Here is a 57,671-nt window from a genome sequence, read left to right as displayed (position 1 = left end):
AAAATAAAAGACCAGCTTTTTAAAGTTGGTCTAAACAAGAAATTCGATTCTTACGATAGTTTGGTCGCTTTCTTTTGATCGCAGCGTGGTATTTCGATGATTTTCAACGAACGGTCTCTGGGGTGTTGGACAATTTTATAAGATAAATAATCGCAATCACTAACACACCGACTATGGGCATTGCCAAGAGCAATGAAGTGCTGACATCTTGATTGAGCAAAGGACGAATCAAGACTACAGCTAGGAAAGCAATTATTGCTAAAATCCCTGTTTGGTTTCTTGATTTTTTTGAGACGTATTGTGTTTCCCCGCAATGAGCACATTTTTGTCCGGTATTACCGTTGAATTTAAACGCGGCTTTAAAAGTGTCTTTCAAACTCCATCTATTGCCACAATTTTGGCAGGTGGGCATTTTCTTCCCTCCTTTTTTCACGTTACTCTAAATTTATTCCCTAAAATGTTGATTCAAACCTTTTATTAAGACTAAGCGAATGCAACTTAACTGTACTTAGGTTATATTCACTTTCCTTACTCGACTGAACAATGCTTCGGGATTTCTCGAGTCTTCAATGCTCAAAATGCCGATAAACGGAGAGAAGACCAGTCCGCCAATAGAAGCTAAACAAGTCGCCTCATCCCTATGCAGTGAGTATCCAGAGCAGCTTATTCCAGCTTGAAATCCAAGCTGCTGTGGCCGAGCGGTTCTTCCCCGTCCCGCCATAAGTATTGAATTGAATATTGTTTTCCAAGCTCCTGTTCATTCACTTCAATGGTTACTGTAGAACTGTCTGCCGCGACGGCCTGTTCGCTTACTTCTTCTCCGTCACTGTTTATCTCGATCACCTTCACTTCACTCGGACTTGGATCCATCATTCCCCAGTCAACCACAATTCTATCCCCCGCTTCTGCATTTCCGGAATGAACGTCTGGAACCTCATAGCTGCTGTCAGCACCACAATTGTTCCAGCATACTTGGGAATAGCTATGGTCGAATATCTCGCCATTTTGTTCGGTGGAATCTGTCTTTGTAATCAAAGGCATTTCCATATAGCTGTACTTTGGCAGCTGTCCGGCCTTCTGCCCCGGTGTTTCTTCGATGACGATATTTCCTGCATATTGGGCTTCATTATCCCGATCAATAAATTCCACTGCTAAAGCATAATTCCCTTCGGTTTGCGGAAAGCGGAATTCTCTCGACTCGTTTAATTCAAGCTTCGTTTCCTCGCCATCTTGCCACAAAGAAGCCGTGATTGTCGGATCTGTCCAAATGTCCCCGCCGTTTTCTTCATTCTCCTTGAAATCCAAAGAAGCCGGCTGGTTTGGGGAGACTGCGGTAGTCTCTTGCGATAAGCCGAATTCTTCGATGTCCTCGATCGTTTCCGTTACTTCCCCACTCGACGAACTCCAACTGAGATTGGCTTCTGTTAATTGCACAGGTTGGCCCCGCAAGCCATCATCTGCCAGTAAATACGCTCTCGGCACACCGACATCGTAATCTTCTGCAAAGCAGCCTGACATGGCGAAAATCAATAGAAGTACGAAAATGAACTTCAGGCTTTTCCTCACACAAATCCACCCCTTGCAAAGTTTAAACTGATATTCTTTCATTCGGCATCCGCTTACTTAGGCGTAAACCTCATCACCGCGTTGAACAGGTCGGAAGTCGATTCCTGGAACCCCCGCTCTTCGCTCTTGAAGCTGTCGAGTAATGTATAGCCGAAGACGAGACCCGCGATTGTTTGTGCTGTAGTGCTGCTAAAAAGAAGCATGTCAATTTGAACATAGATTTCATCAGAAAAAATCAGATTTCCAATAGGCAATAAAGGCAAAATAGATAAAGCTAGTACGATGAATGCCGGCACGCCGACCGCTAAGAATTTACTCCAATCGAAACCGCCGATCCGGCTTTCTTTTCTTTCCAGCATGAATTTGGGCGTCCGCAATAACAGGCCGATGATAACAGGAAAAATAACGACATAAATCCAAAGTGGAGTAGGGTTAAATGCTGCAGCTGCCCTCTCATCCAATACTTGTTGAAGCTGTAACCCTGCATACACAATAAAGATGATGGCGATGCTCCAGATGAAGTAATAGAAAAATCTTTTCATTTTCTTTTCCTCCTTATTTTTGATGGGTAATTATATATACTGTTGCAAATGTAAAAGCGTTTCGTTTTTATTTGTAGTCAGCTCAATGAAGCAGGAGTTATAAATTCGCTTCATTTTGAAACAAATAGATAAATGTATTTATCTTTACGGAATTTCCATATTTTCACTCTAACACACTAAGCTTTTGCAGCGGTTCGTTTTTTACAGAGAAAAACAGCGGGTATCCCTAGGGATTATCCGCTGTTTGGCTTTTAATTCTTCAATTGCTGGTCCAATTGTTCCCGTACAATCTCGCCGACTGCACCGGTGCCGCCGAAAATTGAGTACGCTTCATAAGCATTCAATTGTTCGGCTGTCGCATCTGGAATCACTTGTTCTTTTACCAACAAAATCGGCGCGTCGTATTTCGCTGCAAGAACCGATCCTGCCAGCGCATCCGGGAAGTTTAATCCCGTTGCGATAAAGGCTTTTTCTGTGCCCATTTTAAGCTTATTGTTTACTTCAAACCCTGTGTCGTAACGGCTCTTGCCGCCGTAGCGAGTTGGGTTCGGCAGCGTGTTGAACACCGCTTCTCCTACTGCACCGGTGCTGCCGATGACATGGGTTTTCGAAGCTGCTTCCAGTGCTGCTGCCGTTTCAACCGGCAGTTTGTTTGTACGTGTCAATAAAATTGGAATGCCGTTTTTCGCTGCATATGCCGATACGGACAACACGTCGGGAAAGTTAAAACCATAGGCCACTACTGCTTCTTCAGAATCCAGGCGGTCTGCAATCAACGCAGCAGTATCAAAACGGTTTTTGCCGCCGATTCGCTCAGTGGTGATGCCCATTTGTTTCACTTCTTCTTCAACCTCTAAAGAAACCGCGCCTTTGCTGCCAAGGATAATTACCTTTTCAGCGCCAAGCCGTTCAATTTCTGCTTTGGTTTCATCTGTTAAATTCCCTGTCCGCGTCAATAGGATCGGGGCATCTTCTTGGAATGCCAATGGACCGCCTGCTAGTGCATCGGGGAAATCACCCGCAGTTGCAAGTACGACGGTATCAGCGGTTTCCCAACCTTCTTTGGAAATGGCGATGGCTGTGCCGTAACGGCTCGTTCCGGAAATTCGCGTCGTTTCTTCCGGTGCAGCTTTCTCTACCAGTACGCTCGCTTTTCCACTTACGTTTCCTGCTTGATCTGCCACGGTCACTTCTAGTTTTGTATCGACTGGTTGTGGATCGATCGTGATTCGGTAACTTCCATCTTCCGCTGTTGTTCCGCTCGCAATGACTTTTGAATCTTTGAATACTGACACTTTGCCGAGTGCTTCTGCGGAACCTGTAATTTCAGTTGTCTTATGCGTCACTGGGTTTACAGATGGGATTTCAGGAGCGGTTACGTCTGAAATTGTAATTTCTGTCGCTTCACTCGTATTTCCGGCTGTATCAGTCGCCGTGATGATCAATTTAGTTCCTGCTTTTTGTTTTGCAATGCTTACTTTGAAATTACCTTCTTTATCTGCAGTTGTCTTGGCAAGTTCATTTGATCCAGTCTTCACCGAAACACTCGAGCTTGCTTCTGCAGTTCCAGATACTATAGTCGATTTATCAGTGACTTCTTCTACTGAAGGGGCAGATGGAGCAGTGCCATCCAGAACTGTTGCCATTGCTGCTTCGCTTACATTCCCTGCTTTATCAGTAGCGGTTACGTTCAACTCTGTTCCAGCCGTCTGTTTAGCAATGGAGACCACATAATTTCCTTGTGCATCTGCTGCAGCTGTTCCGATTTTCACTGATCCTTGTTTTACGCTAATTGAAGAGCCTGCTTCTGCAGTTCCTTTTACTGAAACCATTTTATCCGTTACTTTTTCTACAGTCGGCACTTTTGGAGCAGTCATATCAGCTACAGAAATGTTGAGTGCTTCACTGGCGTTCCCAGCTGCATCTGTTGCAATGGCCGTTAGCTTATCGCCTGCTTGCTGTTTCGGTATCGCTATGGAGAAGTTTCCTGATTCATCAGCTGAGCCCTCTCCAATTGTGTTGTCCCCGAGTTTAATTGCGATTGCAGCACCCGCTTCCGCTGTTCCGTTAATGACCGTGTCTTTATCGGAAACAGTTCCCACTTTTGGAGCTGCAGGAGCGATTTTGTCTTCGACTGTAATTATGGTCTTTTCGCTGACAACCCCTGCTCCATTGCTTGCTGAGATCGATAGTTCAGTGCCCGCTTGTTGAGCTGGGATTTCAATCGCAAATTTTCCATCTGAACTCACTTTACCTGAAGCGATTTCTTCTTCGCCTGCGGCAATCAAAATAGTAGTGCCCGCAGCCGCTTGTCCGGTTACAGAAATCGTTTTGTCACTGATCGGCTCTACTACCGGTTTCGAAAGCAAAGTCGTGCCGTTCGCTGTAACGGTTTCGCCGACATTGTCATTGAAATCAGCTGCTGCGATGGCAGCATCATATGACGTACCTTCTTCAAGACTGCCGAACGTATAGTCAAGCGTATCGGCAGAGACTGCTTCTACGAATTCACCGTTCAAATAGAGCTCATATCCGTTAAGGTCTTGCTCGGAATTCGCATCCCATGATACTTGGAGTTCAGTCGCTGTTGTTTTTGAAACGGAGAAGTTTTGAACTTTCGCTGGTGCCACAACATCTGTCACTGAGATTTCTTTTTTCATATTATTTCCGAAAACATCACGTAAATTGAAGCTGATCCCATCGGAAGTTACCGGATCTGCAGTGGCCGTGAACGATCCATCCGCTTCAAGTGAAACAGGATTCCCTTGCATCGTCATGTCCAAAAATGGCAGAGTTTTCCCTTCAATTACGGCCGTGTCCATATCATTCGTCAGATTTTCGCTGTAGATATTGAATGGAACCGGATACGCTTGATTCGACACACTAGTCGAGCGAATCGAGTTCACTCCGCCGACAACTCGCACTGCTCCAGGAGCTGCATATGAAGTCGAACCATACGTCACAGTTTTCGCATTCAATGTGCCGCCGATTGTAAGACCGCCGTGCGTGATAAGTGTCCCGTAAACATACACATCTCCTGTGATGGTCACGTTACCTTCAATATGAACAGTAGAATTAGGACCAATATAGATATCTTTTTCAATTTTCTTATTCTCCCATGATTCACTCTTTGAGGTAAAAGCATATGAAAGTTTAGGGTCATTAAGAATTGGATTATTTATGTCACTAGGCTTTCGCTCTATAATAAAAGAATCCTTATTAAGTTTTCCTGTTAAACTATTTGAGTAATAAATTTTAGAATTGGAAATATTATCAATCACGTAAAAGTAATCGAACTTCCACACTCCTTCTTCATCAGAAGATAATACTCGATAAGTTCCTTCATATAATCCACTTGCATTATTGTAATCTAGAGGAACTGTTATAGAGCGATTACCTGAAGGTGAATCAAAGATAGCTCTAGCATATTTCACTCCAGATAAATCATCTGAAACTTCTGCCTTTATTACCACATTTTCCCCTGCATCAATCGTCGAAGACGGGCTAATTTTAACTTCCTGAACTTCAGGAGGTGACCCATCTCCATTTGGATTAATAACTTCAAAGTCTAGAGAATTCACCGAGTTGATATTATAATATATTTTGGAATTTGAAGCATTATCAATAACATAAACATAGTTAAATCGCCAAATTCCACCTTCATCTTCGGGAGTGACTAAATACTCCCCTGTATACTGTCCTGTAGATTTATTAATAGCTAAATTAACAGTGAGTGAACGTGCTCCTGACGGTGAATCAAAAATAGCTCTAGCATATCTTACTCCGGACAAATCATCTTGCACTTCACCGTTAATTATTAATGTGTCCCCCGGTTTTAATTCATTCGTATTAAGATTCAAATTCAAAACTTCAGGTGGAGTTCCGTCTCCATTTTTATTATTGATGAAGAAATCCAAAGAACTTGAAGAATTAACTTGGTAATATATCTTTGAATTTGAAGCATTATCAATAACATAAACATAATCAAATCGCCAAGTTCCACCTTCATCTTCAGGTACAATTAAATAGTCTCCTTCGTACAGACCAGTAGAATCGTTAAAAGCTAAATTAACAGTAAGTGAGCGTTCGCCTGATGGAGAATCAAAAATAACTCTTGCATATTTTACTCCAGTTAATTCATCTTCGATTTTCCCTGATATTTTGACTAGATCTCCAACCGAATCCCCAATTTGACTTACTTTCAATTCATGAACTTTAGGAGGCGTCCCGTCCCCTCCTTCCGCAAACACCGGCACCATCCCAGTAACTAACTGGAACATCATTAAAAATACTGTAAATATTACTGCTCTTTTCATCAAATTAGACCTTCTTACCATTAATTGTTGACCACCAATCCTATGTATTTAGATATGTACCATATTCCATTATATAATGTTTAGAGTGAGTGTATACAAAAAGTCACTAATTATGTAAATTTTTTATATATAATTTTCATTCTTTTTCAAACTTTAATGATCCAGATTACACAACAGAATTTTTTTTATTAACAAACAAAACGAACCCCAACCGCGTGCCGTCATTCTGGCACTCAGTTGGGGTTCGCTGCATTTCTCTATTCTCAGCCTTCAAACAAAGGACTGACGGGCTTTTCGTTGTGCACGTGCTCGATCGCTTCTGCGAGCAATGGCGCAACAGAGAGAATGGTGATTTTCGGGATGCGTTTTTCTTTCGGCACGTGGATCGTGTTGGTGACGACCAGTTCCGTCAACGCGGAGTCTTGGATGCGTTGAATGGAATCGCCGGACAATACGGCATGCGTACAGCAAGCGTAGACCGCTTTCGCGCCATTTTCCACGAGCAAGTTCGCTGCATCGGAAACGGTCTTCGCCGTATCGACGATGTCGACGATGATGACCGCGTTTTTGCCTTTGATATCGCCGACGATATTCATCGTCTCGGATTCGCCCGGCATTTTGCGCTTGTCGATAAAGCCGATCGGGACGTCCAAGCGATCCGCGAGTCTGCGGGCTCTGCTCAACCCGCCATTATCCGGTGCAACGACGATGGCGTCTTCGAGTTTTTTGTTGATGAAATGCTCGGACAGTTCGGTGATGCCGAGCAATTGGTCGACCGGGATGTTGAAAAAGCCCTGTACTTGCGGTGCGTGGAAATCCATCGTGATGATGTGGTCCACACCTGCTTTCACCAGCATATTCGCCACAAGCTTCGCCGTGATCGGTTCACGTGAACTGGCTTTGCGGTCTTGGCGAGCGTATCCGTAATACGGAATGACCGCTGTGATGGAGTCTGCCGATGCCCGCTTCAACGCGTCGATCATGATCAATAGTTCCATGACGTGTTCGTGGCCTGGCTGAGACGTCGATTGGACGACGTAAACTTCCGCCCCGCGTACGCTTTCTTCGATATGGATCTGGATTTCCCCATCGCTAAAATGGGTGATGGAGTTTTTGCCCAGCTCACAGCCGAGATGATCCGCGATCTCCTGAGCTAGTTCCTGATTTGAATTCAACGAAAATAGCTTGAAGTTGTCTCTTAATTGATAAGCCACCGTTCAACTCCCCTTTCAGCAAATTGTAAGTTCATAACTTGATAGCTGACTATTCCCATGAAATTTCTGTTCATGCGGCTTGTATCAGTTGATTTTATGATAGCTGTTTCGGGGCGCAAATGCCACCAAAGATGGACAATCGCGCCCTTGTTCACAGGCTTAGTAGAAAATCTGCCACAATATCGATGTCGGCAACCGCTCTCTTTCTATATTACCGAAACCATCTCCTTATTGTCCCGTACAGTAAGGTATAGCTTTTATGATTTTCTTAAAGAAGCTAATCAGGCTGGTATGAAAAACGAATGACAAGCCTTTATTTCAGGGTTCGCACTTGGCGAATAGTTTGCTGTCTGTTTGCATTACCCGGATTTTTGAATGCCATCGAAAAGGAGAATTGGATGCTATTTTCAAAATGGACTATTTATCAAGCGGCGGCTTTGGCCGGCTTGATCGCACTGGCTGTTCTAGCCGAGTATTATTCATTCAATATCGGAAACGCGCTCACGTTAGGGCCCATCAGCTCGATGCTGATTGTGCTGACGTTCATCTTGCTGAGTACGAGCTTGATCCATTTGTTTTTCGTCTTCCACAGTAATAAAAGCGAGCGCTTCTTGTCGCATCCTTTATGGAACAAGATGAACGTGTTGTCTGGACTCTTGCTCACGCTCTCCGTCGTTGTGTTCATTTCAGCGGCGGTGTTCACGCCTCTGAACGATTGGATCACGGACAGCAGCTGGATTTTATACGCAATCCTCTATTTCTTCTTGTTTCTCTACAGCCTGTTTGTCCTGTCGGTCGTGCACAAGGTAAAACGCGAAAGCGCGAAAGAAACGAAAATCGAAATCTCTTTCGGCGCCACTGTCGTGAGCTTGTGCTTATTGCTATTCCTTCTTTAATTCCAAACCAGCCTCCGGTTGAGACCATTCTATGGTTTGAACCGGAGGCTGTTTTTTTTTGATTGAAGGTAATTTTTTAGGCCCTTGCCGTTTTGGCATTCGTCGGATTCCATTGCACTGACTTTGCGATGAAGAAGGATTGTTTGATTTGCCCAAATGCGCCGTAGGCAATCCCTGCGATAATGAGAATTGGAACGAGTCTCACCAACCATTCCATTTGAACACCTCCAAATTAAGAATTCTCAGTTTGTCCGGTCGGCTGTCCTGCGCAGCCATTTTTGGTTGTTGCGGTACAGGATCAGCAGTAGCGTCATAAGCCCTGACAGTCCGAAGAAACCAGAGAACAAAGTGAGCCCGACTGTCGGGGAGTTGAGCAATATCGCGCTCATCAAGAGCAAGCCCACCGCCATCAGCGACAGGAAAATGATGTGCGTCGTTTTGCGGTCTTTCAATAGCCATGCCGATAGCTGGAAGATGATGAATAAGAATGACGCCGCCATCAATAAAGGAAAAAGCGGCTCGAATTTTGCGGCGTAGACGAAATGGTCGATCCCCAAGATGTCGCTCGCCTCGTTCACGGGCCCGTTCAGCCAAGTGGAAAACACAGCCGAGTACTTCCATTCCCAAGAGATATCGCGCAGCTGTCCGCCTTCATACCAACTGGCGAGCGTCGAAAAGACAAATACGAGAAATGCGCCGGTCAAGTAAATGATGTGTCTGAATTTCATGCAATTCCCCTTTCGTTTACTAGGTCCCAATACCGTTAAACTCTGTGCTTTTACTATACTAATAAGCCTCTGGAATTTCTACATAATATTGGAAGCAACATAGTTAGTTATTTTAATTCATCTATCTAAAAGAGCATTAACGAATTGGATAAGGTACATAAATTTTCACCTATAGTGACATATGTCCTTCCATCCGTTTACCATGCCCATTATCCTTAAGTTAACGAAAGGTGGGGGACCGGATGAAAGGCATTCTATTTGCACTGGCGGGCGGGTTTTTCCTGACCTTCCAGAGTGTGGCGAACGCGACGATCAGCGACCAGATCGGCACGTGGCAAGCGGCGGCGATGACTCAGCTGACCGGATTTGTGCTGGCGATCTTGATCGTTCTGGCGCTAAAAGACCCCTCGATCAAACAGTTGAAAAAAGTTTCCCCGCTATATGCCTCGGGCGGCTTGCTTGCGGCGTTCATCTTGTTCAGCAATATGACCGCCATCCATCGCATGGGCGTGACACTGACGATTAGCCTGTTCCTGATCGCGCAGCTGATCGCGGCGATTGTCATCGATGGCAAAGGCTGGTTCCATATGGCGAAGAAGAATGTCGGAAAGACGCAAATTGTCGGCGTGGTGCTGATGATTGCGGGCATTCTCGTCTTGAAATGGTAAGGAGGAAAAACGATGCAGGCGATTAACGAGTATCTTCACCAATATGGATTGGCCGATTTATTCCCTGCTGCCGTCATCGATTCAATGCAGATCGAGCGTTTTGCGGCAGGGCATAGATTGTTCTCCCAAGGCGATTCAGCGGAAACTTTATACTTGCTTGTCGAAGGCAAATTGAAGATTTCCATGTTGTCGCCGGAAGGCAAGCGGCTGATCCTGGCATTCAAGACGCCTTTTGACATTGTCGGCGATATTGAATACGTGCAGAAATGCCCGTTCATCAATACGGTGGAAGCCGTGACGGATTTGGTGCTGTTGCGCATTCCCCATCACGCCCTGGATCATGAAATGAGCGGCAATGCCTCCTTCCAACAGTTTTTATTGGAGACGATTACGCGCAAGTTCGTGACGAAAGCGCAGGAATTGAACTTCAATTTGCTCTACGCCGTCGATGTGCGCGTGGCGAGTTATTTGCTGTCGATGACGCCGGACAAGCCGCGGCTTGATTCGCCTTCGCTTGTCGATATGGCGGACTTGATCGGCACGAGCTACCGCCATTTAAACCGGGTGCTCCAAAAGTTTGAGCAGTCCGGCTGGATCAAACGCAATAACGGCAAAATCGATTTGCTCGACCGGGACGCCTTGTTGGATCAGGCGGGACATAATATTTACGAATAGGAGGAACTCCCATGGTTCTTGGCATCATACTGGCCCTCTCAGGCGGCGTCTTTGTCTGCCTGCAAAATATATTCAATGCGAACGTGAAACAACACGTCAGCGTCTGGTCGACGACCGCACTTGTGTTGTTTCTTGGATTTGTCGGTTCGTTTATCGCGGGCCTCTCATTTAACGGCATGGGCTTATTCCGTTTCGAGGCAGAGCCGTGGTTTTGGTTCAGCGGCGTGCTCGGTGTCGGAGTCGTCGTCTGCGTCACGCAAGGCGTCCAGGCACTGGGCCCGAGCCGCGCGATCTCGATTGTCATGGTGTCGCAGATTTTCTTCGGCTTGATGTGGGACACGGCGGGCTGGTTCGGGCTCGAGCAAGTTCCGTTCACGTGGCAATCGCTGCTCGGGGTCGTACTGATCAGCACAGGCATCTTGTTGTTCCAACTCGGCCCCGTCTTGGAGCGAAAACCGTTTTTCCAAAAACAGAAAGCGCAGCACGAGGCGTAATTTCAAGAAAAATTTCCACTCTTATAGGATTTGTCCGCTATCCCAGCATAAGACTTCGTGCATATTTTTTTCATCTGCTATAGTATGTATATATAATACTGATAGTTTGAAATCATACTATTTATTTCATGCATGATTCTTCACCAAAGAATGATTGTGCAATTGAGGAGAAGAAGCGGATGTTCAAAAATATTGAATTACAGGATTTTTTGCTGGAGAAAACCAAAGGATTGACTGAGCAATGGTACAAAACACTCGATAAAACCGCGGGTGGCGTCTACGCTGAAACCGAACCACAGGCCATCGAGAAGCTGAAGCAGCAGAACTATGAGTTCCATGAGCTGTTCTGTTCCGCGTTCAGCAAGGACAAGGAAGATTGCGTTGAAATTTTTCATGAGTGGATCATGCGCGTTGCCAATGACGAAGCGCATTTGTCGACGCCGTTCAACTCGGTCATCAAGGAATTTTTCCGTACGCAAAAGCAATATTTGGAGCTGATCGAAGAATTTGCGGTATTACAGGAAGAAACCATTTCACATGCCCAGTTGAATGCCTGGAACCAGGCCGTGGTCGACACGACGAATGCCATTATCCTGGAGTTCATCGACCAGAATACGAAAGCGGCCGAACGCCGTTTGAATGCCCAGCAGGAAATGATTGTCGAAATGAGCGCACCGGTCATCCTGCTTTCAGAAGACAGTGGATTGCTTCCGTTGATCGGCGAGATCAATACGTACCGTGCAAAAATCGTCTTCGAGAAAGTCTTGCAGCAATGCCATGAGAAATCGATCGAGCGTTTGTTCATCGACCTTTCCGGCGTGCCGATCATCGATACGATGGTCGCCCACCAGATCTTCCAGCTGATCGAAGGCTTGAAAATCATCGGCGTGCGCACGGCACTCGCCGGCATCAGCCCGGAAATCGCCCAGACCGCAATCCAATTAGGCGTCAACTTCGGCGAAATCGATGTCTACAATAAATTGGACCAGGCCTTGCGTTATCACAAATTGGAATTTACGGATAACTAAAATCCCTACAAGAAAACCCATCCGCTGCGACTATGTGGATAGGTTTTCTACGTGCTTATCGGTTTTCCGCGATGCGCTTCAGTTCGGCGGCGCGCGTCGATAGGAATTTTTCCATATGGCGTTCGAGAAATAATTTATCGGCCAGTTTTCCGATGGCCCCAAACGGCGCCCGGTAGACGAACCAGTCTTTCATCAGCGTGCCGCTTCCGCTTTCGGTAAATTCATGTGTGTGGTGAAAGGAATGAAAAGCGCCTTTTACCATGGCGTCGCTGAAGCGGTACGGGCGCTCCATATCGGTGATTTTCGATGTGAGCTTTTGGCGGACGCCGAGATGCGTCGCTTTCCACGTCACCCAGTCGCCCAGTTTCATCAGGCCGCTTGTCGTGCCGGCAATGGCGCGTTCGTTGGTGTTCGAGACCGTTTCGATGTGCACTTCGATGCTTCTGGCCAAATCAAATACGCGCTCGATCGGTGCTTCAATATACGTTTCGTGATAGATCATGGGCATGTGATTCCCCTCATTTCTCGTGTTGGCTGTCTGCCTTTCTTTACCCTTAACGTGCCCGGGTTATTCGCTGCTCCTTTGTCCAGCAAGCAGGAGATTCTTTAGCTTCCCGAGAATGATTAAAGGACAGGAGGAATTTACGTGAACACAGACATTTTGAAACAAAACCGCACGAGCTGGAATACGGTCGCCGGCCATTTTAACGGCGTCGATGCACTGCCTGGCTATGGGCCCTTTTCGCAAAGCGAAGAAGAATTGCGCTTATTTGATCCGATTGAAGGCAAAAACGTGCTCGATATCGGCTGTGGCAGCGGCCATTCCTTGCTTTACATGAACCGCCAAGGGGCAAAGGACATATGGGGCGTCGATTTGTCCGATAAGCAAATCGAACAGGCAACAGAGATGTTAGAGGGTTTGGATGCCCAGCTCTATTGCGCCGCGATGGAAGAAGACATCGGGCTGCCGGAACAATATTTCGATATTGTCTATTCGATCTATGCGATCGGCTGGACGGTGGACCTCGACCGGACCTTCGAATTGATTTATTCCTATTTGCGGCCTGGCGGGACCTTCATCTTCAGTTGGGATCATCCGCTCTATGTCCACTTGAAAAGTGAAGATGGGCTCGTTTCATTGAACGGCTCCTATCAGGATGAAGGCAGCGTACATTACGCCAATTTTAAAGGCGAGAATGCGCCGATGACCATTCCAAAGCGCAAGTTCAGCACGTATTTAAACGCCTTGGTGAACGCTGGGTTCAAGATCGAGCAAGTGGTCGAGCCGGATGTTCCGCATGAGTTGAAGGATACAGAAGCGGAAGTATCGGACCGCTATTACTCGCTGTACAAAGCGCAGAAATTCCCGACAAGCTTTATCATCAAAGCAAGGAAATAACGAAAGACCGTGTCTGCGCCCAAGCGTAAACACGGTCTTTTATTATGATCCTATGATTAGCGGATCCGCCCCATCATTACGGTATCGTAATAGTTGCCATCTGCTAAGCGCTTGTCCATCTTCAGCACGCCTTCCACTTCGAAGCCGCACTGTGCATACAACTCGATGGCTTTTTCATTGCGTTCGAGCACTTTCAAGTTCATCTTTTTGATCGCTTGTGCATCCGCCCAGTGGATCGATGACTCCAACAGCTTGCGGCCGATGCGATAGCCCCAGAATTGCTGGAGCACTCCGACACCGAACTCCACTTGATGCTTCGTGCGGTTCAGCGCGTTTCCTTCGCATCTGGAAAACCCGGCGATGTGCCCGTCCACTTCGGCCACAAGAAATAAATTCCGTAGGCTTTTCGCATCTTCTTCGATGAGGCGCTCGAAAGCTTCTCGATCCAAATAAGCTTCTCCCCGCTCGCGGTCCATATTTTCCGTCTCGCCGTCGATCTGCAAACGGACTTTCGCCAACTGCGCTGCATCTTGGATCTCCGCACTTCGAATGCAATAATCCAAGCCTTTTACTTGAAACGATTGTTTCGCTAGTTGCATCTCCTCATCCCCCTCAGCTGTTGAAATGGTTTATTTGTATTGCGCCGTCATATCTGCAGTGAACTGTGTTTTCTTTTTCTGCCTCATTTGATAGTAAACGATTGTCAGCAAAACAATCAATTCCGATAAGGGAATCGCAAGCCATGCACCCGTGACGCCAAAAAACACTGGCAGGATGCTTAGCAAGATCAACAGCACGACAATTTCACGCGCCGCAGTAATCCATGTCGCCATGCGGATTTCGCCGGTTGATTGATAATAAGTCATCATGACGAAATTGGCTCCCATGAACAGGTACGCGATAAAGAACAGCTGGATGCCGGACGTCGCGAGTTCCATGACAGCGTCCGGGAAATCGCCGAATACGCTGGCGATGGCGGCTGCGAAAAATTGCCCGAAGAGGAAGAACAGCAAGCCTGCCGTAAATGCCGTTCCAATCGCCAATTGCAGCGTCTTCTTGATCTTCGCCTGGTCCTTCGCCCCGCTGTAAAAGCTGACCAGCGGCTGGATGGCCGAACCCATTCCAAGGAATGCGAGCAGCATGACGCTGTGGACGTAGTTGAGAATCGCGAATGCCGCAACACCTTCCGTTCCTGCCAGGCGTTCAAAGACATTATTATGCGAAATGGTGAACACCGACATGCCCACTTCCGCCAAGAAACTCGGGAAGCCGATGACGAGTATCAACAGAAGCAATTTGCGGTTCGGCTTGAACCGGACAAAGCGCAATTGATTGCCTTTTTTAAAGAAATGCGTGCACAAGACGAGCATGCCGACAAATGCAGCGAGCAAGGTGGCAGCGGCCGCGCCTTTGACGCCGAAATCCAACACGAACAAGAACACGTAATTCAAGCCGATGTTCAAAAGAGACGTCGTGATGAGCGACACCATCGCGAGGTTCGGGCTGCCGTCATTGCGCACCATGATGCTGAGGGCATTTTCCATTGTGAAGACGAAGCCGAACAGCAGCATCAAGTACAAATAATCGGAGACAAATGGATAGGTTTCCGCATTGGCCCCGAGCAAATAAGCGAGCTCCGTGCGAAACGGAAATGCCACGAGGCCGATGAGAAGCGTCACCGCAAAAATCGAAGCCATCGCATGTGAAAAGACGACACGTGCCTCCTCTGTCCGCTTCGCTCCCATGAGGGCAGAGAATCTCGTGGCGCCGCCGATGCCGATCCATAAGGACATCGCGACAAATAAGGTATAGACCGGTGCCGCGATGCCGACGCCGCCGAGTGCGACCGGGCCAAGGCGGTTGCCGACCATGATGCCGTCCGCGACGATATTGATGGCCATCAGCAGCATGCCGATGGTCGAGGGTACTAAATAACGGACGAATGCCTTGCCGACCGACTCGTTATCCAAACGATGTATAGATTGTTGTGCCATGTTAAATTGCCTCCTAGCTCTTTAAAACACTGAAAACTATATTTGTTTTTTTAGTTTTTTCAGTCCGAAGAAATACTGGCCTTAGTTAGCCAGTATTTTTCCTATTCTTTTTTGACGAAGCCGTCCAATAATAATTCACTCATCGTTTCAACGGCTTCCTTGATGGAAATGCTTTGTTCCGAGAAGAACTGTTGGTCCAAGGTAATATTGACGACGTTCAAAATCATTTTCATCAACAAGTCGATGTTCTGTTGTTTGATCAGGCCGGTTTCCATGCCTTCTTCAAGCAATTGCTTCAAGTCGTCCCATTGATTCATTTCCCGGTCGACGCGCTGCCATTGTTCCGGATAATAGCGTTTCAACTGCTCCAAAACGCGCAAATCGAAAAAGTCATTGTGGTTCGGGATGAGGACGATCAGTTGATGGATTTTTTCCTGCAAGCCGAGGGTATCGTCTTCACGGATGGCGTGCGCTCGCTGTTCATATTCCGAAAAGGCCTGGTCGATGATCGTTTCCAGGATTTCCAGTTTGGATGAAAAGTTCTCGTACAAGGTGCGCTTGCTGATGCCCAGCCGTTTTGCCAAATCATCCATCGTAAATTTGATGCCGTTATTTCTCGTTTCTTCGATAAACGCCTGTATAATCCGATTTTTCACAGCCGAACCCCCTTTATGAAAACTAATAATACTATAATCGTTTTCTTAGTTCAAGTAGAAGGATTTATAGACATAAATAAGGATCGGCTTTGTAAGCCAATCCTTATTAGAGTGTTGAATAAGTTCATGAATTAGAATGGGATCATCTTCTCGACATTCAAAAATCAATGATCTATCTAAGTATTTGGAGAAGCGTTCGCTCGTAAACCCTTCTGCTCAATAATGCTGCGCATTACTTTCGCAAAGATAATGTCTCCCATAGGTCGACCTTATCTTTCCAGTGGATCAGCGAGACGACCGAGACCCCGCAAGGAATGAATGGGCGAAGCTTAGCTGAGAACATTCATTTGCGACGCATCTGCTACGCAGATGTGGGAGCACAAGGGTTTCAAAGCGACTGAGGAGGCTTGGGCGCGAGCCCACGGAAAGCGAGCGATAAGCTTCGGAAAATGCGGTTTTCTAACTCTTTCTTTTACGCCAATAATTTACTGCTTTTCGTTTTCTCCAAACGGTACATCAATATGACGCCAAGCACTGCCCCGCTGATGCTCGATACGAGAAATGGCGGCATGAAGAACAAAGCGCCGACTTCGGTTCCCATCAGAACGCGTGCATAAGGCACCGCGACGAGCGAGGCGATGATGCCGGTGCCAAGAATCTCACCAGCTGCCGCAAACCCGAGACGTCCGCTGTAGCGGTAAAAGACACCGGCAAGCAACGCGCCGACCATGCCTCCCGGAAACGCGAGCAGCGAGCCGGTCCCCGTCAAGACGCGAACGGCGCCGGTCAATAAGGCAATGACCACCGCAGGCCCTGGCCCGAAGACGACCGCCGCGATAACATTGATCGCATGCTGCACCGGATATGCACGCGCAATGCCTGCCGGGAACCAGACGAACGCGGAGCCGGCGACGGCAAGTGCGACGAACATCGCCATAAGGACGAGTTTTCTCGTGTTCATCCGACACGCCTCCCCGGAATCGATTGTTTGAAGCGTTCGATTTGCCCTGCCACATCCTGGGCCTGTGCGATGGAAGAAATGACGGCGATGCCCGACACGCCTGCCCGCCAGACCATTTCGGCGTTGCCCGGTTCGATGCCGCCGATGCCGATGACCGGCACATTCGGGTATTGAGCTTTCACTCGAACAATTTCTGCGACACCCGCAGGCGGTTTTGCATCGCTTTTCGTGCGCGTTCCGAACACCGGCCCCATCCCGAGATAGGTGGCGCCGCATGTCAGCGCTTCGTTCGCTTCCTTGACCGAATGCACCGAAACACCGAGCGCCATCGATGCGCCGATCCGCTTCCTCACTGCCCCGCAATCCATATCGTCCTGCCCGATATGGATGCCGTCCGCTTCGATTGCGCAAGCCAAGTCGACATCGTCATTGACGAACATCGGCACAGCGTATTCACGGCATAAGCTCTTGCACTTGGCGGCGAACTCCACGAGCGCGTCATCCGTCAACGCCCCGCGCCCTTTTTCGCGCAGCTGGAAATGGGTGATGCCCCCTTGAAGCGCTTCTTCAAGCAGCGCGAGCGGCTCTTTAGTACCGGCGTTTGTCGTACCCATTAGAAAATAAATCGCTGGATTCCCGAACAAGATGAACAACCTCCTTTACTGATGATTCCTTATAGGCTGCATGGTGCGTCGGGCCGTGGCCATGGCCGATGTGAAGCGGATACGCTAGAGCTGCCTGGATGAATTCTTTTGCGGTGAATAAGGCTTCTTCTACCGATTTGCCTTTGCCGAGTTCGGCTGTCAGCGCCGCTGAAAAAGTGCAGCCCGTCCCGTGCGTCTGTTGGGTCTGGAGACGTTCTGAGCGCAGCAAGATCACCGTGCCTTGACGATCCAAATAAAAGTCTTCCGCAACGTCAGGGTCACTGCTGTGGCCACCTTTGATGATGACGGCTTTAGCACCGATCGATAAAATCGCTTCCGCTGCCTGTCTGCGTGAGGCATCGTCTGTGATGTCCATGCCGCTTAACACTTCTGCTTCCGGGATATTCGGCGTGATGATGGCAGCGAGCGGCACAAGCATCGTTTTGATTGCTTCGACCGCTTCCTGCTGCAATAAAGAAGCGCCGCCTTTGGCGATCATGACGGGATCGATGACGAGGTTTTCCCAGCCGTGGCGCTGGATGCCTTGTGCCGTTTCTTCGATGATGCCGGCGTCAAACAGCATGCCGGTCTTGAGCGCGCGGATGTCGAAGTCCGTCCCGATGGCATCGAGCTGTTCTTTGACCGCTTTTCGGTCCATCGGGTAAATGCCGTGAACGCCCAATGTGTTTTGGGCGGTCACCGCCGTTACCGCCGAGCAGCCGAATGCGCCGAGTTCCTGGAAGGTTTTCAAATCTGCTTGTATGCCCGCTCCTCCGCCCGAATCGGATCCCGCGATTGTCAGTACTTGCGCTTTAGCGTCCATAAAGTGCCGCCTCCTGTCGTTTCGATAGTTCGTCCAAAAAGGCCATTTGGAATGTTCCCGGGTTCAAGGCGACTTTCGACGCGCGGCTTCCTGCATTCGCATACATCTGCAAGCCATACGCAAGCGCATCAAGCGGGGCAGATTCTTCGTCGGTCAAGAATGCGGCAAGCACCGCACTGAGCAAACAACCCATTCCAGTGACCGACGCCATCATCGGGTCTCCGCCTGTAATGTGCTCGGTGCGTTCACCGTCCGTCACCAAATCACGGCTCCCCGTCACCGCGACCAGCGTTTGATGTTCATCGGCCACTTGTTTGGCGATTGTTTCCAAATCCACTTGGCCTTCCCCGGCATCGACGCCGCGCGCTTGCCAGTCCGCTCCCGCAATGGCCGCGAGTTCACCGGCATTGCAGCGGAGCAGTGTGATGTCGAGTTCCGCAAGCAATCGCTTCACTGCCTGCAACCGGTAGCTCGTCGCGCCGGCACCGACCGGATCGAGCACGACCGGGATGCCTTTTTCCATCGCCGCGCGTCCTGCGATGAGCATGCTTTCAAATGAGCGTTCCGTAATCGTTCCGATATTGAGCGATAGGGCATCGGCGTGTCCCGTGAGTTCGGCCACTTCCTGCTGTTCGTCGCCCATGACCGGCGAGACGCCGAGTGCGAGTAGGCCGTTTGCCTGAAAGTTCGAGACGACGTGATTGGTGATGCAATGAATCAATGGTTTTTTTGCGCGCAATTCCCTAATCATGGCGAACACTCTCCTTTTGAGCCGGCAGCTCCCAAGTTTCCATTGTCCACGCCTGCTGCCAGAACTGCCATTCATAATAACTGCTTCTTCTGAAGCGCGTTTTCAATTCCTTACGCCGCTCTTCCGGCAATCCTTCTGCCAATCGGTCCATCCGTTCGATTTGTTCATTCACCAGTTCCCCGAACCATTCGGAGCCGTATGTGCCGATCCATTTCTGGAAAATCGGTTCCTCGGGCGTTGCGGTCTTCAAGCGTTCGCCGATTTCGTAGTAAAGCCAGTAACACGGAAGCAAGGCTGCGAGCACGTCGGCCAGATCGCCTTCTGCCGAACGGTACATATGCGAGACATATGCATAAGCGTGCGGCGAGGGTTCGAATAGTCTCCAATCTTCCTCGGTCACCCCGAGCAATTCCATAAACGATTCATGAAGCGCGAGTTCCGCGGCGCAGGTCTGTTCCGCGTGATGCGCAAATGACTGTGTGGTCTTAAGGTCTTTGGCTTTGGCCGCACCGATCGCCTGTACTTTTGCAAAATGCGTCAGGTAATACGCGTCTTGCATAACATAGAATTTGAAAACGTCGAGCGGCAAATCGCCTTTCGCGATGCCTTTGACGAACGGGTGTTCAAAACTGGCGTCCCATAAATCTGCACATTCCAACCGGACTTCTTTACAAAATGTCATGTCGCTCTCTCCTTTTTTGGGCAAAATAAAACACCGCTTCCCAGGTGAGGAAGCGGCGATAAAGGTCAGCTGTAGAAATTGGAAAAAGGCTCACAATTCGCCCACTTCCCTACGCTGGTATGATCCAGATCAGGTTCAAAGGGTCCGGACTCTTGTCCGTCTCAGCCAACATGGCTCCCCTAGTGGAATAGCGATATTTTTTTATTGTCGGCAATAGAATACCATAGCTGGCCTGCGAATTCAAAACTTTTCGAAATTAAGGGTTTGGTTGGAATCAAGATTGCGGGAGATTGATCGTCTGGTCGGTGTCGGGTTAATCATATTATTGGCGGCTAGCCGAAGCCTCCCTTGGGGTTGAGTTTTTGCAATGGGCCACTGAATTGGCGAAAGGCAGTTGAACCGATTCATTTGCGACGCATCAGCTTCCGCATTCCCTTGCAATTTCGAGGGAAGAAGTGAGTGACTTTGTTGCTTCATTCGCATGGATTCGCCCGCTTAGCTGCAGTGGTGGGTGGGAGTAAGATTTCGGTCGGCTTGTTTCCCGCTGCATTTTTTTCTACCCTTTCACCGCATCGACGGATAACGCAAACGGAGCAGGCGGTAGAGGTTTTGAACGACGGCTTTGCCTAAAGCGTACGTCGGAATCACCAGGATCATTCCGACGAGCCCTGCCAGGTTGCCTCCGATGTATAGGAGGAAAATGATGGTTACGGGATGGACCGATAATTTTTTACCCATGACATTCGGTGAAATGAAATTGCTTTCAATCTGCTGGATGATTACGATGGCGATCAATACCCACAACGCGAGAATCGGGTCCTGGAAGAAGGCCACGATGATCGCCGGAATCGCTCCGAGGACAGGGCCTAAAAAAGGGATGACGTTCGTGAATGTCGCAACGAGCGCCAAAATGATGGCATAGTCTACCCCGAGTATTAGATAGGCGATATAACAAAACACCCCAACAAACAAACTGACAATCGCCTGGCCCTGGATATAAGCACTGAGGTTTTCATCCATGTCGTGAAGGATTTTGGCCCCTTCTTCCCTCGAATCTTGCGGCAAAAGCTTCAGGAAGCTAACCGGCAATTTTTCGCCGTCCTTCAGTAAAAAGAACAGCACAAAAGGAACGACGATAAGGGAAGTCAATGCACTGATCAGCACGCCCGTGAAACTGAGGATGTTTGAACCTAGGCCCGTCAGCATTTCCCGGAAGTTGTCGGCGATGACAGCAGGGTTTAAATCAGGCAAAAAATCCTGTTCTTGGATGTAACTCCACCATTGACTCGACAAGGCGGCATTTGCCTGATTCTGGACTCCCCGGACGATAGCTGGAAAGTTCTCCACTAGTGACTGGATTTGGCGGAAAATGAGCGGGCCGACCCATAGCGAAAAGCCGATGAGCAGACCGATGAACGCCGCGAAAATCATCAGGATCGCGACGACCCGCGGCATCTTTCTTGATAATAGCTTGACGAGAGGCCTGAAGATATAAAACAAGATGCCCCCGATGATGATGATCGGCATCAAGGTGGAAAATGCCACACCGATCGGGTAGAAAACAAACGGCACCCGGGCGGCCAGATTGATGATGGCGAAAATCACAAGAATGTACATTAGAAAGCGAAACGATTTTGTCTTGGGCATTTCGATTCTCCTTTCCTCTGATTCCATTTCTTTGACTGGTCCGGCGGCGGCCTTGTCATCTACAGTCGGCCATCAGCTGAAAGTCGCTTCCTTGTTCAATGCTCAGTTACACTATTTTTAAAATTTGTTTCGCGGAAAATGGCAAGCCGGCTTATCTGTTTCAATTACTATAATATTAATTACACTTCAACACATCAAACACCTTTAAACTTGTGGGCGCTTGGAACTCTTTATCATTTTTACCCAATAAAAAAACAGCCTGGCCGATTAGCCAAGCTGTCTGTTCATTCATTTCCAAGGTTTCTTATAATATGATGCCATCAAATGAAAGCACTTTAAATTTCCTCCACACGCTCGATCTGATAATCCCCGTACTCATCAATCACGATGGTGTAGCGGCGGCGATGGTCGATCGTCCCGGTCTCGCCGTTTGCTTCGTGGTAATTGAACACAGCGCCTGCCTCCACATATGCGGCATCTCCTTCAATCTCGACGGAAGTTACTTCCGGCACGACTGAATCGAATACGCGGCCCGCTGCTGAATACTCCTGCACAACACTGTCGACTGCTTCAACTGCCTGGCTTCCCGGTACCAAGTAAGAAGAATAATAATTCAGTTTCTCGTCATTCATCGAATACGGCAACAAGTCATAATAAGCCTCGATGAAACTCGACAACAGCGCCTCGTCAAAATACGCATCCTTCACGGACGGTTCGACCAATTGCGAATCGGGAAACGGTTCCGGGTTATTCGCCCAGCTGTCCAATAATTCCTTTTTCAAATAAAGCGGAATCGCATAGCCGATTTCGGGATTGTCCTCGAGCATGACCGAATTGATGCCGAGCACTTTTCCGGTGCTTGCATCGAGTAATGGCCCGCCGCTTGAGCCTTGCTTGATCGGGGCATTCATTTCGTACAAATCCGTATAGACAAAGACTTCCGAGAAATCGACGCCGGTATCGGTAATTTCCCCTTCGGTCGCAGTGTTCGCCGCGTTTTCAGGACTCCCGATGGTGATGACCGGTGTCCCGATATCCACCGCTTCCATCTCCTGCTCAAGCGGCTCTTTTCCTGCGAGGTCCTCGACACGCACAAGCGCCAGATCTTCATCGAGCGATATGCCGATCACTTTGCCCGCAAACTCCTGCCCGTCGCTATTGACGAGCGCGATAAACGTCGCATCGCGCACGACATGGGCGTTCGTCAAGATATCGCCTCGGTCGTTGTATAAAAAGCCGGAGCCTTGCTCGAAATCGGTATAGATCGTGTAGACATGCGTCTTGGCATTCGCGATCATCACCGCTTTTTCCTGAGCCGCCGTATCGACCGGCGAATCCGCCTGCCCGGTTTCAGTTGCGGGCGGTGCTTCCGTATCTGTCCCTCCGCAAGCCGCGAGAATCATCGCTGACAGGAAAACCATCAGCCAGTGCATCATCCGTTTGTCCATAATCTCAACCCGCTTCCGTTAATGTGAGTTCATTATAGCAAGCCATAATTGAAAAAGGAACGGGAAAGGACATTGAATGGGTGGGAATGTAATTTCCGTTGCACGCCCGGCATTGAACGGCGGGAATCAGAAAAGCTGCCTTGGCACTCTGCTTTCGCAGCGGCCAAGGCAGCTTTTACCCCGTTATTTTTCTTGAGCTTCCAATGCTTCCAGCAACGGCTTTTCGAAAACCGGCGCAAACGTTCTGGAAAACGTCGCCGTCAGATGGTTGCTGTCGAAATGCGTAACGATGTTTCCGACGACATAATAACAGGAATCCTGGTCACAAAAATAATCGGTCAGGTCGATCGTGGTGGCAGTTTCCGGCATATAGTCCACTTCTTCTAAAGGACTCGGGTCACGGATGACTTCCTCCCGGTCGGATTTGCAGTTTTCCGGGTTGTCCGGATTCTCACTTAAGCACGTCAAAACGTTTTGGTCGTACCAAGGCGTATCGCGTACGAGGAATAGCGGCACTTCATGCTGCTCGAAAAACTTCCACGCTTCAATAAACCCATCCGAAACTTCATCGAAATCTTCTTTCGAACTGCCTACATTCCCTACCGTGAAAATCAGGTCAGGTTTCTCCGATACTAATGCCTCTTTTACATTTTGGAACCAGACATTGCATTCTTCAAATCCTTTTCTGCTGTCTTCCGTAAATCGGCAATTGCCTTTTAAATACGTGACAACTTTTAGGTTATGGGCCTCGGCCAATTCCGCAAGCATCGGCTGCCAGTGGGCGGCATGCGACCCTCCGACCAACGCGATCGTATGGTCGTAATCGGTCAATGCCCCGTACTCACATGGCTCGGCTTCTGTAGTTCCCTTGCCGGACAAGCAGCCATCTTCATAGATTTCAGATCGATCCTGCTTCACGAAGTCCAGGCTCGGCAGGAAAGGTTCCTCAAATTCCGCAGGAGGCGTTAGGCGGCCGTCTTCCAGATAAGTGACAGCTCCGGGATGCGTCTCGAAACTTTCGCTGAGCAACTCGGAACTGACGGGCGGTCCCGCCAAGTAAGCTTCTTGATAAGCGATGGTCGAGGCCCAGATGGCGGCGGAGAAAACTGCGATAATGCTGGCGGTTTTCCAGACCGGGAACTGGATTTTCCGGATCGGCAACTCGAAACCGTAAATCGTGAAATAGGCAAAAATCGTCGCTGCAGCGATAATCGCTAATCCGCCTGTGAGCGAAACCGATTCGACGCCAAATAACGCATAGTAGAAAATCAGCAATGGCCAATGCCATAGATAGAAAGCATAGGAAATGCTTCCGAACTTGACGAGCGGCTTCCAGCTAAGCAGTTGGAAAGCTGAATAGTTCGTCGAATAGTTCCCCGCGATGATGATCAGAACGGCTGAAAGCACCGGCCACAGCGCAGCATAGCCCGGGAACAGCTCTGATACTTGAAGGATGATCCCGCAGCTGATGAGTCCGATTAAGCCGACCCAGCCGAAGAGCCAGGCCACGCGGCTCGAGACGACAAGCTTGTGGATGGTCAGTGCGACCAAGCCGCCAATCCCGAACTCCCAGACCCGGGTGAACGTATGGTAATAGGCCACCGGCTGGTTTGCTGCGGTCAAATAAACCGAATAGCTGAATGATGCCAAAGCAAGAATGGCAATCAATACTGCCAGCATGCGTTTCATGTTATTTCCTGAAATCAGCTTCAGCACCGAAATGGCCACAAAGAAAACGACAAGCCATACCAGATAAAATTGGAACTGGATGCTCAGCGCCCAGAAATGCTGAAACGGCGAAGCGCTATTGTTCTGCGCTAAATAATCCACCGAATCCATCGCCAGCCGCCAATTCTGGAAATAGGACACTGATGCTAGAAATTCATTGATGTTCTGCTGTTTCGTAAACGGGGGCAATATGTACAGGCTGGCGATCAAGACGGTAATCCCAATCAGCCAAGCCGTCGGCAATAAACGTTTTAATAGTTTTACAATATAGGAAAAGTATAAAATCCGGCCGTTCTTTCGATACATCGAAAGCAATGAGGTCGTGATCAAAAATCCCGATACGACAAAAAACACATCGACTCCACCCGATACACGGTTAAACCATATATGATAGATTGCGACCAATAACGCAGCGATGGTCCGTATTCCTTCTAATTCCGGCCGGATACGTCTTTCAGTTTCCATAATTTTTTACAGCTCCTTGCATTTTCGTAAACCACACAAATTTCATATTAGCATATTTTTCCTTGCACATGACAAGCCTTGACAAATATTTTCACTATTTCATGATAAGGCAATCAAGTAATTCTTCTTTCAAGGCGCGTTTCTAGTTCTTCCTACGGAAAAAACTGCCGAACCCCCAACAATTGCTGGGTTTTCGGCAGTTTTCCTTGTTACTTTTTGCTCTTCTTCAATTGCCCCTTGTTCGTGATGACTGTATAGTTGCCGAATTCGTTCACTTCAAGCGTGAATGTTTCGCCGTTCAAGTCGCCTTGGATGATTTTCCATTTGCCTTTTTCATCCTGGCGTGCGCCAAACTGGACTTTGACATCCGGGTTCGTCAGGAAGTTCAATTCCATCGGTTCGCCGAGCGTCAAGCCGAGTTCTTCGCCGTCCGCTCCAAGTACAGCGATATCAAGCTGAGCGCTGAGTGCGGGGCGCTTGTCGACTTGCTCCGCGTCATCGATTGCCAGTGCAAGCGTCATTTCTGCGCCTGCCGCTTCAGCCAATTGCTGGAGGTTGGCTGCCGTGAACGTGAAGTTCGCTTGTTCCAATTGAACCGTCAAATCCTTGCCGCTTTCAAGAAGTGCATCGATCGTGCCTTCCGTGAATGTGATGTCGAGCGTGCCGTCTTCATCGAATTCACCGGCTGTGATGACTGCTACTTCACCTGTCAAATCAGGGTCAGCTTGCTGCTCGCCTGGCACTTGCGGTTTGTCGAACGTGATTTGGGCAAGCAGCGGGTCATGGTCGGATGCACGCCCGTGCTCTTCCATGAACATCGAGTTGATGTGGACCATATCCAGTTCTGTGTTGTCCGCCAAGTTGTTCGTCACCAATAAGTGATCGAGCACTTGCGAGTTGCCTTGGTAATAATAAGAGAAACGGTCTTCTTCCGGGACATCGTTGACTTTGTTCGACAAGATGTCGCCTTCTAGTGCATCAAGGGCTGGCGTGAATTCGAAATCGTTCATATCGCCCGTGACGACGACATTGAGATCCGGATTGATTTCCAAACCTTCTGCAATAAATCCGTTGATGGCTTTCGCCAATTCAATACGTTCCACTTCAGATCTGAATTCCGGCGGCTGGTTTTGCCCGAACAAGCCTTGGTCTCCGCCTTTGGAGTTCAAGTGCGTGGCGATGACGACGATTTCTTCGCCTTGGAATTCAAATTGCGCCGCGAGCGGCTTGCGCGTGTTTGGCATTGCAATCGGTTGGACGCGTCCAGGGTTCAATTCAAGATCGCCTTCTGGTGTCCACGAGTTGTTCTGTGTCGCAGTTCCTTTTTCGCCTTCAGACAAATCAACGCGGTCCGGGTTGTACAGGAAGCCGACGCGGATGTTGCCGCCTGGCTGTCCGCCGTCCTGGTTGTATTCCGGTGCGATGTCCGTCCAAGCATATTCAGGCCCGCCTGCTGCCTGGATGTCCTCGATGAGGCGCTCATAAGAAGCGGTCGCATCGGAGTTACCCGATTCTTCAGGCCCGTCGCTGTCCTGTACTTCGACCATCGCGATGATGTCCGGTGAGTTCAAGTCATTGACGAATGATTCTGCGATGCGTTGTGCTTTTTCATCTGAAGTGTGGCTCGGGTCCGCTGAGAAATTCTCGACGTTATAAGTAGAAACCGTCAATTTATCTTCTGCGTTTTCGATCCACGTTTGTTCTGGCTGTACTCCGCCGTCTACGATTTCCGGCAGTTCGTCCGTCTCTGTCCAGATCTGGTAGTTGCCGAATCCGTATCCGAGAACGCCGACTGGCGCTTCAGCGAATGTATCGCCGGCTTTTGCGATTGTGTCTTCTGTTGTCGATACTGTAATGCGTTCCGGGTTGAAGTCATCTTCAGATAGAAGAATCCCGTCTTGCTTGTGGAACTCGTTGTTAGTTGCGTTTTTCGATACGACGAACACTTCACCGTATTTCTGCGGGCCGACGATTTGTGCATCGGCTACGCCGACACGCATCAATTCAAGCGCTTCCCAGAAATCGATGCCGTCTTCTTCAGGCTGGAATTCCGTCAAGCCGTCATTTTCGATGTTTTGCGTTGGCGGGAACACATCTTCGCCGATAACAATCGGTTCAGGAAGTTCCGCTGTGCCTGATTTCACGACGTCCGTCGAACGGATGCGCGTGAGCGGCAAATCGTTGTCGCGCATATCGGAATAGCCTTTATAGAACCATTCTTCGACCATTCCTGCGACCGTTACGACATCCCCAACCGCAAAGCTGCTGGATGCGGATGAACGGTTGACGATAATCGCTTCTGAAGTTTTCCAGTCGCCATCACCTTCTGTATCTTGGATGACGAAGTTTGCGCCGTTATAGAAATGCGTGATGACGCCTGTTATTTCATTGACAGCCACATCTTCATATTTCGAATAATGGCCTTGTCCTTGGATGTCGCGGATTTTCAAGTCCTCTGATTTCAGGACCGTGTATGCAAATGAAAATACTTCCGATGTTTCGTCCGTGACAGCGATCGCTTTGATCAAGGTATCTTGTGTCAGGACGATCGGTCCAGTGTAAACTTCACTTTCTGCAGTCGGCGTTGAACCGTCTGTTGTGTAATGGATGGTCGCGTTATCCCATCCGCTTGCAAGCGAGATTTCAGCGCCTTCCGAGACAATGCCCGGGAAGATGTCTGTGTAGACTGCCGGCTTGTTGACGAGCTCGAAGCTCTCGAAGCCAAGCGTTTTTACTTGATAAGTCGAGTTGAATTTCGAAGCGATGCCTGAAAGGTAGATCAAGTCGCCTTCTTTGTATTGTTTCGTGAAGTCTTCGAACGTCAAGCCGTTGCGGTTATCGTTGCGGACGACGACTTGCTCGCCGTTTTCCGCGACTGCTGTGAACTCAAACGTCCCAAAATTATTAACGGCTTTCAAGTTTGTGATTTCGACGCGTTCGATCGAAATGCGTTCGCCTTGAGTCTCTTCATTAACACCTGCTGGCGAGATCACTTGTGTTTCCGGCAATTCATTTCCGGAAGACACGACTTCTACTGTGTTCGGCTGCAATTGAAGCTCCCCGCTATATTCGGAAACCTTGCCTTCCAGACGGACGATATCACCTGCCGTGACAGTTGCGCTCGATGTATAGACATAAATGCCCGCGGTTTCATCCTGCACATAGAAAGCGTTGCCGCCCCAGAAACCTGTTTCGGTTGTCACAGTCGCTTCAACGGAAATCAATTCTCCAGCTGAGTCGCGTGCCGCTTGGACATTTTCGACCGGTTCCGCTTCAGGTGGCGCTTCGCCTTCAGAAAGGATTGTGTAAGCTGAAGCTGAACGCAAACCAGGAACGGAGAAATAAGCCCCAAGCGTTCCGGTGATCGTTACTTCCGCTTTAAAGTTGCCCGGGTTGTCGGCCAGGTTCAAGCCAGTTCGGACCGAAGTGTTCGGCAATTGAACCGGCAAAATGTTTGCAGGGTCGGTTTCATCCGGGGAATCCGCCAATCCCACGTTAGTTGCCCCCGTGAAAGGTGGTTCCTGATCGTAGCTTGTTCCACTATTTGCGACCCCAACGATAAACCCTTTCACCGTTGCTGCTCCTGTGTTATTTTCAATGGCTTCTGCAACTGAAATGGTTTCCGCCGCATCGGCTGACGCCATGTATGGCAATGCAGCTGATAAAGCCAATAAGAGACTCAAAAAGATCTTGCTGAACGCGCTTTTTGTCACAAACCTTCACTCCTCTGATAAATTATTGTCATACGAATTTAGTATACTAGACATATATAAATGCTTTATTGAATATTTGTAAATTTCTTTTATTTTTGACCAAATTATTTATAATATTACCTTTTTTATCCTGTATATTAGGAGTAAGAAAGAGTTATTTTCTAATTTTGTAAATTGATTAATCCATTAGTCCTGCAAGCTTGTCATATGTGAATTTTTCCGCAACATAATCACCCGAGAGACGTCTAAACTAGAGATTTCGTGATAAGATAGGAAAATGGAATTGGGAGATTATTGCTCCTATATATATAAGGAAAGAATTTGGTTTCGTTTCACCGCTTAACCATTTGAAGAAAGTAGGATTTTGTTTTGGGCAGAAAACTCGCTATTACCGGCATTTTGTTTGTCATTGCGTCACTGTTTTTGAAAGTTTCCGGGCTTCTCCGAGATATGGTGATTGCCTATCAATTTGGGGATTCCTATCAATCAGCCGCGTATTTCGCTGCATTCGCTTTGGCAAATACCTTTATTTTATTTTTCACTACCGGCATGAAGAACGCTTTTGTGCCAAGCTTCATCCATGCAAACGCGGATGGCAAAGGCCATCACCATTTTTCCCAGATTATCCGCGGGACGATGGTACTCGGATTGATTGTTTCAGCGATCGGTGCATTCGCATCGCCGCTGCTAGTGCCTTTGCTATTTAAATTCCCCAACCTTCAGCCCGGCGTTCGAGCTGAAGCGATTGAGTTGAGTGTCGCTTTAGCTATTATTTTCTTTATAGCGGTATTCCTCGTGTCATTGAACTCAGTCTATGAGGCCTATCTTGACGCAGAAAACAAGTTTTCATTGTCGGTCATTTCACAGATCATCGTCATTGGCAGCACCATTCTTAGCACCTTGTTGTTTGCAGATCAAATCGGCGCCTACTCGATGGCGTTTGGCTATTTGGCCGGTGCACTGTTATCGTATATCGCCAAACGGCTCTGGTTCGTCCCTAAAGGCAGCCATAAAGTGATCGGCAAACTCGATTGGCAAGAAATCAAGCCCTTCTCAATCATTTTCATCCCGGTTGCCATTACGGTGATGGTCGGCCAAGTGAATCTGACAATCGATAATATCTTTGCCAGCTCATTCAGCGATTCAGCGGTCAACTACGTTAACTACGCAAAAAATATCGTTCACTTTCCGCAAGCGATTATCGGCGTGACCATCGGGACAATCATTTTCCCGATTTTGGCGAAAGCCATTGCGAATGCTAATGAAAAAAGCTTCAAACAAGGCATCGAATACGGCTTGATGTTGACGCTTTTGGTTTTGCTTCCTGCTGTTGCGGGAATGATGTGGCTGATGCAAGATCTCATCACGATCGTCTACGAGCGCGGCGCTTTTACGGCGGACGCGACAGCAGCCACTGCAAATGTCGGCTATCTGTACATGGGATCGGTATTGTTCTTCAGTTTGCAGAATATCTTAAACAAAGCTTTCTATTCGAAAAAGCAAGGCCATGTCATTTTGCGCATTTCCTTGTTCTCCATCGCGCTCAACGTCGCATTGAACATCCTGTTCATTGCATTGCTCGATTCATATTTGGCGATTCCGCTCGCTTCGTCCGTCATGGCCCTGGTCTATTTTGCGCTCAACTGGATCGTCTTTAACCGGACGCAAGGCAAGCTCGACTCGCGCTTTATCGTGAAAGACGCGGCCAAGATTTTTGCGGCGACCGCTGCGATGCTATTGGCCTTATGGCTCGCTTCCGGAATTCTTGAAGATCTTCATATCTATATCCGCTTCGGCCTGACCGCAATAGTCGGCGCCGTCGTCTACGTTATCGCGGCACTCGCCTTGAAAACGGAAATCGCGCGTTTCCTCATCAGCAAGCTTAGAAAATCATAAGGAGTTTTTCGCATTATGAAACAGGCAATCATGAAAAACGCTGCGCCGGTTTTGAATCCGGCGATCAAAGCGTCCTTAAAACGCTTTTACAAAGCGAATAAACCGCTCACTCCGCTTGAACCGGCAGAGCGCGTGCTTGTATTTGCGCCGCATATCGACGACGAAACGATCGGGCTCGGCGGGATCATCCGGCGCTATGCCGATGCCGGCGCGCAAGTCACCATCGCCATCATCACCGACGGCAAAAACAGCAACGCCGCTCCGGTTGAAGCCGATGCTTTAGCTGAAACCCGTAAACAAGAGTTGCGGTCGATCCAGGACCTGCTAGGCTTTACCGATGTCCGTTATCTGGATTATCCCGACAGCGAGATCAATCAGGTCGCTTCGAGTGAACGCTTTGGGGAGCTGATCGACGAGATCCGACCTGACACCATTTATACGACAAGCTTAATTGACGCCCATCCGGATCACGTATATAGTGCCCACCTGGTGGCCGATGCGTTGAAGCACACTGCCCATCAGCCAAAAATCGTCCGTGAATATGAGATCAATTGCCCTGTACCGCCGGAGGAAATCAATTGTATTATGGACATTACCGGTCAGTTTCAGCTCAAACTACGCGCGACTGAAGCATTCAAAAGCCAAGTAATCGCATTCGATGGATTTTTGGCGCTCGCTGAAATCAAAGCTGCCCAGACAAACGATGCACACGCACGCTACGTAGAAACCTTCATCGAAAACACGCCACAGCAATTTATCCAGGCAGCCAATCATTTGAAGGCGCAAGACCGCCAGTACGAAAAGCATTTCAAGCAAGCAAACCGCACCGTCACATTGTGGTGGGCGATTTTCAAGAACTTGAAGTTGAAAAAGGCGATTTATCAAAGCCGCTAATTATTAATGCATTTGGAGGAAATTATGAACTTTTTTAAGAACGATAACGAAAAATGGTTTTGGCTCATCGCCTTGATTGCCATCATGCTAATAGGTTACACAGAGCTCGCCCTCATCGCCTATGCCCTGACAGCGGTGTTGTTCGCCTATTCATTCATCAATCCGAAACACGGCATCCTGCTGCTGTTCGTCTACATACCTGTCCGTGAATTTATTACGCAATACAATCCGGGGCTCAGTTATCTGACCGAAGCGCTCGTATTCGGTGCATTGTTCAAGGTATTCTGGATGAACCGCAAAACGATCGGGAATTTATTCCGCTTCAAGAATTTCGAATATGCCTATTTCGCTTTTCTGGCTATCGGTTCGATATCCGCACTCATCACGGGCATTAGCCCGGTCCTGATTGCGATGACGTTGCGCCAGTTCCTGCTCTTCTACCTTGTCTATTACGTCGTCTACAGACTCGGGATCACCCGCAAAGACTTGGTCAACCTTGTCTGGATTTTCATCTGGACGGCGATTCTCGTCATCATTCAGGCAATCACCGAGAAACTCTCCATCCGCAATATGTTCTTGCCGGAATCATGGGAAGCCATGGCACTGTCGGCGAAAAACCGCGTGCGCATCTACGGCATGCTCGGCAACCCGAACGTGCTCGGCATCTACTTGATGTTCGCGTTCATCGCATTCTATTATGCAAAACATAAATTGAAAGAGTTCAATCCGCGTTATATGGATATCCTGAATGTCCTGTTGGTCGGCATCCTTGTTCTGACGTATTCACGCGGCACGTGGTTAGGTTTCTTGATCGCTGCCGTCGCATTCTTGATCATGACGCGTAAAATGAGCGTACTCATCGACTTCGTGAAATATACAGCGATTGCACTCGTCCTTGTAGTGCTGCCATTGAATCTATTGACCAATTTCATTGAAAGCACCGACGTCGGCACCGAGAAAGTCACCAATATCCAGCAATTCGATGTCGGCGGGCAGTCCGGTTTCCGTGACCGCATCGGCAGCACGTTCAGTGAAGATACCGTCACCGGCAGCCAAAGTTCGGGCCGTTTGTTCATTGTCAAAACGGGCTTTGAAGTATTCAAAGACCACCCGATCATCGGGACAGGCTTTGCCACGTTCGGCGATTCCACCACCTTATCGAACGGTTCGCCAATCTATGATGAATACGAAATCGGGCATAAGTTCTACTCCGATAACCAATACATCCAAATCATCGTCCAAACCGGCGTGCTCGGCGTCATCGCCTTTGCCGCTTTCCTGTTGTTGATGCTTTGGCGCTACGGCAAAAAGCATAAAGAAAGCTATCTGTATTCCCTCACTGCCAGCATCTTGCTCGGCGCTTACTTCATGGGCCTTGTCTACAACTTATGGGAATCCGATATTTTCGGCCTGGCGTTCTTCGCGCTTCTCGCGGCTGCATCACGCCGGGAAGATTTCGGCCTGCGGGACGACGGTGAAACATTATGATCCGCCTGTACCAGCCGGGGGATGAAACCGGCATCAACGCCCTTTATGAAAAAGTGTTCGAAAAAAAACGGTCGCTTGCTGAATGGCAGTGGAAATTCGAGACCTTTCCGGAAAGCGCCACGATCGTCGTTTCCGAAGAAGACGGCCAGATCAACGGACACGCCGCTTTCTTGAAGCTCACGGCGCGCCAGCAAGGCAAAGAGCTGATGCTTGGTGAACGGGTTGACATCATGGTCGACCCGGAAGCGCAGGGCCGCGGCATTTACAAACAGATCGTTTCTCGCATGATCCAGGAATGTGAAGCCGAAGGGCTCGACATCCTATACGGCTTCCCTGCAGAAACGGCGAAACAAGTGTTCATGAAAGCGGCTGGCGGAAAAGACCTCGGGAACGTTCCACGCTTCCTCGCAGTCAATAAGCCAGGAGCATTGCTTGCAGCTAAAGTCGGCAAGTTAAAAGCGATCCAGTCGCCGATCGACAAAGCGTTTTCTGTCAGCGTCCCGAAAAAGAGCACGCATCATTTACGCGAACTCGGCGATCGCCTCGCAGTGGCGGAAATGTTATACGGCCGCTTTGAAAACCAGTACCCGCTTCATGCCAAGCGCAACGGCGGCTATATCCAACGCCGCTTTCTTGACCATCCGACGAAGGAGTACCAAGTGTATACCTTGGAGCAGAATGGCTATGCAGAAGGCTACTGCGTATTGCACGAGGAAACGAAAGATAACGGCGTCACGTTCGCGACGATTGTCGATTTGTTCGGACCGAACGATGAAGCCATCATTGCAGATCAATTGAAGGCCATCCGCCGCCATACAAAAGCGGATGCGCTCAATTGCTGGGCCGTGCCGGACAGCCCGCGCTACCGTGCACTGAAGAAAGCCGGCTTTTTCCATATCAATAGCCCGATGCCGTTTGTTATCAAGGATTTCACCGGCACGGGTTCTTATGACGAGCTGGCGGACTGGCATTTGTCGCAGTCGGATGTTGATTCATATTAATGCTTGCCCTTCTTCCGGAATTCCGTGAGGAGGGTTTTTTTATGGGTTGGTAATTTGGCGTGAAGATGCACAAGGAGATAGTGAGACGTTGTTTGTGGAATTATTACGAGGTTCTATTTTTTCTTCTTGGTAATATTCGCTGCCTTGCTTTGGATTGGCCTCTTGCCATAAGCCAATGAAATGGCGAAAGGAAGTTGAGCCATTTCATTTGCGACGCATCTGCGTAGCAGATGTGGGAGCAAGGTTTTTGATGTGATGCTTGAATAAAATTTGTATCTTCGGCGGCGGCTCACCCTTGGCGCCGGCCGGCTGAGAGATTTCGTTGCGTGTAGATTGTTTAGTTGGATCTGCTTCTTTAGCTAGTTCCCGGCTAGTGGGGGGAATCGCTTCCCGGGAGTTATGTGGATGAGATAGCGAGGGTTTGGTTGTGGAATTGTTGCGATGTTCTGTTGGTTCTTCATGTTAGTAGTCGCCGCCTTGCTTTGGGTTGGCCTCTTGCCATAAGCCAGGAAGAGCGCCTGTCTTATGGCGTCGGCTCACCCTTAACGCCGGCCGGCTTGAAGATTTCATTGTGTGAAGAGTGTTTAAGCAGTTCTGCTTCTGTATACGTTGCCGTCTAGTGGGGGAATCGCTTCCCGGAACGAAGATAAAGAGGGTTTGTTTGCGCCATTGTTGCGATGTTCTATTGGTTCTTCATGTTAGTAGTCGCCGCCTTGCTTTGGGTTGGCCTTTGGCACTAAGCCAGGAAGAGCACCTGTCTTACTGCGTCGGCTCACCCTTGGCGCCGGCCGGCTTAAAGACTTCATGGTTTCAGATGTGTTTAATCAAATCTGCTTCTTTAGCTAGTTGCCGGCTAGCGGGGGAATCGCTTCCCGCGATGCGGCGTCTGGTACCTAAGGGATCACTTCTAAATGATGCAAGTTAATTAACATGATGCATTTTCACATATAGAAATAAGTGGACAGAAGAAATTCTCTTCCACTCTAAAACTAGAGACGGAGTGGAAGGGGGCTGACGCCTGTGGGACCGCGCGGGCTGGCGAGCCAAGGTGGCGCGCTTTTTGCCACCTTGGCTCAACACCCGCCCCATACCCGGGCAGCTGAAGGCGCGACGTCCTGTCGCATCAGCTGCATGACCCGCATCCTGCGAGCCCCAAGCAGCCCCCTGCAACGCAGTCGAAAAGCGGAAGCTTTTCCAATCTATTCTTTCTCCTCGTTTCATTCCACACTTCCCACCCACCAAAAAAACAGGCACCCATTCACAATGAATGAGTGCCTGTTCTATATTTACTCGATAAACGCTTCATATGTATCCAGTTCGCCGGCTCCGATGACATGGCCGATAAAGTCTTCGTAACTGACGATGCCGAGTGCTGTGGCTTCATCGAACAGCTCCTGCACGCGCGTGGTGTCTGGATGGATTTCTGCGTTTTTGGTCGGGTGCAGTTTGCCTGAATGGTCGATGATCTTGCCTTCTTCATCGAAGACGACGTTCAGTTCACCGAGGTTGGTATCGTATTCGCCGGTCTGGACGACGAGTGTGTCGCCGATTTGGTTCGGCGGGTTGGTTGTGACATGCGAGTGGCCGCCGATGATGACGTCGATGCCTGGTACTTCTTCGGCCAATGTGCGGTCGTGCCCGATCCCGATATGGGTCAGTGCCACGATTTTATCGATGCCAATCGATTCGAAATGGGCGACCGCTTGTTTGGCCGCTTCCGTGTAATCGGAGAATGAAACATCTCCTGGGACCGTTACTACTTCTTTGTACTGAGTGATGCCGAATATGCCAATCTGCTCGTCCCCCACAGTTTGCACAAATCCTTTATTGATGCGGCCGTCTACAGGCTCATCTGTGTAACTATAGTCTGCAAAGGGCTCGAGGAATTGATCTTGGGAGAAGTCGACGTTGGCACCGAGCACCGGATGCGCCGCGTTTTTCACGTATGTGCTGAGCGGGCCGTGGTCGACCACTCCTTCGCCTAGGTCGAACTCATGATTACCGAGCACCATCCCATCATAATCGAGGTGGTTCATGAACACGGCATTGGCGAGTGAATCCTGCGCTTTTCGGCCGATTTCCCAGGAGGTTACATCCCCGGCCGATAGCAAAAGAGCATGCGTATGCGCTCCACGAATTTCCTCGATCAACGAAGCGCGCCGTGCGATATTGTCCATGACGGTATGGGTGTCATTCGTATGAATCATTGTCAGTTCGAACGGTTCCGGCGCTTCTTCCACCGTGGAGTCTGACGAAGCTGTTTCGTTCCGGTCAGGGGCTTCCGCGTCCCCGACCCCTTCACTTTGGTCTTTTTGCGGCCAAATCAGGAAGGCGGTGAATGCGACCATGATCGCCGCTAAAAATGTCACGATTTTTTGCATAGTTGTCACGTCCGTTTCCATAGAAGATCTCTATGCACAGTCTACTATAAAATATGGGAAAAATACGGAATCTCATGGATTTTTAACCATTTCTTCACTTTTCCTTAACATTGGTCAATGGTAGATGATGATTTTGCATTTCATGCTTCGAAACTAAAACCTAAATTATTCCATTCATTATTAAGTCCAAGCGCTTAAGGGTGGCAGCGTGAAATGACTTGCAATGCTAAATCATATGCTGCTCATTCTATATATGAGTTTTGGAAATTAATTACTTGATTTTCATTTATTTATTTTATTTTCTATTTTAGTTTATAATAGAGATATGATTGAAATGGAAAGGATTTTTTTATTGAAGCTTAAAAAGCGAGCGATTTGGTTCAGTCTTTTCGTATGTATAGGTTTGGTACTTATTGCGTATGCTCCCTTTACTTCAGGGAGTGAATTCCAAGTTACTGCAGGTGAAGAAGCCCTTCCCAGCACCGATACTGAGCAATCGCAAATAGAAGATATTAATCAAGAAGTGACTTCATATAATGTATCGGACCGAGAACAAAATGAGGCCAAGATCACCTTAACAACCCGGGAATTCCCAAATGGGGATCAGATGGTGTACCTTGAAGCGGAAACGGATGGATATCTGGAACCGATCGACTTCCAGCTCCCCCTTAGCGGCGAAAGTGATTTAGAGTATGTAGCGGATCAGACGGTTCCCGAATTGTATCCGCACCGGAAAGAGCGGAAACTTGAAGATCCCCTTTCGACGACACTTAAATACATCGAAAACGAAACGAATAGTGCGCTCCTTGGCACATCCGTTTATTTTAATGATATTTCCCACACTTATGAAAATGGCCAATTAAGCCGCGTCGTTGAATTCCAGCGGGAAGCGGATACCTTGGATATCAGTGAAGAGGGATGGAAAGTGACGATTGAGTTCGCTCCGGGTGAAGAAAAATTTTCAACCTGGCTGATGATATCAGAAGAGCCATTGATCACAAGCAAAAAACAATTTAAACAAGTCCACAAAATCGCTGCAGATGAATTCCGTTGGGTTACACCGGATACATTGTGGTCACATGGATTGAATGCCATCTTCCCTAAAACCGATCATGCCTTCGTCCGTTCCCTCGTCAGGCAAAGCGGAAGGGCCAGCGCGGTCATGTTGGAGACAAACCCTTCCCGCATTTGGGAAAATATCAATCGCCACCAATTCGCGACATTGGAAACCTCGCGGAACGAAGACGGCTTGTGGCATAGCGACTACACCAGCACTTGGCTTGAACGGGCTTATGATATTGGCCCTGAATACATCGATACGAGGCATAACGACAATATTTTCCGAGCCCAATTAAAACGCGCTGAACAATTGGGCTATGAGGCTTATGGACAAGAGCGCGCTGTTTACGCCGATTTTCTGATCGAGATGACTGAAGCGGGCTATACGATTCCACAAGGCCCCGGCTATTACCTGATGGATTATTTCGATATGCAGCATGATACCCACAGTTCCTTGAACCATGCACTTAGTTTGATGAATTACCAATACGATGCCTATCTCCATCTTGGGGATGAAAAATATCTTGAAAGTGCCGAGGATCAATTCGCCGCTCTTCTCCACACCGGAACGGATTGGGTGGATGAGGAAAACACGATCATTTACCAGATGCGGCCGGATGGCACGATGAGCGGCCAGGATTATAACCTGGTTACTTATTACGATTTGCTGTACACCAAAAAGCTGCGAAGCGAACTCGAGCTTGCCTCTTCGGAAACACTCGATTATTTGATTGAAGTAAAAGAACAAAACTTGCGCAATAAAGCGATTGCCATTGAAGGCACGCTTGAAAACGCCGAAGAGTTCGTGGGCTTAATTGAATAAATATAAAAAACGGAGCTTCCATTTTAGATGGCAGCTCCGTTTTTGTGATTTCAGTTAGAAAAAAGAATGCCGCTGGAGAACCGTATCGTTCCCAGCGGCATTCGGTTAAAGCATGGCAATACAGCTCAATTTACTCTTGGTGCAAAGCTTTGACAACTTCTGGTGACACTGCCAAAGTTCCGCCTGTCGTGAACACTGTGCCGTAGTAATGGGCTCTTGTTTCAACGGCTTCGTTTACGCTGTCTTGTTTCACAAGAAGCATCGGCGCATCATAAGCTGCTGCGAGGACGTTTCCAGTCAAGGCATCCGGGAAGTTCTGGCCGTTTGCAGCCAAGCCTTCTACAGCATCTTCAAATAATTGCTCCGCTACAGCTAGTGAAGTCAGGTAACGGTTTGCCCCGCTGACACGTGTGGCCGCTGGCAAAGCATCGGCTACGTTTTCAGATACGGCTAGAGATCCACCGATTACAGTAGTCGTTTCGTATCCTTCAAGCTCTTCTTCAATGACAGCCGGGATGCTGTCAGGGCGCGTCAACAAGATTGGCTTGTCGTTGATCGCTGCATAAGATCCAGCTGACAAGGCATCCGGGAAGTCTGTGCCGCTAACCACTACTGCATCAGTAGCATCAGTTTCCAATTCATTGGCGATCGCTACAGCTGTATCATAGCGCGTTTTTCCACCAACGCGTTCTACTTCCAAACCTAAATCGTCCAGTTGCTCAGCAACATCGTCTGACACCGCCAGGCCACCGCCCAAGACGATCGCTTTAGATGCGCCCAAACGTTCGATTTCTTCCGCTACCGCGCTTGGCAATGAACCAGAACGAGTCAATAGCACCGGTGCGTCTTCCTGGTCAGCCAAAGGTGCTGCCGTCAATGCATCTGCATACTGGTCGCCGCGAGCGATGACAACAGTATCCGCAGAATCCCATCCTTGTTTCGAAACGGCAATCGCTGTGTCATAACGGCTTTCGCCTGACAAGCGCACTTGGTTGATGCGGCGCTCTTCGTAAGGCTCTACGCCTTCGTCAGCGAAGGATTGTGCGTGCTCTTCGAACATTTCCCAGTCCGTGAATCCTGGCTCAGTCACACGGCCATCTTCGTAAGCTGCACCGAACATATCGTAGCCGTCGCCGCCTTTAGCCGTGAAGGAGTTCGTTGCGACTGTGTAAGTTTCTTCAAGATCCAACTCGTCGTAATATTCTCCGTTGTCCACGAAAACAGACAAGACGCGGTCGCCAACTGGCGCTTTGCCGTCATAGTTGAAGAACATGCCGGATACGTGAAGGAATCCGCCGTTCTCTTTCGGGTATTCACGGACGCTGTGCTCGAGTGCGTCTTTGATTTCCTGGCCCGTCACTTCCATGATGGCCAAAGCGTTACCAAATGGCATCACTGTCAAAATTTCTCCGTAAGTGATCGGCCCTTCGTCGATGGACTCACGAATGCCGCCGCCGTTTTGAAGGGCGATTGTCGTGTCAGGGTTGATTTGCTTCGCTTTTTCGAGCATGCCATCCGTGATGAAGTTCCCAAGGTTCGTTTCACTTGCCCGGACTCCGAACTCGCCACGTGTACCGTTGAGGAAAACATTCGCTTCAACGCCGATTTCCGTATCCTTCAATTCATCCACTTCTTCTTTATATGGCGCAAGGATTTCTGCCGCTTCAGCGTCTGCTTCTGCAGCTGCGACTTCATGGTGTTCGCCGACAAAGTTTGTGACGTTTCCATCTGCATCAAACGTAACATCCAATTGGCCAAGGAATTTATTGTACTCATTCGCTTGGACAATGACTGTATCTTCCACTTGTACCGGTGGCAATAATTTCGTATGTGTATGCCCTCCGACGATAACATCGATGCCTTCCACTTCAGCAGCAAGCGTACGGTCGTTGTCGACTGCCGCATTGTCATCGTAGCCGATATGTGTCAATGCAACGATTTTGTTGACGCCTTGCTCATCAAACCAAGCCACAGCTTCTTCAGCTGCTTCGAGATAGTTAGAGAATTCTATATCTCCTGGGCTTGAAATATCGGCAGTTTCAGCAGTCGTCAAACCAAAGATCCCGACTTCCTCGCCGTTCACTTCCTGTACGACACCGCTGTAAACTTGCCCATTCTCAGCTGTTTTCGTAAATGCCTCGCCTGCTACAAGCGGTGACATATTAGCATCGGCTGAGAAATCGACGTTTGCGCCAAGCAGCGGGAAGTCTGCCCCACCGACAAATTCAGCAAGCGCCTGGTGCCCTTCGTCACTTGAACCAAGGTCGAATTCGTGGTTGCCGAATACCATCGCGTCGTATTCCATATAGTTCATCAATGCCAAGTCTGCTTGCCCTTGGAATGTGTTGAAATACAAGGAACCTGAGAAGACGTCGCCTGCATCAAGCAATAGGCTGTTGTCGTTCTCCGCACGGAGCTGCTTGACCAATGTGGCGCGTTTCGGCGCATTGTCCAGGTTCGCGTGCGTGTCATTCGTGTGCATGATCGTTAACTCGAAATCGCCTTCAGCTGCATTCGCTTTTTGCGAATCGTAAATCCCGACGACTGTCAAAGCCAATGTTGTCGCCATTACAGAAGTGAAAATCTTTTTCGGCATTTCTACACCATCCTATCAATTTTTTTTGACGAACGTCTCTCAGGGCTGTATCTTTCCGACTATGTATGAAGACGTTTGTCCCTATTACCCATGATACTACAAAAGATTTCGAAGGTAAGTAAAATTTTGATAAATATTTCGAAAACGTTTACATTTTTTCTACTTTGAATAAATAATTTGAATTAATTCCATATAAAGGGAAAAAAGTTTAGTTCTTTTCGTACCTGCAATTGGTTAACTTCTTTTTATTCCTTATCCAGCTGATGAGTTTCTACTATTATAATAGTGATTTCATATAGCCTCCCTATAAAGCAAAACAAAAGCGGAGCGCCCTCAGGCACTCCGCTTTCAAAGGTCTTACTTATTGTTCAAGTATTCATCCAATTGCTTCAGGATTTCGTCGGATACGGCTTGTGATCCACCGATCACTTTCGCGTATTCAACGCCATTCTTCTGCAAGTGTTCGCCAAGTTCTGCTGGTACAGATTTTCCTACCAAGTAAACGCCAGTGTCATGTTTCGCTGCCAGAGCGCCGCCTGCTAGAGCATCCGCAAACGCTGTGCCTGTCGCGATGTACACTGTATCAGTAGGGCTGCCGAAGTATTTCGCCACTTCAAGGGACGTTTCATAGCGGTTAGAGCCCTTGATGCGGAACGAATTCGGAAGTTCAGCTGCAGCTTTTTCGCTGATGGCTTGAGTACCACCGATGATCAAGCTGTTTTCCGCGCCCATTTTCACCAATGCCGCTTTTGTAGCGTTCGGAACAGATCCTTCTCGTGCCAATAGGATTGGCGTGCCTTCAGAACCTGCATAGCTTGCTACGCTAAGTGCATCTGGGAAGTTCTCGCCACTTACGACGATCGCAGATTCAGATTTGCCAAATTTCTCAGCAATCTTAGCTGCAGTCTCATAACGGCTTGCCCCGCTGATACGTTCCACTTCAATGCCGTCAGATTTCAATTGCTTCACGACATCGTCAGAAATAGCGATTGTTCCACCTAAGACTTGAACTTTCTTCGCGCCTAGACGCTTGATTTCTTCATATGTTTCAGATGGCAATTTCGCTGTGCGAGTCAGAAGAAGCGGTGCATCCTGTTTCTTCGCAAGCGGTACGCCCGCTAGTGCATCAGCATAGCTATCTCCACGTGCAAGGACGACTGTGTCTGAAGAATCCCATCCTTCTTTGCTCAATTCCACTGCTGTGTCATAACGGCTTACGCCGGAAATGCGCTCAGCGCGAAGTTCAGAATCAGAACGGTCGATCTTCACTTCTTTTTCGATCTTGTTGCCAGCTGCGTCTTCTGCAACAACCGTGAACGTGTTAACACCAGGTGCCAAGTCGACTTTCGCTGTTACTGTTTTGCTGATTGGATCAGCCACCTTCAGTTCATCGTAGACATCTTGTGAATACAATACGTCGCCATCAAGTGACAGTTTCACCATATTGAAGTTATCTTTCACCGTAATGTCGAATTCCACTGATTCCTCATCTTGGTCAACAACGCCAGGAGCGTCGATGGCAAGTGTCGGATTCACTGTATCCACAAAAATTGGACGGATGATCGAAGACGTGTTGCCGTTGTAATCCGTCGCTTCGAACTTCACATCGTGGCGGCCAGTTTCAAGTTCGATTGTTGTATCGAAATCATAGCCTTTTTCACCTTTAGTGACTTCCACTTCTTTGCCGTTCACTTTCAATGTCTTCAAGTTTTCTTCTACTACATAACCTTTGACCGGTACAGTATTCGTTCCGTAAATGTTAAGAGCAGCTGGACCATCATTCGCTACGTAGATAACTGGTTTTACAGTATCATCTGCGTTCGAGATGGCATAGCCACCGTTGAATGCATGGTCGTAAACGTTCACTTGAATCAAGTCAGCTTCTGAAGCATCCAAGCCGAACTCATCAAGATCAATAACTGTTTCATCTGCATCGAAGTAGCCTTCAGCAGGCAAGCGTTTGCCGTCAACATGTACAGAGAAGAATGCAACGCCTACTCCTTCATCAGACAAAGAAACTTCCAATGTATTGTCGTCTTCATTCACCGTGACAGAAGCTTCCGGTGCAGTTGTATCGATGTAAACCGGCAATGATTTGCTCTGCCATTCTGCATCTTCGTAGTCAACTTTCGCTTTGTACTCATATTCATACAAACCGTCTGCTGCTACTTTACCTTTCACTTTACCGTCCCAAGCGCGTGCTTGAACGTAGCTTAGGAATGTACCAGATCCGCCGTTAAAGAAGTTCTTGCGGAGGTCTTTCTCGATATTGACCGTACGGACCTTCTCGCCTTCTGCATTCAAAATGTTTGTTTGCAATTCATCCGCGTTACGGAGCAGCGTGATGTTTCCGTTGATCTTATCGTTCAAGCCATCGCCGTTTGGAGATACCGGGTAAACCCATTCGCCGTCAACTTCCACTAGGTCGTAATAGTGTTTTTCACCCTCTTTATCGACTGTCGTATCGTCAGCGTCTTTAATTTTGTAGAAGTCATAATAATCCTGGTAGAAATGCGGCTCGTCTTTTTCTTCGACTCCGAAGGAATCAATGATGTCCGGACGGTCCCATTCACCGTAGAAGCTGATATATGGCAAGACCAAATCAGGGTTCGATGATCCTTCTTCAGCTGTCAATTTCACGAAACCTTCTACGAAGACATCTTCTTCAAGCGCTTTTGTGATGGCATTTCCGTCTTTATCAAGCCCTGGCACTTTGCCTTCGCTGATATCGACTGTCACTTTCACATCGACTGAGCCGTTAGCCGGTACAGTTACTGTTTCAGGAGCCGTGACTTTTGCTCCTTCAAGTGCGCCCGATTGGAGCAAGTTGGACGTGACAGCGCCATCTTCCTGGAACATATCGACTAGCACTGAAGTGTCGACTGCATACGTTGCTGCTTCATCGGACAAGTTTTCAGCTTTCAATGTGAACGAGAAGGAATCGCCAGTGAAGTCTTTGACATTCACTTTCGCTTCGTTCGTCGCTTTCTCAGTCACAACGACTGGCGTAGTGACAGCGCCGTTAAGCTGCATCATCCCTGCGCCTTGGCGGCGAGGAGAGATCGTGTCGCCAGATTTTCCGTGCGTGATATCAGCTGTGTTTAGTAGCAATACTTTTGCCAGGCGAGTACGTTCTTCCATTGAAAGGTTCTTGAACTCATCATGGTTTTTCAAGTATTGCTGGACCAGTGCCGCGCCGCCCGCAACGTGTGGAGCTGCCATTGACGTTCCGCTCATCACACCGTATTTGTCATTTTCAAGCGTAGATAGGATGTTTCCGCCTGGTGCAGACAATTCAGGTTTGAACTCAAGGTCCGGCGTTACGCCCCATGATGTGAAGTCCGTTGCACGGCCCACTTCAGGTCCAAGTTCTTCGCCTGTTTGTTCAACATCTGCGCCAAGTTCGCCTTCTTCAGCGAGTGCCGCTTCAAGCTCTAGACCGTCTTCACGGGTAATCTTCATGAACGGGATATCCCAGCCGCCTTGATCTTTATAGAATACCGGGCTGTCTGAGTTGTAAACGATGATGCCGATTGCGCCAGCTGCAGCTGCCCAGTTTGTTTTATCAACAAACGTATGTGCTCCGCGTTCAACGACAACCACTTTGCCTTCCACATCGATGTCTTTGTAATCTTCAGCAGATCCCAGTGCTTTCTCGTTTCCAGTCAATTCTTTCAATGAAACGACTTCGAAGTCATCGCCAGCAGTTTCAAAATCAGTCCAGTCATCCACGCCGAATCCTTCGACTATAAACTCATCGAATTCCACTTCGTGTGTGTAGTGGTTAACAACATTTCCAGTAGCTGCGACTTGGATTGTATCTTTGTTAAGCCCAGGAGAGCCAACCAAACCATAATCCGGGTTGTCATAATGCGGGTTATCGTAGCCGTAACCGATATGCCCTGAGTTACCAGCAGATACAGATGAAACAATGCCATTGTTTACAGCATTTGTGATGGCTTTGTCCTCTGCACTATCAGCATCATAGAATGAAGAAGTTGAACCTAAGCTCATGTTCAATACATCAGCGCCAAGTTTCACTGCATCATCAATCGCTGCCAAATAAATATCAGAGAAAGTCGACGGGAAGTTGACATCATTCGAGAATACTTTCATGCCGAGGAGTTGGGATTCAGGGGCTACGCCTTTCAAGCCGCCTTCTTCTTCGTCTCCGTTAGCGCCAACTGTTCCCGCTACGTGCATACCGTGCATGGAAGCACCTGGGCCATCGTCTTGAATTTCAGCGTTTTTATCATAATAGTTATAAGCATAAGGGACTTTGACGTTTTGATAAGCGCCTTTCAAGCCGTCTTTCGAGATTAGCCCGTCAACCTCAGATTTCGTCAAATCAACTTTTGACTCATCGGTGATGTTGAAATCTTTGTGGTCAGGATCGATTCCTGAATCGATGACAGCCACAACCATGCCTTCACCTTGGAATTTGCTGTCTGCCCATACTTGGCGCGACTGGATGAAATCGTGGCTCGTTGTCATTTCCGGGGTTGCTTCCGGTCTTTCGTATTCGTTAGCAATATATACGTTCTTAACGTTCGGCAAGTCTTTGATTTTCTCAACATCGCTGAATTTCACAACACCGCTGAAGCCGTTGAATGCCGTCGTATATTCGTATTGGGAATTAAGTTCGACGCCTTTGGAAGAAATGGAGTTCTTCACGCTTGAATGCGTTTTCACTAATTGAGTTTCAATCTGCTCTTTTTCTGCTTTAGCGAGCGTTTTGTATTGGACGCCTTTTGCAGATGCCACTTCAACTGCTGACTGGCCTTCAATTTCAACAATGACGCGAACTTCTTCGTTCGGGTCCAATGCATCTTTTTGAACCATATCAGGACTTTCTTGTCTCTTAAGCTGCTTGATCAGCTCTGCTTTTTCGTTGGATAGAACGTTGATTGCCTGCAGATCTTGCTCACTGGCTTTCTCTTTTTCACCAGATGTAGCACTTGCAGTCATCACACCGTTACTTGCAACCAAACCTGCGATCATAGCAACAGATACAAACTTTTTCCAAGTCTTTGAACCGTTTTGCACAATGTAGCCTCCCCTAGTGTTTTTTCGAGGAAATTCACCCTATGTATGTTTCCCACTTATGTACGTATTTCCTCACAGCTAAAATAGTAACAATAGTCATACAATTATGTCAATATGTTATTCGAATATTCTTGTGAATTGAATTAATGGAATTTAATAGAAATCATGTAAGCCTAAAAGATGATTGATAGAACAATATATTCCTGCAAATCGCATGTGCTGAAGGAACCTTTTCGCAAGATAAAATTTTCGAGTTACGAATTATAAGAGGTATTTATACCTAATATTATTGCATTCCTTCTTATCGATTTGTTTTTTCTAAAAACACTGGGTATAAATAACATGTTTTCTGTTAAAACTGATTATCAAAAAAAATATATTGTTTTTTTCTTGTATTTTTTTATTTTTTCCCCGTTTTCTTGCAATGCTCTTCATTCAAGGAGCTTATTTATGAGAGTTCAAGAGTGGTAATTCGGAAATGAAGATTTGGTCAAAGATTAGATGGTGAGTGTTTTAGTGTGGATATGTTCCAATGTTTTATTTATGTTTCTTGTTAGTATTCGCCACCCGGCTTTGGGTTGGCCTCTTGCAGTAAGCCAGGAAGAGCACCTGTCTTACTGCGTCGGCTCACCCTTGGCGCCGGCTGGCTGAGAGATTTCTTTGGGCGTTGATTGTTTAAGTTGTTCTGCTTCTTTATTCAATTGCCGGCTAGTGGGGGAATCGCTTCCCGGGACAAGTTTGAAACAGATAGTGAGGGTTTGCGTGTTAAACAGTTTCGATATTCGATTCGATCTTCATATTGCTTTTCGCCACTTTGCTTTGGATTGGCCTTTGACATTAAGCCAGGAAGAGCACCTGTCTTATTGCGTCGGCTCACCCTTGGCGCCGGCCGGCTTAAAGATTTCATTGTGTGAAGAGCGTTTAAGCAGTTCTGCTTCTGTATACGTTACCGGCTAGCGGGAGAATCGCTTCCCGATACTTGGCGTCCGGTACACAGGTGCTTACTTATAAATTTTCATCCCTCTTTTTCATTCAGTCTTCATGCCGCCAAAACTGAATAGCCTCTTCTCTTTCATCCTCACAAAAAAACCATCCACCAAGAGAGGCGGATGGTTCTTCGTTATTATTTGTAGCTCACCAATTCAACAACAGATTCCTGTTTGTCATCTCCGTTAGCGACTACTGTTTTTTCCTGGATGAATCCTAGGCCCGGCGCGAAATAACGCGTCATTGTCGTTACTTGGTCGGACGATTCGGATTTCAGGACTTGCTCGACGACTAATACGTCTTCAAATGTACCGGCTTCAGTTTCAAGCGTTTCGCCGTTTGATGTAATTACCCATTCGCCTTCTGCGCTGTTGGCTTCATCGATCATGGTAACCGGTGCGCTCATCGGCTCCAGGCCATTGATTGAAATGTTGCGCTCGCCTTCGAGTTCAGATGTTTCGATCAGCATGTTCATGGACGACTCTGTCCATTCCGTCACTTCGATCGTCGCAGCTTCGCCGAATGTGATTTCCTCGAGCACTTGGTTGCCGGACACTTCGAGCACTTCACGCGTCAAATCGAATTCTTCCACTTGGAACTTCTTGACGAGGCCAAGTTCAGGCATATAGAGCTGGATGCCTGTCGGGTCTGTCACTTCGACAGGTGCATCTTCAGGTGCGTCTTCAGTTGCTTCCACTTCTGTTTCAGTTGTTTCTGTTTCCGTGGCTTCGGTTTCGGTTGTTTCTGTGCCGCCTGTGCCGTTGTTAGCGTCTTCCGCAGAATCGGTCACAGCGGTGCCGCAGCCGCCAAGCAGGACGGCTGAGAGCAAAAGACCACTGAATTTCTTCATGTATATAACCACCTTATCATTTTTGCATTGCGTTAATCGTTGTTTTAATCGACGGGTTGACAGCGCCGCCAATGTAATATGTGCGGTTGATCAGTTTCTCTGTGCTGTGTTGTGTCAATGAATCCGTCAGGGTAGATGGCAATGATTTATCCGGCACCAGGAAGAGCGGTGCATTGTAACGTGCAGAGACTGCAGATGAGACAAGGGCATCTGGATAGTTCGTGCCGGTTGAGACGATCAAGCGGTTTGAGAGGAATTCATCTGCGAAGTAATCGATCGCAGCCGTCCCTGTTTCGTAACGCGTTTTGCCTGATAGGCGGCGAACGGCGTCAGAACCGATCTCACGTTTTACGGCTGTTTCCAATGAAGCTGAAACCGCAGTTGTCCCACCGACGATGACGACTTCATCACCGAAAGCTGTCTTCAAGCTGTTCGGCACGGCCTGTCCATTGCCCACAAGAACAATCGGCCATTTCTTGACTACTGCTATGCTGGCAGCAGTTAATGCATCGGGATAGTTATTGCCCGCGGTAACAAATACACCATCTGTAGCAGGCAATTTTTCATTGATTTTCTCATTTGTGTCATAGCGGGTTTGGCCAGATAAGCGTTCAACCGATAACCCCATGTTCTTCAGCTTGCTTTCTACGGAACTAGAAAGCGCAATCGTACCGCCCACGATAACCACTTTATTCGCCTTTAAGCGTTTTAGTTCTTGTTCCACGGCCGGAGTTAGAGCATCCGTTCTGCTCAGAAGTATAGGAGCATTGCCGTAATGCGCGGCCAATGGACCTGCTGATAATGCATCAGCATATTGGTTCGATGTAGCCAAAACTACTGTTTTCTGGCTCTTCGTGGACGCAAATCCGTTAGGGTAAAGCAACTTGGATACGGCAACGGCTGTATCGATGCGGCTCTTGCCTTGTACATCTTGCGGAGTATACGAATACTTGGTTTTATCGGTGTTCGTATAGATTACTTTCTTAGCCCATACGTCATACAATTCCGAGTTCGGCCAGTTGCGGGCGTAGTTGCGGGCTTCTTCGCGGTTGTAAAGATGGATCATTTCGCCTTTGTCTTTCGAACGGACGATGAAGTTTTTGCGCTTGAAGTTCGACCAGACAATATCGTTTTCTGCGGTCGACTCATCGATCACGGATCTCTGCGGTGTTTTTCCTGCATGCGCAATCGCTGCTTCTTCTTGGTAGAAGCGCGCCACTTCTTTATCGCTGCCGTCTAGGACAACAAATTTCTTCGGCAAATAATTCGACCAATGGATGATGCCGGTTGTCGTATGGACAACGCGTGTATTTTTCCATTTTTTCGCTTCGTTGATCGCTTCTTGTTCTGTTGCGAATAGATTATTGCTCATTTTTACGGATGGATGGTAAATGCCATAAACTAACGGGCGGTCAACCGGTTCAGGATCTGGTTTTGTGGCGCCGTCCACTTTTCCGGTTTTCTTATGGGTTACATAACTGCCTGAAACAGTTTTCGAATAATTCAAAGCATCCGTTTTCGACGTATAATGTTTGATCGCTTTGCCGTTTTTGTCGTTGACGACATACACGTTGAAGAAATCATCTACGCCTTTTGCAACATTCGCTGCAACTTTCTGTTGGAACCAAGCTTGCTTGATCATCGCTTCTTCTGTCGGGTTGGACATATAGCCTACTTCAAGAAGGACAGCAGGCATGTTTGCCGTACGCGTTACGTAAAGGCTGTTCGCGACGATGCCGCGGCCTTCCTTGACGCCTGAATTGATGACTGCGCGGTGCGTGTTCGTTGCCAAACGGCCGCTTTCCGGCGAGTAATGGCGCTGCAGTACTGATGGTGGATATGACGAACTCGCATATCGATTGTCGAAGTAATACGTTTCGTATCCACCGTATGTAGGTGAACTTGTCGCATTATGGTGCACGGACATGAAAACGGTATTGTCATTATTTCCGCTCGCAATCATGCCGTTTGCGACTTTCATCCGCTCGACGAGATCCGCACTGGATGAAATGCGTGAAAACTGGACATCGGATGTTCTGGTCATGTGAACGACAAATCCTCTTTTCTCTAGTTCGGATTTCAGTCGTTTCGACACTTCCATATTGGCGTGTTTTTCGTAATAGCCGGTCCGGTTTCCTGAGTAACCGGCCGTTCCGCCATAAGCTCCGCCGTGTCCCGGGTCTAAAATAACAGTTGGTTTACCGGCTGCCGAAGCAGTCCCGGTTCCCATTCCAATGGCTAGCAGCAGCAACAGCACGAACAAAAGTTTCTTTTTCAATGCTACATTCCCCTCTTTCTGACCTAATAGTACGGGGGAAAATTAGGAGAAACAAGAGAATTTTACAATATTTTCATAAAATGATTCTTTATACAGAGTTTAAAAGTGAATTTTTCAGACTTAAAGATAAAAGTCTTATATAAAATACGAAAAACCACTAAATTGTATACATAATTTAAATCTATTTACCCACTATCTTTTTATTGATTATGCAATAAATTTGCATTATCATTCGTAATTTTGAATTAAAAAAACCGGAGAAGAGTTAACTCTCTTCCACGGTTTCCACTTCCTCTTCGCCTTCGTCTAGGAAATTACTCAGCAAGGCATCGGAATGATTTAAGATTTTCAAGGCATTTTCTTGTTGCTGTTCAATGATTTCTGCTTCCGGTTCGATCCGCTCCATCGTATCGAAGTCGTAATAACGTTCCGGATATCTGGCATTTTGCCCCAAATACATATGATCGCCCGTGATATAAGAACCCCCCGGCAAATAATAACGCACTGCGAGCAAGTTATTCTCATACTGCAGCATATTGTGCCCGACCAATGGAGATTGAGGTTCGAATCCCATCAAATTCATGATGGTCGGCATCATGTCCACTTGCCCGCCGAAATTCGAATTCACTTCCGATTCGAATATTCCTGGCGCAGCAACGATGAATGGCAAAAGGAACCGATCTTTCAAGGAGTAAGTATGTCCGAGCAAGTCGGCCATTAGTTCATTATCCGTTTTTGTCATCGGCCGGCCGTGAAGTCCTGAATGGTCGCCGTTAACAACGATCAGCGATTCTTCGTAAATGCCTTCTGTTTTCAGGAAATCGATAAACTCCCCCACCGCTTCATCTGCGTAGCGAATGGATTGCAAGTAATTGCCTGTGTAAGTGTCCACGTATTCTTCCGGCAACTCCAAATACTTGTCTTGTTCACGTACTTCAAATGGCGTATGGCTCGTGACCGTCATCAAGTTAGCATAGATTTTTTGGCCAGATGCAATCTGTTCGCGTACTTCATCTTCTGCAAACTCAAACATTGTCCGGTCAGATGGCCATAAGCCAATCATGTCTTCATTCGGGATTTCATCACTCGTATACGCATGATCAAATCCAAGCGATGGATATAATTCCGCGCGATTCCAATATTCCAGCTTGTCCGCATGGTAAGTTGTCGTGTAATAATCACGGTCATTAAGCATGTTGACAAGCGATGGCAACGGGCTGCCGTTCAAGTAATTGACTGTCGGATCCAAGCCTCTCGGCAATAGCGACATATGCAAAAGCCACTCGGCATCGGACGTATTTCCTGCGCCGATCTGTTGGAACATGCGGTCGAAATACAGGCTGTCCCCCAGCAATTCATTGAGGTTCGGCGTCAATTCCTGGCCATTGATCGTTTGGTTAATGGCGAAGTTCTGCAAAGATTCCACTTGGATGACGAATAAATGGCGATCTTCAGCAACGCCGAAGCGATCGTGTTCGGTATAAGGCACAAATTCGTTACCTTTCAGCTTGGCCAATTCTTCGTCCGATAACAGATGCATTTGGGCCGAGGCACTGTTTTGCTGTGCCGCTTGAACCAACTGCGTCTGGACAAAGCCTTGTTCCTTGGCGAATAAAGTCATATCCAAAATCGGCTTTTGGAGCGCCACCACTGTCGTCACCACGCTCAGCACCAATAGCACAAAAGCAGCTACACTGATTTTCTTGCGGTTTTTCATTGCCAGCGGCCGGTTCCAATACACAATGAACAAAGCTATGTATACGATGACATCTGCAAAGAACAGGAAGTCGAGCGGCGCATACAGTAAGCTGACCGTTTCCATGACCGACCCGGCTTGATCGCCTTGCTGCAAGTCAAAATAGCTTGGCACGGTCTGGAAATAGCGCTCATACCAGACGATCGACACAAGAAGCGCCGACACAAACAAATTATAGACTAACGCCACAAGCGGACTGACCCGCCGCAGCACGACAAACAATAGCACCGGCAAGAGCATAAATACCGGAAAATCGATGGCCACCAAGCGCAGCCAGGAGACTTCACCATAGACCAGGGTACGGAATACCCCCAGCTTGATGAGCAGAATGACGGATAGAATCACTAATACAAGCAACGGGGAATTAAGTTTTTTTGTCTTTTTCATAATAAACACCTCATAATCAATAAATCCATCATAGCATTTTTATTACAATTATTACAATAGAGCTAATATTAGGTAAAGACGTCAGACCACTGGGAAAGGTTCCCCCATTCCCTCCCGCTCCTTGAGGGGCATGGGATCGCTAGTTTTTTTAGATATGTTGATTTTACATGAAATTAATATGGGAAGGCGAGGGCTGAATTCTTTATTGAATGCCGGCTAGTGGGGGAATCGCTTCCCGGGACTTATGTGGATGAGATAGCGAGGGTTTGGTTGTGGAATTGTTGCGATGTTCTATTGGTTCTTCATGTTAAGTTTCGCCGCCTTGCTTTGGGTTGGCCTCCCGCAGCAAGCCAGGAAGAGCACCTGTCTTACTGCGTCGGCTCACCCTTGACGCCGGCCGGCTTGAAGATTTCATTGTGTGAAGAGTGTTTAAGCAGTTCTGCTTCTAGATACGTTGCCGGCTAGTGGGGGAATCGCTTCCCGGGATGCGGCGTCTGGTACCTAGGGGATCACTTCTAAATATTGTAGAAGGGTAAAATTAATTAGCACATTCTTGCGATTAATCTGACTCAGGCTAATATGCATGACACACTTTCACGTAAAAAAACTAAGTGGGCAGAAGAAATTTTCTCCCACCCTAAAACTAGCGATGGAGTGGAAGAGGGCTGACACCTGTGGGACCGCGCGGGCTGGCGAGACAAAGGTGGCGCGCTTTTTGCTACCTTGGCTCAACACCCGCCTCATACCCGGGCAGCTGAAAGCGCGACGTCCTGTCGCATCAGCTGCATGACCTGCATCCTGTGAGCCCCAAGCAGCACCGCAGTCGAAATGCAGAAGCTTGTCTCCACTTCTTTTTTATTCCAAAGAAAAAGCCGCCCTATAAAGGACGGCTTTTGTTTATCCCAGAATCTATTTGTGCGAAGGAGATTATTTCACAAATTGGGATGTGTGTTCGATCGAGACGTTCTGGTAATAGAAATTCAAGATTTGCTCGGCGCTGTGGCCAGCTTGCGAGCGGTAATAGGATCCCCACTGGCTCATGCCAATGCCATGGCCGAAGCCTGTGCCATCCATGACAAAACGGTCTGATTCATCCACGATGTCAAAGTCGACGCTCTTCAAGTTCGCTGCGCCCATCAATGTGCGGAAAGTGGTCATGCTCGGTGTCTTGCCGGCAGTGTATGTGACGATGGCCTGATGCTTTTTCAAAGAGGAGCCGATGTATTCGTTGCTTGCCGTTTTCAAGGCGCTTGGAATGACCGACTCGCCCCCGAGATAATAAGCCTGGTCTTTTGTCAGTTTGCTGATCCGCGCCATATGTTCAGCCGGCAAGCGTTTTGGATCTGGGTGCAGCATAAGGATTGGTGAATTCGTTTTCGCGGCTAACACAGATCCTGCGAGCGCATCGACAAACGAATGGGCATTGCCAACCACAAGGTTTTTGCCGTTCATTGGCAATAGGCGGTTGATTTCGAGGCTGGTTTCCACGCGTGTTTTCCCGCTGATCCGGTCACTGTGGATATTGAGCGCCCCCAAAGCGCCTGCCATATTTTCAGGAATCGCTTCGTTTCCCCCGATGATCAGCGCTTTCTCGGTCGCCCCGCGTTCCATGAATGAGGCGGTATTATCCGAAAGATTCTTGCCTGTATGAATCAGGATCGGCAGCTGGTGTACAGCCGCATAAGCCGAAGCCGATAATGCATCAGATGAATTATCATTTCCTGTAGCCATCAGCACGGTTTGCGTCTGGCCGATTTCTTGTGCAATCAGCAATGACGTATCGGTCCGGCTTTTGCCTGCCAATCGCTTAATGTTAAAGCCTTTATCAACCAAAGCTTCTTCCACATTTTCCGAAATAGCCAAAGTGCCTCCCAACAGGTAGATAGTCGCCCCTTGGACGGTTTGTTTTTCCAAAAATTCCTCTACAGATGGTGGCAAAGCGTTGCTCTTGGTCAGCAGTATCGGCGCACCGTATTTATGCGCCAGAACCGTACCGGCCAATGCATCTGCAGGCACATCCCCACGGCCCAATACAATAGCAGGCGCTTTTTCAGTACCTAATAATTCTTTTGCAATTTCAATAGCTGTGTCATAGCGGCTTTTGCCGGCCAATGTCTTGGAGGCTGCGCCGGCTGCCATGTCGAAGCTCAATGCCCCGTTTTTGCTGTTGCGGATATAATAATCCATTTCAAGTGTGATGGATTGGACTTTTCCGGTGTTCGCGAAGTCTTCGGTCTGGATTTTATTGATCGAAGCAATTTTGATCGATTCGACAGTCGAATCCTGGGCTTTTGCTTTATTCAACAAGTCTTTCTTGAAATTGGTGAACGCTGCTTTGCTTGGTTCACCGACAAGTGAGCCATTCAGGTTCAATTCACCTGTCGTATTCCACCAAATGGCCGGAGCCATCAAATCGGCCGTTGCCGGCAGCTGCTGCTTAAGCCAGTTGAGTTTCCATGGCGTTTTGGGATCGAATTCATCTTTTTGCGTAGTAGAGAGATATGGCAATTTGCTCGACCAATGTTGTTCAGGAAGCTCTGTCTGCCCTCCATTGCTTGATGAGAAATATGCGGTGACAAACCCTTTTTGGCCGTCCGCCTTTTTATAAGTGAGAATTTGTCCTTCTGTTTCATCGACTGCGCGGTTTGTGTACTCGTAAACCGGATTGTAATGCGGGGATAGTGAATCCCACATAAAGCCTTTATATACTTGGAAAGTCGTTGTATCGTCTATTTCCAATGTACTTTGGCTCATTTTAGAGAAGATATAGGAACGGGCGACAATGGCTTGGGCTTTCAGTGATTCCATGCCCCTGTTTGCCCCCCAGCTGGCCGGGCTTTCCGATGGCACGACGCCTTTGAGGTAATCTTCAAATGGCAAGGAGTTAACCGGTTGGATTTTCGTTGTACCGGACATGCGGAATAGGATCGTCCCGAGATACGGATGGATGGCCTGCGATCCAGGCTTGTATAGATGGATGTTGTTGGCCTTAGAATAGACGGACGGTTCGATCGTCACCGTATTCAAGCCGCTTTTCAAGGTTTGGCTGCCTTTTTTCAACACCAATTTACCGGACGACACTTGCACCTGGTAACGGGTTCCTGCCGTTAACTTCACGGTTTTGTCTTCTTTTAATTGTGAACTGCCTCGTGGAACGAAATCGTAGCTGCTGTTTGTCCCCAAACTATTCGTCAAGCGGACTTTGACTGTAAAATCGTCAGCTGCCGAGACGTTTGCCGCCCCTCCTGCCAGAACGCCGATGAACAAAAGCATGGCCAACCCCTTCAGTAACATTCTCAATGCTTTTCCCCCTAATGATGATTTTTTAGATGAACTCTCTCTTTTTTAACAGTATATTCTAGAATTTTATTAAAAGGTACATAAATTTTCTAAATATTTGTAAATAATACCACCTGCGAACTTCATTGTTGTTGAGTATTCCTCGATTCTTTGTCCACACGCGAAAAAAAAATGGCCGAAGCCATTTCTTTAATCTGTATAGGAGCGGATTGTGACGATTTTCTTGTCCCAATGGCCCCAAGATGTAGCAAGTGGCGTGATCGTGACGCCTGTGCTAGTGCCGGCATGGATGATTTTTCCATCACCGATGTAAATTCCGGCGTGTGTCGGATGCGTTGGTGTACTTCTCGCCAAATCCAATAGTACGATATCGCCGACTTTGACATTCGAATAGCTCACCGGTTTGCCCGACTGAGCCATTAAAGCAGTCGTTCTCGGGATCGAGATTCCGTTTTTATTGAAGACATACATCAAGTAACCGGAGCAATCGAACCCTGCAGTCGTTGTGCCGCCCCAGCGATACGGTGTGCCGATATGTTTTTTCGCTTCATCGATAATATTGGAACGGATATCCACTGATGGTTTGACGACCGGTATCGGGGCCGGCTTTGGATTCGGGTTCAATGCTTCTTTTGAAACCGCCACTTCCCCGCCAATGACTGTCAGTTTCTTCACGTTTTTATTATTGATGATATCTTTTGTTTGCGAAGGCAACGCTGACTGTTTGACAAGTAAAATAGGCTTGCTCTGTTTCCCGCCAAGCGCAGAACCTGTGAGCGCATCGGCAAATTGTTGGCCAGAAGCTACGAGGGAATCGTCAATGGTTTTTGGATACAGTTTCGCAACGACCGCTGCCGCCGTAGCGTATCGGTCTTTCCCTGAAATACGCTGCACTTTGGCTGATTGGCCAATTTTGTTGTAGACCGCTGAACTGACAGCGACTTCTCCGCCTACGACGGTTACATCTTTATAATTTTTCAATGCCTGCTCAACTTCTTTAGATAATTCTTTTCCGGACGTAAGAAGAATCGGCTTTCCTGTTTCTGCAGCATGAGAAGCAATAGACAAAGAATCGGCATAGCCTGACCCGCTCGCCACGATAGCAGAAGTCCCCCCGACTTCTTTAGCAATCAAGGCCGATGTTTCTGATCTGCTGCTTCCCGCAATTCGATCAACATTAATGCCTTTTGACTTCAATTGCTGGACCACTTTGTCGGAAATCGCAATTTCACCGCCGAGGATGGTTGCGTTCTTAGCCCCGAGACGGCCAATTTCGGACATGATCGATGCCGGTACCGCATCTTTTTTCACCAACAGGATCGGCGCGTTTAACTTTTTGGCAAGCGGTGCGCCTGCCAGAGCATCCGGATAATTATCTGCAATGACAAGCACGACGTTATCGGTACTATTGGCCTTCCAGCCTTCACGCGATACCTGGATCGCCGTTTCATAACGATCTGATCCGGAGATGCGGTCGAATTTTTCAAAGACGCTTGCTTCTGAACTGGAAGCGAAAGCAGTCACTGATAAAGCAGTTGCGGCGATCATTGTTCCAAACCATTTTGTCATTTTCATATGCTTCTTCTTCCCCCTGAGTTCTATAGTCTGTTTTTCTGTATTTATTAGGCAATTATTTGTTCTGAATAATTCAGAGTTTATCACTGAATTTATGAGATGAATATTACATTTATATTACAGCCACGACAAAAAACCCTTTGAGACAGTGCTCAAAGGGCTCTAGAAACCGCGTCCTGTATAGGCTGAACGGTATATTTCATAATATTAACATTTTAAAATAAACAGGAGTAATTACCTAGTTTAACTTCAAAACTGCTCGATAAACTCGTTGGATCTCCCGTTGCAGCTTTTCATTGGAAAAATTTTCTTTTGC

The 57,671-nt window shown here is 48.0% G+C and carries 40 protein-coding genes and 1 riboswitch (1 of these 41 cut by a window edge); of the genes, 11 read left to right on the top strand and 29 right to left on the bottom strand.

All coding sequences use genetic code 11. From position 1 onward, the window contains the following. Window positions 1–103 precede the first annotated feature (103 nt). The 5 genes from AB9R92_RS12985 to AB9R92_RS12965 form a co-directional block, all read right to left on the bottom strand. Window positions 104–412: a TIGR04104 family putative zinc finger protein gene (locus tag AB9R92_RS12985; RefSeq protein WP_370669845.1), complete on the bottom strand. Its 309-nt coding sequence runs from the start codon at window positions 410–412 to the stop codon at window positions 104–106. A gap of 251 nt (window positions 413–663) precedes the next feature. Next, window positions 664–1,566 (bottom strand): hypothetical protein, encoded by a 903-nt coding sequence (locus AB9R92_RS12980; RefSeq protein WP_370669844.1) that lies wholly within the window; start codon window positions 1,564–1,566, stop codon window positions 664–666. Between the two features lie 53 nt (window positions 1,567–1,619). Next, window positions 1,620–2,108: a hypothetical protein gene (locus tag AB9R92_RS12975; protein WP_370669843.1), complete on the bottom strand. Its 489-nt coding sequence runs from the start codon at window positions 2,106–2,108 to the stop codon at window positions 1,620–1,622. Window positions 2,109–2,359: 251 nt separating this feature from the next. Beyond that, complete coding sequence (locus tag AB9R92_RS12970) at window positions 2,360–6,424, bottom strand: Ig-like domain-containing protein (protein ID WP_370669842.1); 4,065 nt, start codon at window positions 6,422–6,424, stop codon at window positions 2,360–2,362. Between the two features lie 263 nt (window positions 6,425–6,687). Further along, complete coding sequence (locus tag AB9R92_RS12965) at window positions 6,688–7,638, bottom strand: ribose-phosphate diphosphokinase (RefSeq protein WP_370669841.1); 951 nt, start codon at window positions 7,636–7,638, stop codon at window positions 6,688–6,690. A 398-nt stretch (window positions 7,639–8,036) separates the two neighbouring features. Here AB9R92_RS12965 and AB9R92_RS12960 point away from each other — a divergent pair, with 398 nt between their 5' ends. Next, window positions 8,037–8,534, top strand: coding sequence for a hypothetical protein (locus AB9R92_RS12960; protein WP_370669840.1), 498 nt, complete (start codon window positions 8,037–8,039; stop codon window positions 8,532–8,534). A gap of 76 nt (window positions 8,535–8,610) precedes the next feature. Here AB9R92_RS12960 and AB9R92_RS12955 read toward each other — a convergent pair whose 3' ends face one another. Together AB9R92_RS12955 and AB9R92_RS12950 are read right to left on the bottom strand one after the other, a co-directional pair. Then, a complete protein-coding gene (locus tag AB9R92_RS12955) occupies window positions 8,611–8,751 on the bottom strand; it encodes a hypothetical protein (RefSeq protein WP_370669839.1) in 141 nt (46 codons plus the stop codon). Between the two features lie 25 nt (window positions 8,752–8,776). Continuing rightward, entirely contained in the window at window positions 8,777–9,262 is a 486-nt protein-coding gene (locus AB9R92_RS12950; RefSeq protein WP_370669838.1) for a DUF4306 domain-containing protein, read from the bottom strand. Window positions 9,263–9,504: 242 nt separating this feature from the next. Here AB9R92_RS12950 and AB9R92_RS12945 point away from each other — a divergent pair, with 242 nt between their 5' ends. From AB9R92_RS12945 to AB9R92_RS12930, 4 genes are all read left to right on the top strand, one after another. After that, entirely contained in the window at window positions 9,505–9,930 is a 426-nt protein-coding gene (locus AB9R92_RS12945) for a DMT family transporter (RefSeq protein ID WP_370669837.1), read from the top strand. Between the two features lie 12 nt (window positions 9,931–9,942). Beyond that, window positions 9,943–10,605, top strand: a complete 663-nt coding sequence (locus AB9R92_RS12940; protein WP_370669836.1) for a Crp/Fnr family transcriptional regulator — start codon at window positions 9,943–9,945, stop codon at window positions 10,603–10,605. An 11-nt stretch (window positions 10,606–10,616) separates the two neighbouring features. Further along, window positions 10,617–11,099, top strand: a complete 483-nt coding sequence (locus AB9R92_RS12935; RefSeq protein WP_370669835.1) for a DMT family transporter — start codon at window positions 10,617–10,619, stop codon at window positions 11,097–11,099. Between the two features lie 179 nt (window positions 11,100–11,278). Beyond that, the gene (locus AB9R92_RS12930) at window positions 11,279–12,127 is read left to right on the top strand and encodes an STAS domain-containing protein (protein ID WP_370669834.1); all 849 of its coding nucleotides are present in this window, start codon (window positions 11,279–11,281) and stop codon (window positions 12,125–12,127) included. Window positions 12,128–12,182: 55 nt separating this feature from the next. On the opposite strand, the gene AB9R92_RS12925 is transcribed toward AB9R92_RS12930, so the two are convergent. Continuing rightward, window positions 12,183–12,635 carry an SRPBCC family protein gene (locus AB9R92_RS12925; RefSeq protein WP_370669833.1) on the bottom strand — a complete coding sequence of 151 codons (453 nt, stop codon included), beginning with the start codon at window positions 12,633–12,635 and terminating at the stop codon, window positions 12,183–12,185. Window positions 12,636–12,773: 138 nt separating this feature from the next. Between AB9R92_RS12925 and AB9R92_RS12920 the strand changes: the two genes are divergently transcribed. Next, entirely contained in the window at window positions 12,774–13,526 is a 753-nt protein-coding gene (locus AB9R92_RS12920; protein WP_370669832.1) for a class I SAM-dependent methyltransferase, read from the top strand. A gap of 56 nt (window positions 13,527–13,582) precedes the next feature. Here the strand turns inward: AB9R92_RS12920 and AB9R92_RS12915 are convergent, their stop codons facing one another. The 12 genes from AB9R92_RS12915 to AB9R92_RS12860 all read right to left on the bottom strand — a co-directional run bounded on the left by AB9R92_RS12915 (window position 13,583) and on the right by AB9R92_RS12860 (window position 29,038). Beyond that, window positions 13,583–14,125, bottom strand: a complete 543-nt coding sequence (locus AB9R92_RS12915) for a GNAT family N-acetyltransferase (protein ID WP_370669831.1) — start codon at window positions 14,123–14,125, stop codon at window positions 13,583–13,585. Between the two features lie 30 nt (window positions 14,126–14,155). Beyond that, window positions 14,156–15,520: an MATE family efflux transporter gene (locus tag AB9R92_RS12910; protein ID WP_370669830.1), complete on the bottom strand. Its 1,365-nt coding sequence runs from the start codon at window positions 15,518–15,520 to the stop codon at window positions 14,156–14,158. A 101-nt stretch (window positions 15,521–15,621) separates the two neighbouring features. Next, window positions 15,622–16,176, bottom strand: coding sequence for a TetR/AcrR family transcriptional regulator (locus AB9R92_RS12905; RefSeq protein WP_370669829.1), 555 nt, complete (start codon window positions 16,174–16,176; stop codon window positions 15,622–15,624). 472 nt (window positions 16,177–16,648) lie between these two features. After that, a complete protein-coding gene (gene thiW, locus AB9R92_RS12900; protein ID WP_370669828.1) occupies window positions 16,649–17,137 on the bottom strand; it encodes an energy coupling factor transporter S component ThiW in 489 nt (162 codons plus the stop codon). Beyond that, complete coding sequence (gene thiE, locus AB9R92_RS12895) at window positions 17,134–17,781, bottom strand: thiamine phosphate synthase (RefSeq protein ID WP_370669827.1); 648 nt, start codon at window positions 17,779–17,781, stop codon at window positions 17,134–17,136. The genes thiW and thiE overlap by 4 nt, the downstream gene beginning before the upstream one ends. Beyond that, complete coding sequence (gene thiD / locus AB9R92_RS12890) at window positions 17,726–18,604, bottom strand: bifunctional hydroxymethylpyrimidine kinase/phosphomethylpyrimidine kinase (protein WP_370669826.1); 879 nt, start codon at window positions 18,602–18,604, stop codon at window positions 17,726–17,728. The genes thiE and thiD overlap by 56 nt, the downstream gene beginning before the upstream one ends. Continuing rightward, window positions 18,594–19,355: a hydroxyethylthiazole kinase gene (gene thiM / locus AB9R92_RS12885; RefSeq protein ID WP_370669825.1), complete on the bottom strand. Its 762-nt coding sequence runs from the start codon at window positions 19,353–19,355 to the stop codon at window positions 18,594–18,596. Before thiM ends, thiD begins: the two co-directional genes overlap by 11 nt. Further along, entirely contained in the window at window positions 19,348–20,037 is a 690-nt protein-coding gene (gene tenA, locus AB9R92_RS12880; RefSeq protein WP_370669824.1) for a thiaminase II, read from the bottom strand. The genes thiM and tenA overlap by 8 nt, the downstream gene beginning before the upstream one ends. 89 nt (window positions 20,038–20,126) lie before the next feature. Beyond that, window positions 20,127–20,228, bottom strand: a riboswitch (TPP riboswitch). A gap of 373 nt (window positions 20,229–20,601) precedes the next feature. Next, entirely contained in the window at window positions 20,602–21,684 is a 1,083-nt protein-coding gene (locus AB9R92_RS12875) for an AI-2E family transporter (protein WP_370669823.1), read from the bottom strand. Window positions 21,685–22,019: 335 nt separating this feature from the next. After that, a complete protein-coding gene (locus AB9R92_RS12870; RefSeq protein ID WP_370669822.1) occupies window positions 22,020–23,132 on the bottom strand; it encodes a S1C family serine protease in 1,113 nt (370 codons plus the stop codon). 183 nt (window positions 23,133–23,315) lie between these two features. After that, window positions 23,316–25,325 (bottom strand): acyltransferase family protein, encoded by a 2,010-nt coding sequence (locus AB9R92_RS12865; RefSeq protein WP_370669821.1) that lies wholly within the window; start codon window positions 25,323–25,325, stop codon window positions 23,316–23,318. A gap of 209 nt (window positions 25,326–25,534) precedes the next feature. Then, window positions 25,535–29,038 carry a DUF6359 domain-containing protein gene (locus AB9R92_RS12860; protein WP_370669820.1) on the bottom strand — a complete coding sequence of 1,168 codons (3,504 nt, stop codon included), beginning with the start codon at window positions 29,036–29,038 and terminating at the stop codon, window positions 25,535–25,537. 369 nt (window positions 29,039–29,407) lie between these two features. Here AB9R92_RS12860 and murJ point away from each other — a divergent pair, with 369 nt between their 5' ends. The 4 genes from murJ to AB9R92_RS12840 are packed head-to-tail and all read left to right on the top strand — an operon-like array spanning window position 29,408 to window position 34,317. Beyond that, window positions 29,408–30,934, top strand: coding sequence for a murein biosynthesis integral membrane protein MurJ (murJ, locus tag AB9R92_RS12855; protein ID WP_370669819.1), 1,527 nt, complete (start codon window positions 29,408–29,410; stop codon window positions 30,932–30,934). 15 nt (window positions 30,935–30,949) lie between these two features. After that, complete coding sequence (locus tag AB9R92_RS12850; protein WP_370669818.1) at window positions 30,950–31,828, top strand: PIG-L deacetylase family protein; 879 nt, start codon at window positions 30,950–30,952, stop codon at window positions 31,826–31,828. A 24-nt stretch (window positions 31,829–31,852) separates the two neighbouring features. Then, a complete protein-coding gene (locus tag AB9R92_RS12845) occupies window positions 31,853–33,316 on the top strand; it encodes an O-antigen ligase family protein (protein WP_370669817.1) in 1,464 nt (487 codons plus the stop codon). Beyond that, the gene (locus tag AB9R92_RS12840; protein ID WP_370669816.1) at window positions 33,313–34,317 is read left to right on the top strand and encodes a GNAT family N-acetyltransferase; all 1,005 of its coding nucleotides are present in this window, start codon (window positions 33,313–33,315) and stop codon (window positions 34,315–34,317) included. Before AB9R92_RS12845 ends, AB9R92_RS12840 begins: the two co-directional genes overlap by 4 nt. A 1,286-nt stretch (window positions 34,318–35,603) precedes the next feature. On the opposite strand, the gene AB9R92_RS12835 is transcribed toward AB9R92_RS12840, so the two are convergent. Further along, the gene (locus AB9R92_RS12835) at window positions 35,604–36,698 is read right to left on the bottom strand and encodes a bifunctional metallophosphatase/5'-nucleotidase (RefSeq protein ID WP_370669815.1); all 1,095 of its coding nucleotides are present in this window, start codon (window positions 36,696–36,698) and stop codon (window positions 35,604–35,606) included. Between the two features lie 607 nt (window positions 36,699–37,305). On the opposite strand from AB9R92_RS12835, the gene AB9R92_RS12830 reads away from it, so the two are divergent. Further along, window positions 37,306–38,580 (top strand): hypothetical protein, encoded by a 1,275-nt coding sequence (locus AB9R92_RS12830; protein WP_370669814.1) that lies wholly within the window; start codon window positions 37,306–37,308, stop codon window positions 38,578–38,580. A 130-nt stretch (window positions 38,581–38,710) separates the two neighbouring features. On the opposite strand, the gene AB9R92_RS12825 is transcribed toward AB9R92_RS12830, so the two are convergent. From AB9R92_RS12825 to AB9R92_RS12790, 8 genes are all read right to left on the bottom strand, one after another. Further along, window positions 38,711–41,176, bottom strand: coding sequence for a cell wall-binding repeat-containing protein (locus AB9R92_RS12825; protein ID WP_370669813.1), 2,466 nt, complete (start codon window positions 41,174–41,176; stop codon window positions 38,711–38,713). Window positions 41,177–41,533: 357 nt separating this feature from the next. Further along, window positions 41,534–46,222 carry a cell wall-binding repeat-containing protein gene (locus AB9R92_RS12820; RefSeq protein ID WP_370669812.1) on the bottom strand — a complete coding sequence of 1,563 codons (4,689 nt, stop codon included), beginning with the start codon at window positions 46,220–46,222 and terminating at the stop codon, window positions 41,534–41,536. A gap of 1,123 nt (window positions 46,223–47,345) precedes the next feature. Then, the gene (locus tag AB9R92_RS12815) at window positions 47,346–48,059 is read right to left on the bottom strand and encodes a hypothetical protein (protein ID WP_370669811.1); all 714 of its coding nucleotides are present in this window, start codon (window positions 48,057–48,059) and stop codon (window positions 47,346–47,348) included. A gap of 16 nt (window positions 48,060–48,075) precedes the next feature. After that, entirely contained in the window at window positions 48,076–50,337 is a 2,262-nt protein-coding gene (locus AB9R92_RS12810; RefSeq protein ID WP_370669810.1) for a cell wall-binding repeat-containing protein, read from the bottom strand. A 265-nt stretch (window positions 50,338–50,602) separates the two neighbouring features. Next, entirely contained in the window at window positions 50,603–52,480 is a 1,878-nt protein-coding gene (locus AB9R92_RS12805) for an LTA synthase family protein (RefSeq protein ID WP_370669809.1), read from the bottom strand. Window positions 52,481–53,407: 927 nt separating this feature from the next. Beyond that, window positions 53,408–55,774, bottom strand: a complete 2,367-nt coding sequence (locus AB9R92_RS12800; protein WP_370670110.1) for a SpoIID/LytB domain-containing protein — start codon at window positions 55,772–55,774, stop codon at window positions 53,408–53,410. Window positions 55,775–55,969: 195 nt separating this feature from the next. Further along, complete coding sequence (locus tag AB9R92_RS12795; protein ID WP_370669808.1) at window positions 55,970–57,349, bottom strand: cell wall-binding repeat-containing protein; 1,380 nt, start codon at window positions 57,347–57,349, stop codon at window positions 55,970–55,972. Window positions 57,350–57,593: 244 nt separating this feature from the next. Further along, window positions 57,594–57,671: the 3' portion of a glycosyltransferase gene (locus AB9R92_RS12790; RefSeq protein WP_370669807.1), read on the bottom strand. 1,023 nt of this gene lie beyond the right edge of the window; only the last 78 of its 1,101 coding nucleotides appear in the window; its start codon lies beyond the right edge, outside the window; the stop codon is at window positions 57,594–57,596.

It is taken from the genome of Planococcus sp. SSTMD024 (assembly GCF_041320495.1).
Lineage (GTDB): Bacteria > Bacillota > Bacilli > Bacillales_A > Planococcaceae > Planococcus.
The sequence above is the reverse complement of the archived record's forward strand: the minus strand, read 5'-3'. Positions and strand labels throughout refer to the sequence as shown.

Coding starts and splice junctions, on each gene's coding strand:
- AB9R92_RS12815 (WP_370669811.1), bottom strand. CDS start 48,059: ATGAAGAAATTCAGTGGTCTTTTGCTCTCAGCCGTCCTGCTTGGCGGC.
- thiD (WP_370669826.1), bottom strand. CDS start 18,604: ATGGACGCTAAAGCGCAAGTACTGACAATCGCGGGATCCGATTCGGGC.
- thiM (WP_370669825.1), bottom strand. CDS start 19,355: ATGATTAGGGAATTGCGCGCAAAAAAACCATTGATTCATTGCATCACC.
- AB9R92_RS12870 (WP_370669822.1), bottom strand. CDS start 23,132: ATGGACAAACGGATGATGCACTGGCTGATGGTTTTCCTGTCAGCGATG.
- AB9R92_RS12850 (WP_370669818.1), top strand. CDS start 30,950: ATGAAACAGGCAATCATGAAAAACGCTGCGCCGGTTTTGAATCCGGCG.
- thiW (WP_370669828.1), bottom strand. CDS start 17,137: ATGAACACGAGAAAACTCGTCCTTATGGCGATGTTCGTCGCACTTGCC.
- AB9R92_RS12840 (WP_370669816.1), top strand. CDS start 33,313: ATGATCCGCCTGTACCAGCCGGGGGATGAAACCGGCATCAACGCCCTT.
- AB9R92_RS12915 (WP_370669831.1), bottom strand. CDS start 14,125: ATGCAACTAGCGAAACAATCGTTTCAAGTAAAAGGCTTGGATTATTGC.
- AB9R92_RS12835 (WP_370669815.1), bottom strand. CDS start 36,698: ATGCAAAAAATCGTGACATTTTTAGCGGCGATCATGGTCGCATTCACC.
- AB9R92_RS12970 (WP_370669842.1), bottom strand. CDS start 6,424: ATGAAAAGAGCAGTAATATTTACAGTATTTTTAATGATGTTCCAGTTA.
- AB9R92_RS12985 (WP_370669845.1), bottom strand. CDS start 412: ATGCCCACCTGCCAAAATTGTGGCAATAGATGGAGTTTGAAAGACACT.
- AB9R92_RS12795 (WP_370669808.1), bottom strand. CDS start 57,349: ATGACAAAATGGTTTGGAACAATGATCGCCGCAACTGCTTTATCAGTG.
- AB9R92_RS12875 (WP_370669823.1), bottom strand. CDS start 21,684: ATGCCCAAGACAAAATCGTTTCGCTTTCTAATGTACATTCTTGTGATT.
- AB9R92_RS12935 (WP_370669835.1), top strand. CDS start 10,617: ATGGTTCTTGGCATCATACTGGCCCTCTCAGGCGGCGTCTTTGTCTGC.
- AB9R92_RS12930 (WP_370669834.1), top strand. CDS start 11,279: ATGTTCAAAAATATTGAATTACAGGATTTTTTGCTGGAGAAAACCAAA.
- AB9R92_RS12960 (WP_370669840.1), top strand. CDS start 8,037: ATGCTATTTTCAAAATGGACTATTTATCAAGCGGCGGCTTTGGCCGGC.
- AB9R92_RS12825 (WP_370669813.1), bottom strand. CDS start 41,176: ATGCCGAAAAAGATTTTCACTTCTGTAATGGCGACAACATTGGCTTTG.
- tenA (WP_370669824.1), bottom strand. CDS start 20,037: ATGACATTTTGTAAAGAAGTCCGGTTGGAATGTGCAGATTTATGGGAC.
- AB9R92_RS12950 (WP_370669838.1), bottom strand. CDS start 9,262: ATGAAATTCAGACACATCATTTACTTGACCGGCGCATTTCTCGTATTT.
- AB9R92_RS12940 (WP_370669836.1), top strand. CDS start 9,943: ATGCAGGCGATTAACGAGTATCTTCACCAATATGGATTGGCCGATTTA.
- AB9R92_RS12955 (WP_370669839.1), bottom strand. CDS start 8,751: ATGGAATGGTTGGTGAGACTCGTTCCAATTCTCATTATCGCAGGGATT.
- AB9R92_RS12805 (WP_370669809.1), bottom strand. CDS start 52,480: ATGAAAAAGACAAAAAAACTTAATTCCCCGTTGCTTGTATTAGTGATT.
- AB9R92_RS12845 (WP_370669817.1), top strand. CDS start 31,853: ATGAACTTTTTTAAGAACGATAACGAAAAATGGTTTTGGCTCATCGCC.
- AB9R92_RS12830 (WP_370669814.1), top strand. CDS start 37,306: ATGGTGTACCTTGAAGCGGAAACGGATGGATATCTGGAACCGATCGAC.
- AB9R92_RS12975 (WP_370669843.1), bottom strand. CDS start 2,108: ATGAAAAGATTTTTCTATTACTTCATCTGGAGCATCGCCATCATCTTT.
- AB9R92_RS12910 (WP_370669830.1), bottom strand. CDS start 15,520: ATGGCACAACAATCTATACATCGTTTGGATAACGAGTCGGTCGGCAAG.
- AB9R92_RS12800 (WP_370670110.1), bottom strand. CDS start 55,774: ATGTTACTGAAGGGGTTGGCCATGCTTTTGTTCATCGGCGTTCTGGCA.
- AB9R92_RS12925 (WP_370669833.1), bottom strand. CDS start 12,635: ATGCCCATGATCTATCACGAAACGTATATTGAAGCACCGATCGAGCGC.
- AB9R92_RS12865 (WP_370669821.1), bottom strand. CDS start 25,325: ATGGAAACTGAAAGACGTATCCGGCCGGAATTAGAAGGAATACGGACC.
- AB9R92_RS12945 (WP_370669837.1), top strand. CDS start 9,505: ATGAAAGGCATTCTATTTGCACTGGCGGGCGGGTTTTTCCTGACCTTC.